Source organism: Kitasatospora sp. NPDC057015 (assembly GCF_042673745.1).
GTDB lineage: Bacteria > Actinomycetota > Actinomycetes > Streptomycetales > Streptomycetaceae > Kitasatospora.
In genome coordinates this window covers 1-51,363 of the sequence record NZ_JBHUSG010000050.1, presented here as the reverse complement: position 1 = coordinate 51,363, position 51,363 = coordinate 1, and the positions used below count along the sequence as shown (strand labels likewise).

The following is a 51,363-nucleotide window of genomic DNA, read 5'->3' as shown; positions in this document are numbered from 1 at the left end:
CGCCGGGAAGACCAGGGCCGGGCCCTCGGGGTCCTTGGAGTCACGGACGGGCATCACACCGGGGAAACCCGGCGCGATCTCGATGCACTGGCCACCGTTGTTGCTGTGGCTCGACTTGCGCCAGACAGCTCCGGTCAGCTCCACATGGTCGGTCATCACAGCAGTTCCTTCCATACAGCGCGGATCATCGCGAGGGAATCAGCCTGCGACAGCACTTGGCCAGGAAGCCTCGGGCGGCCGGGTCAGACGGCGCCGAACTCGCCGCGCGCGGCGGCGGCCACGAACGCCTGCCAGGCGCCGGCCGGGAAGACCAGGGCCGGGCCCTCGGGGTCCTTGGAGTCACGGACGGGCATCACACCGGGGAAACCCGGCGCGATCTCGATGCACTGGCCACCCCCGTTGCTGTACGAGCTCTTGAGCCAGGGAGCGCCGGTCAGGTCAACATTGCTGGAGGTCATGATGGGCAGTTCCTTCCGTACAGCGCGGACCATAGCCAGGGAATCCGCCCTTGAGAGGGCCTCAACCTGAAGCCGATCGTAGTCCTTGGACCATGCCGCGACCGCCTCGGTTTCGCTCTCCAGAAAGCCACGTGCCAGGGTCTCCGTGTATCCGAAGAGAACCCTGCTGCGCATCGTCAGCAGCGTCACAGGCAGGGTGAACGGCACCCGCTCACCCAGGTTGAACGGTGCCACCTGGAGGATCAGGTTCGGCCGCCCGGCGAGTTGCTCCAAGTGACGCAACTGACCGGCCATGACCCCCGGGCCGCCAACCGTACGCCGAAGACAGCTCTCGTCGAGGACCGCATGGACGACAGGTGCCGGAGTGCGATGCAGGAGACGTTGCCGCGCGAGCCGGAAGGCCAGTCGCTCGTCGGCCTGGCTCTGGGTGATCTCACCGCGCACAACCGCCGCGTTCACCAGCGCCGCCGCATAGGACGCGGTCTGGAGGAGCCCTGGCACGACACTGAGTTCGAAGAGCTGCACCCCTACGGCCTCGGCCTCGCGCGTCGCGTACTCCGGAAACCCGTCGATCAGAGAGCCATGACCCAGATGCCACCACATGAGCGCGAGCGTGCCGCCCGTCTCCAACGCGGCATCAGCCAGCTTGGCGAACCGTACGGGCGGAGTCCGCTCGGCTCTCTCAACATAGGAGACGTAGGCCCCGGAGTAGTTCACGAGGGCGCCCAGCTGACTTTGAGTCAATCCTCTTGCCTCCCGTGACCTGCGGAGCTGCACGCCGAAGGCGGCAAGCGGAGACGTCGAGGGATCAAGGTCCCGCCGATTCATCGGGCCTCCAAATCAACAGGTCCTACTGTCAATTCAAATTCGTTCCGATCGTAGAGCGCAGAACCGAAGATTGATAGCAGAAGGCGACACGACCACTACGGAGCGCTACCCATGACTGAAGGTCAGCACTGTGACCAGGCCGGACAACCGCCGGAGCCCAGAACCTTTCCCCCGTGCGAGTGCGGCAGCCCCCGGTGCGGAGGCCGCCCCGAGGCCGACCTCAGGCTCACCAGCCCGTACCCGCCGGTCACCTCGGCGGTCGCGCGCAGCGCCCCGCCGGTCGTCCCGTACGTTCCCCGGCAGGTGGGCGAACTCGTGCTCGACGCGCTGAGCGGACGACTCGGCCACTTCATGGGCCGGATCGGGAAGGCGGTCTACCTGCGGCCGGAGTACGGCGGCGCGGAGTGGGAGGTCGATCCCGGCTGGATCGACCGGCCGCCCGGGGCGCTCGGGGCGAAGCTGTCCGAGCGGAACCGGGACAGTCGGCTCAACTCCGGTGCTCCGGGAGAGGCATGAGGCCGCCGCGTCCACTGGTCACGCTGGCCGCCACGACCGTGGTGGTCGCCGTCAGCGGCGCCGTGGCGCTCGGCGCGGCCTGGCCGATCCGGGACGGGCCGGCGGGCACCACCGCGCTGGTCGCCCTGCTGGCGTTCGGGATCTCGCTGATGGTGGGCGTCTCGGCGTCCGAGCCGGTGCTGCGCCGTACCGCCGCCCGGCAGGCCCGGGCGGCCCCGGACCCGGCCCCGATCCCGGCCCCGATCCCGACGCCGGCACCGCCGTGGGTGTCCGGCCCGGTGCCCGCACCGGCCCCGCCTCCCGTACCGACGACGACGCCGACGCCGCCGGCGACGCCCGTCGCGGTCGACGTCGGGCCCGGGTCCGGCCGGTGCTTCGGCTGCTTCCGGCTGGAGCCGGTGGCCGGGACGGGCCTGCTGACCGTGGCCGAATCGACGGTTCCCCTGCACCTGTGCCGGTGGTGCCTGGAGCACCTGGAGGGCTGGCACGCCCGGGAGGAGGCCCGGCTCCGGACGGAGGGCGAGCCGTCGTCCAGCGCGTGAGTCCGGTGGTGCACGGGCGCCTCGGCCCCGAGCTCCGGGGCGGACCCACGGTGTCCGGTGGCCGAGGAGGCCACCGGACACCGCGTTCACCCGGGCAGGCTCAGAACCCCGACCGGATCAGAACCCGCAGCCCGAATTCGGGTTGTAGAGCTTGTTCCAGGTGTTCCGGCCGACGATGCCGTCCTGGACGAGCCCGTTGCACCACTGGACCCACCGCACGGCCGAGTCGGTGTTCTGCCCCCAGATGCCGTCCTGCGCGAGCGCGCCGCCCCAGCGGCTGTTCCAGTCGACCAGACACTGGATCTGCTTGACCGCGTCGCCCTGGGCTCCGTACGAGAGCTCCGGGCGGTAGTCGGAGGACACCCAGGTGCAGGCCCGGGAGTCCGCGCTGGCGGTGGGCGCCGCGCCGAGGAGGCTCCCGAGGACCAGGGCGGCCCCGGCCGCACCGGTGGCTATCCGACGGTTCGTCATACGCATGCTGTGAACTCTTCTCCCGTTACCCACGCGATCTCACATCGCCTTGGGAGAAACACTATCCGCCGATCTTCGAACAGTGCGGGTACGGCCGTTCGGGCGCTCCCGGCGGATCCCCGGCGGCCCCGCCCGCCGGCCGTCGCCGCCCCGCCCGGCCGGCGACGGCCCCGCCACCGGCCTCAGCCCGCGAGCAGCTTCGGCAGCTCGGCGATCGAGCCCAGCACGTGGGTGGCGCCGTCGGCCCGCAGGCGGTCCTCGGTGTGCGCGCCGGTGAGGACGCCGGCGACGACCGGGGCGCCGGCCCGGGTGCCGGTGAGCATGTCGTACCCGGTGTCGCCGGCCACCGCGATCTGCCGGACGGAGTCCGTGGCGGTGCGCAGCAGCGCCGTGAGCACCATGTCGGGGTAGGGGCGGCCGCGGCCGGCGTCGGCGGGGCAGAGGGTGAGGTCGGCGATGTCCTGCCAGCCCAGGGCGGCGAGGATGCGGTCCTGGGTGGGGCGGGAGAAGCCGGTGGTGAGGGCCACCTTCCGGCCCTGTGCGCGCAGTTCGGCGATGGCCTCGGCGGCACCGGGGAGGGCGGCGCAGTGCCCCTCGTCGACCAGGTCGTGGTAGGCCGCCTCGAAGGCGAGGTTGGCCCGCTGGGCCTTCTCCTCCTCGCCGAAGAGGTACCGGAAGACCGAGATCTTGGACTCGCCCATGGTGGCCCGGACGTGCTCCAGCATGCGCTGCTGCTCGGGGCTGTCGGCTTCGACGCCGAGGGTCGCTGCGGCGGCGCGGAAGGCCCGCTCGACCAGGCCGTCGTCGGCGACGGTGGTGCCGGCCATGTCGAGGACGACCAGGCGGATGTCGGTGCTCATGCTCAAGGTTCCTTAGCTGTCTGCGCGTTCGTGGGTTGACGGGTCTGCGGTCGGCGGGTCGGAGGCCGACCGGTCAGCGGCCGACGGGTGTGCAACCGAGACGGGTCAGAGGTCGGCGAGGTCGGCGGTGGTCTCGGCGATGGCGGGCGAGCAGGTCATGCCGCGCCCGCCGGGGCCGGTGACCAGCCAGACGCCGTCGCGCAGCCGCTCGCGGTGGACGACCCTGGTGGTGTCGGTGCACTGGGCGTAGACCCCGGCCCAGCGGCGGCGGATCCGCGGCAGCGGCCGGCCGAGCAACTCCTCCGCCACGGCGGCGAGGTGCTCGTAGGGGGCCTCGTCGACATCGAAGGCGAAGGGGTGCTCGTACTCGTGGGTGTCGCCGATGGTGAGGCCGCCGTCCTGGCGCTGGACCATCAGCAGCTGCATCTTGTGCTCGGCGGCGGTCGGCGGCTGCGGCTGCGCGGCCTTCAGCTGGTCCAGGGCGCTGCCGGCGAAGGCGGGGTAGTAGCGGAAGCTGTCGCCGTCGGCGACGGAGGTGGTGAGCGGCTCGTCCAGCGGGTCGGTCTGCATCATCTGCAGGCGGACGCGGCGGACCGGGAGTTCGGGGGCGAGCTCGCGGATCAGGCCGCCGGTCCAGGCGCCGGTGCAGAGGATCACCAGGTCGCCGCCGTGCACGTCACCGTGGTCGTCGCGGACGGCGTTCTCGCCGATCACCTCGCGGACCTCGCGACCGGGCAGGAAGGTGTACCGGCCGGTGGCCAGCAGGGCGGCGCGCAGGACGGGTTGGGCGATCCGCGGCTCGACGGCGGCGTCCCGGCCGCACCACAGGGCGCCGAGGAGCTTGCCGCGCAGGGCGGGGTTGGCGGCCCGGGTCTCCTCCGGGTCGAGCAGGCGGTAGCCGCGCTCGGCGGCGTCCGGCAGGGTCAGGGCCTGTTCGGCGACGGCGAGTTCGGCCTCGGTGCGGACGGCGGTGAGCGAGCCGTTGGCGCGGAACCCGAGCCCGGGCACCCGCTCGCCGATCCGCTCCCACAGTTCGCGGGCGCGCAGTGCGGTGGCGAGTTCCTCGCCGGCGCTGCGTCCGCTGACCCAGACCAGGCCGAAGTTGCGGACGGAGGCGCCGCGCGCCTCGGCCTCGCGCTCCAGGTGAACGACCTCGTGGCCGCGCTCGACGGCGTGCCAGGCGTGCATGGTGCCGAGCACGCCTGCTCCTACAACGATGACTCTCATGCGGCCAGGCTGTCGCCTGGAGGTGGCCGCGAGGGGTCCGAATCGCGGCGCGCAGGTGAATGAGCCCAAAAAGTTGTACAGACAACACACCCGTGGGGTGGCTCAGCGCAGGACGGTCGCCCGCAGGTAGTTCCGCCGGCCGAAGTGCGGCTCGTCCACCGCCGTCAGCTCCTCCACCTGGAACCGGTAGAGCGCCGCCGCACCCCCGCCGCTCAGGAACTGCTCCCGGACGTCCGGGTCCCGGGCGAAGGCGGGGTAGCGGCCCTGGTAGGCGGCGAGGGCCGCCTCCGCCTGCCGCCCCCAGGCCTCGCACGCGGCGCCGGACAGCTGGACGCCCCGCAGCTGCTCGCCGAACACCGGCGGCGGCAGGAAGACGGTGGCGGCGGCTCTGGCCTCCTCGGCGAGGTGGCGGCTGTGCCGGGTGGAGCGCTCGCTGACGAAGTAGAGGACCAGGTCGTCGTCGTGGGCGAAGAAGGCGAGGTTGGCGTGCGGCCCGCGCTCGGGGCCGGAGGTGGCCAGCGTGAGCACCATGCTCTCGGCCAGGATGCCCTCGACACCCTTGCGGAACTCCTCGGCGGGCCAGTCGCCCTGTGTGACGTCGAGCCGGTACGGCATGGCGCATCCCTCCGCTGGAACGACAGCTGGACCTACCGCCCCGGGCCGCCCGGGCCGGCCACGGCACACGGGCCCGGGGCCCCGACGGCAGCCGGGGACGGCGGCGGCCGGGAACGACGGAGCCGGGCGCGGCCCCCGGCTTCGGGGGCCTCACCCGGCTCACATGCTCCCGCCGCGCGGCCCGGCCGCACAAGAGCGGCGGCCGTCCGCGGGGGTCAGCGCGCCGGTGTCCGCGCCGGCTCCTGGCCGGGCGCTCCCGGCCCGTCCGGCTCGTGCGGCCCGTCCGATCCGTCGGGCCCGACCGGCCCGGCGCCCAGCACCGCGCCGAGCGACCCGCTGCGGGCGCGGTCCACGAGCGGGGCGGCGCGACCGGCCGCGATCGCCAGCGGGACGCCGATCGCCGTCCCGACCAGGGCGCCGACCAGGACGTCGTGCGGGTAGTGCACGCCCACCCACACCCGGGACAGGCCCATCAGGGCGGCCGCGATCCACCCGGTCCAGGCCAGGGCGGTCAGGCCGAGCCCGCGGAAGGCGAACCAGAGCGCGGCGGCGGCCGCGAAGGCGATCACCGTGTGGTTGCTGGGGAACGACCAGTCACCGACCCCGGGGCAGGTCTCCAGGGTGATCGTGCCGGCGATCTGCGCGCACGGTCTGACCTCCTCGACCAGGCTCTTGAACAGCGAGTCGAGGAGGTACGCCGTGATCACGATCAACGGCGAGGCCAGCACCCGGGCGAGCACCGCGGAGTCGGCGGCGCGCGCCCGCCACCAGGCGTGGAGCATGAGGACGGCGAAGAGCCCGAGGCCGACGGCCGACCACACCGTGACCAGCTGGTCCAGCCAGCGCGGGGCGGCGTCGGCCCAGCCGACGACCCGGGTGTAGAGGCCTCCGTCGATGCCGCTGCCGTCGTAGGCGAGCAGTGCGTGGAGCGGTCCGGCGACGCCGGCGGGCGGGGCGGCCGTCATGCATCGCCTCCGCCCCGGCGGCCCCTGCGGGCGCGGAACAATTCGAGAGCAAGGGGAATCACAGAGACAACTACTACCAGACCGATGATCGGTAGCAGATAACGGTCGATATTGGGCACGGAGGATCCGAGTGCGTAACCCGCCATCGTCACCCCGACGGCCCACAGCGTGCCGCCGACGACCTGCCAGAAGGTGAAGGTGCGCAGCGGCACGTCCAGGACGCCGCAGAGCGGGTTGAGCACCGTGCGCACCACCGGGATGAAGCGGGCCAGCACGATCGCCTTGCCGTACCCGTACTTGGAGAGCAGTTCCTCGGCGCGTTCGACGCCGTGGTGGAGGCTCTTGTTGTTCGAACGCCGCAGCAGGGCGTGGCCGCCGCGCCGGCCGATCAGGTAGCCGACGTGGGCGCCCACCAGTGCTCCGATCACCGCGGCCGGCAGCACCTGGTAGAGCTGGAGCTGAGGGCCGTCGGTGGCCCCGGGGACGCAGAGCAGGCCGGCCGTGAAGAGCAGCGAGTCGCCGGGCAGGAAGAACCCGACGAGCAGGCCGGTCTCGGCGAACAGGATGACGGCGACACCGAGGGCGCCGAAGGCGGCCAGCAGCGAGGACGCGTCGAGCAGGTTCACCGCCAGCGAGCCGTGGCCGATCGGGCCCGCGACCGCCGGGCCGGCGAGGTTCTGGACCTGTGCGTGCAGGGTCTGCGCCTGCGCGGCGGACCAGGTGAGCACGGACGAATCGAACACGGCGGGCGAACCTCCCGTAGCTTGGGGGGCGGCCCTGCGGGGCGCGCTCCGATCGTCTACAGTGACGTAGACGGTCTACGTGACTGTAGACGACTACGGGAGGAAACGTCGACATGGGTGATGTGCCGTCGGTTCGCCGCCCCTCCGGGGAGCTGGAGGCCCAGGTGCTGGCCGCGCTGTGGGCCGCCCGACACCCGCTGACCCCGCAGGACGTCCAGGCCGCCCTCGGCACCGGCCTCGCCCGCACCACGGTCGCCACGATCCTCGCCCGGCTGCACGACAAGGGCACCGTGGAGCGCACCAGGGCCGGGCGCGCGTACGCCTACACCCCGACCGTCCAGGACCCGGCCGGTCTGGCCGCCCGCCGGATGCGCACCGAGCTGGAACGGGGCGACGACCGCTCCACGGTGCTCGCCCGCTTCGTCTCCGACCTCTCCGACGAGGACGAGCGGATGCTGCGCGACCTCCTCGGCGACCGCCCCGCCGACACCGCGGGCGAGCGCGCCGACGACCACGCCGGCACGCCCCACGTCGGCACGCCCCACACCGGTACGCCCCACACCGGCTCCCCGCTCGCCGGCTCCCGCGGTACCGGCGAAGGAGGCGGATCGAGGTGATCGTCGCCGTCTGGGTGCCGCTGCTGCTGCCCTTCCTCGCCGCCCCGGCCGCCCGTCTGCTCGCCGACGCGCTCAGCCCGCGCGTCGCCGCCTGGATCCTGGCCGGCACCTCGGCCGTACTCGCCGGCGCCACCCTCTGCTCACTCGGACTGCTGGCCGCCGCCGGCCTGCTCCGGCTGCCGCCGGTCGCCGCCCTCGGCCACCTCTCCCCGCACTGGCTCGCCACCAGCCCCACCGGCAGCGCCACCGGCACCGCGCTGGTGGCCGCGCTGGCCGGCCTCGCGCTCGGCGTCACGGCCACCCTGGGCCTACGGGTGGCCCGCCGCCGCAGCCGCGACCTGCACCGCGCCCGCCTCGCCCTCGGCGATCCCGCGGGCGCGCCGCGCGGCGGCGGCGCCGCGGCCACCCGGGCATGGGCATGGGCCCGGGCCGCGGTCCGGGCCGGCCGGGCCGGCGGCGCGACGCCGGAGCACCCGCTGGCCGTCCTCGCCGACGACCGCGCCGACGCCTTCGCGCTCCCCGGGCGCCCGGGGCGGGTGGTGGTCACCGCCGGCATGCTGCGCGCCCTCTCCGCCCCCGAACGCGCCGCGCTGCTCGCGCACGAGCGCGCCCACCTGACGGGCCGCCACCACGTCTTCCTGACCGCCGCCGCGTACGCCGCAGCCGTCCACCCCGCGCTGCGCACGCTCCGCACGCCGCTCGGCTACCACCTGGAGCGCTGGGCCGACGAGGCCGCCGCCTCCGCCGTGGGCGACCGGCGGGTGACCGCCCAGGCGGTCGGCCGCGCGGCGCTGGCCGCCGCCCGGGCGCCCTGGCCGGCCAGGCCCGGGCTGGTGCCGGCCGCCCACTCCGGCCCCGTCCCCCGCCGGGTGGCGGCGCTGCTCGACCCGCCCCCGCGGCCCCGCACCGGTCGGCGGGCCGCGGCCCTCGCGCTCGCGGCCTGCCTCGCCCTCAGCACCGCGGCCGTCCTGGACGCCACCCACGACCTGCACCGGACGGTCGAGTCCGCCCAGAGCGCGGACGGTCCGCGGCACTGAGCCCGGGGGAGCGTCCACCGCACCGGGCCCGGGCCGCCCCCGCCGGTTCAGAGGGCCGTGACCACCACGTACGCCAGGTACCCCACCCCGACCAGGACCGGCCCGACGACCGCGAGCGCGAGCAGCAGGAAGGCCGACGCCCGCCCGGGCGGCCGGCCGCCGGGCCCCGCCGGGGCAGCCGGGGTACGTGGGGCTGAGAGGTTCGCCGGGTCCGTCACCCGGCCGATCCTAGCGAGCACCCGGATCGCGTTTCGAGCAGAAGTCATGCACGAACATGCAGGACATACCGGTAGGCAGGTCACATTTACGCACTACGCCCCCGCAGGCGAGACTCCCGCCGTACGCTTTCGTCAACGCGTCAACATCGAGTAGCGACGAATCGCGGCTAGGGGGAGCGGAGTGCGGCAGACCCGGCGGCAGGCTCCACGACCGGTCGGCCCGCCCGCCGCGACGGCCGACGACCCGGCCACGCTCTCCGCGGTCCACGACAGCGCCGCCTCCGGCGAGACCCCCGCCACCGCCCCGCGCCCCGAGATCGGCGACTCGTGGGCCCGGCTGCGCCGGCTCGGCCTCGACCCGGACCGCGGCGCCGCCACCGTCCACCTCGGGCCGGCCGAGGTGGAGCACCGGCGCCGCGCCAGCGGACTCCACGACGTGATCGGCATCCTGCGCGACTCCCTGCTCGACTCCACCGGCGACTGCCCGCTGATCCTCGCCATCGCCGACGCCGAGGGCCACGTCCTGTGGCACGAGGGCGAGCGGCAGCTGCGCCGCAGCGCCGACCGGATCGGCTTCCTGACCGGCGCCCGCTGGGTGGAGGAGAACGTCGGCACCAACGGCATCGGCACCGCACTGCGCGCCGACCGACCGATGCAGGTCCACTCGGCCGAGCACTACCTGCGCAGCCACCACGCCTGGACGTGCTTCGCCGCCCCCGTCCACGAACCCCGGACGGGCCGGCTGACCGGCGTGCTCAACATCAGCGCCCCCGCCCGGTACGCCCGCCCGTACCTGCTGCAGCTCACCGTGACCGCGGCCCGGCTGGCCGAGGCCGAGCTGCGCGCCCGCCGGCTGGAGTCGCTGCACCAGCTGCGCACCGTGGCCGCTCCGCTGCTCGCCAAGGTGAACGGACCGGCCCTGGTGGTGGACGGCGACGGCTGGACGGCCGCCACCGCCGGCCTGCCGCCGACCGACCGACTGCGTCTGCCGGCCGAGGGCTGGGGCTCGGCCGGTGTGCACTGGCTGCCCTCGCTCGGCGAGTGCGCCGTCGAGCCGCTCGCGGACGGCTGGCTGGTCCGGCCGGTCCACTGGGCCGGCGACGCCGACCACGGCGAAGGATCCGAGGCCGCCGAGCTGGCCGAGGGCGCGCGGCTGCGCCTGGACCTGCGCCGCCCGGACCGCCCGGAGCTGTCCGTGGAGGGCACGGCCGGCACCTGGTCGCACGGGCTGAGTCCGCGGCACGCCGAGCTCCTGCTGCTGCTCGCCACGCACCGGGACGGCCGCAGCGCCGCCCAGCTCGCCGACGCCCTGTTCGGCGACCCGGCCCGTACGGTGACCGTCCGGGCCGAGCTCTCCCGGCTGCGGCGCTACCTGGGCGGGCTGCTCGCCCACCGCCCCTACCGCTTCGCCCCTTCGGTGACGGTCGGGGTGATCGGTCCGGAGGACCCGTACGACCTGCTGCCCGCCTCCTCCGCACCGGCCGTCCGCCGGCTGCGCTCCCGGCTCGCCGCCGGGACGGCACGGCTGCCGGCACCGGAGGGGCCGCCCGGCCCGGCCCGGCCGGGAGTCGACGGCCACCCGGACGGGTGCCCGGCGGCCACGGGCCCGGCGGGGGGCGCCTGCGCGACGGCGGACGGTCCGGGCGACGGCTGCGCCAGGGCACAGGCGCGGGCCGCGACCGACCGGCGCTCGCTACCGCCTGCGCGCCCCGCAATACCCACCGGGGAGCAGACGGACGGTCAGTCCTCGGGGAGACCCTCGGCGAGCAGCGCGTCGAGCTGCGCGTCCGTCGGGCCGTAGGCCGCCTCGGCCGCCTCCGACACCTCGGCGTACGTCCGGTCGAGCCAGTCCTGGACCTTGGACTTGGCGACCTCCAGCAGCGCGCTGCCGTGCGGCGACTCCAGGGCCACGTGCAGGGTGGCGCCGTGGCACGGGCAGTACGCGGGCCAGAGCTTGACGTCCCCCTGGCCGCTCAGGGTGGTGAGGCCGTCGCGCAGCAGCTCGCGCGAGAAGACCCAGTCCGCCTCGTCCGGCCGGCCGAGGTGGAAGGTCAGCAGCACCTCGTAGGGGCGCTGCGGGTCGAACCGGAACCGGGTGCTGACGTCCCCCACCGCTTCGTCGCCGAGCGCGATGCGCATGGTCAGCACCTCCTCCACCGCCGCCGGAGCGGCGGTGGAGCCTTCCTCATCGCCGCCCGTGGGGGTAGCGGCGAGAGAGGCATCGGAGGGTGCGGGCAGAGGGTCGCGCGGCATGACTGTCTCTCCGGTACGGCTTGGAATCCCACCAGCGTGCGCCATCCGGAGTGCGACGGCAAGGGTTGCAAGGAGGTTGCAATATTCCCGCCGCCTGCCGAAACGATTGTCCGACGGTCCGTCAACTGTGCTGCGTACGAGGACCTTCCACCGCACCACCCGCTTCGTGCGCGGCCCGGTCATGAAGCCCCCCGCCGCTGGTACTCTCGTCCCCCCGGCCCGCGCGGGCACGGTCGCGAGCCCGCCAGCGTCCTCACGGGTCCGGCCCCGGGTCCGTGGCAGAATGCGGCGGGTGTCACAGGGAGGGAAGGGAGTCCGGTGGCTCTCCGTAAGGACACCGAGGCGGCACCCCGCCCGGACGAGCGGCCTGCGCGGCAGGGCCGGCACAGCCGGCCGAAGCCGTTCGGCGGGCGCCTGCGGCTGCCCACCCTCCGCTTCTCCGGCGCGGCGATGGCGATGTCCACCGTGGTCGGACTCAGCATCGCCACCACCTGGCTGCTGAACGAGCAACAGGCCGTCGGCCGCCGGGCCGGCTTCGCCGCGGTCGGCGCCACGCCGCCGCCGACGCACGGCACCGACGGCGACTCCCGGTCCGGCTCGACGCCGGAGGCCGGATCGCACACGGGCGCGCCGCCCTCCGGCCGGGCGATCGGCCCGGGCACCGGTACGCCCGGCTCGCGCAACGCCGACCGGACCACCCCGCCGACCCTGGGCGCCCCGACCGCCTCACCCTCCCCCAGCGCGCCCGCGACGACGGCGGCGCCCGCCCCGACCGCACCCGCCCCCGTGCCGACCACTCCGGCGGCCGGCACCCCGGCTCCCGAGCAGCTGCGTCCGACCGCGGAGGCGGCCGCGGAGTGCCCCGCCTCGGCCGGCCCCACCGCCCCGCCCGGGCTCCTGCAGTTCGGGAGCCCCGACATCGGGCCGCGTCCGGTCAAGCCGCCGCTGATCGCCGCTCCGCCGGACCTGTCGCAGTCCGCCGACGGACGCCCGCCGGCCGGCCCGCCCTCGATCAGCCGGCCGCCCGCCCCCGCGCCGGTGGTCGTTCCCACCCGCCCGACGGCACCGACCGCCGGCCCCGTCCCGCTGCCCGTCGTGACCCCGGTCGACGCCCCCGGCGCCGGCGCCGTCCGCCCCGAGGCACCGGTCGGCCACTACCCGGCGGCCGAGCCGCCCGCGCCAGGGTCGGAGGCCGGCCCGGAGCAGGCCGCCGACCTCGCACTCACCGGAGCGGCCAGCGTCCGCCTCCTCGGCCCCGACGGCACCCGCCACCTGCTGGGCATCACCGTGACCGAGCCGCTGACCGCCCTGCAGGCCGAGTTCCGGCTCAGCCCGACCGAGGTCGTGCACGGCACCACGGCCTGGACCGACCTGGCCGGCGCCGTGATGACCACCTCCCAGGAGCGCGGCGCCCGGGTCTACCGCTTCACCTCCCCGGCGGGCACCGACGTGCCGCCCGGCCGGTACACCTTCGGCGTGCGCGGCGTCCTGCCCGCCGCCGACCGGGGCCGGGCCCCCGCGGAGAGCTGGGCCGCCTCCGCGTTCGCCCTCCGGGACCCGCGCGCGGTGGCCGCCCTCGGCGCCTTCGAACCCCTCCCGGGCCCCACCAGGACCGTCCCCGGCGCCGCCGGACCGGTGGCCGGACCCGTTGCCGAACCGGTGGCCGGACCCGTTGCCGGACCCGTTGCCGAACCGGTGGCCGGGCCCGTGGCCGGGCCGATGGTCGGGGCGTCGACCGGGCCGGTCGCCACCGCCGTACGCGCCGCCGTCCCGCTCGGGAGCTGACGGCGCCTCACCGCGGCCCGGGGCCGCCCGACCGGTCCGACGATCCGACAGAACCCGGCCCGTCGGCCGGTCACTTTGCCACACGCGTTCGTTACTGTGGATCCCGTCGGCGCGTCGGCCGCGCCGGCCCCGACCACGCACCCCTGGAGGATCCCGTGACCACGGTCCTGACCCAAGGCGGCAACGCGCCGCTGACCGCCGCGCGGGTGACCGTCGAGGTGACCGCACCCAAGGCGTTGGACGTCTCGGGTCTGCTGCTGACCGACGCCGGGAAGGTCCGCTCCGACGCGGACTTCGTCTTCTTCAACGCCCCGCACGGCCCCGGGGTCACGCACCGCCCGGCGAGCGGCGGGACGCCGGACGCCATCACCATCGACACCGGTGCCGTCCCGGCCGGCATCACCAAGATCGTGGTGACCGCCAGCCCGGACGAGGCCGGCACGACCTTCGCCGGCATCGAGCCGACCGCCACCGTCCGCGACGCCGCCACCGGCGCCGTCCTGATCACCTTCACCCCGCCGCGGCTGGACCGCGAGACGGCACTCGTCGTGGTCGAGGTCTACCAGCGCGGCGGCGCCTGGAAGGTCCGCGCGGTCGGCCAGGGCTACGCCAACGGCCTGGCGGGCATCGCCACCGACTTCGGCGTCTCGGTCGAGGAGGAGCCGGCCCCCGTGGCCGCGGCCGCGGCCACCCCGCCGCCGCCCGCCGCCCCGCCGGCCGTGCAGGCCCCGCCGATGCCGAGCGCGCCGCCCGCCGCCGCCCCGTCCACCACGCCCTCCTTCACCAAGGTGACCCTGGACAAGGGCAAGGTGAACCTGGTCAAGGGCGGCTCGGTCTCGCTGGAGAAGAACGGCAGGCCGTTCCTGTCCTCGGTCCGGATGGGCCTCGGCTGGGAGCCCGCCGGGCGCGGGCGCAACGTCGACCTCGACGCCTCCTGCATCGCCTTCGACGCCCAGCGCAACAAGATCGAGACCGCCTGGTTCATGAAGCTGTCGATCTTCAACGGCGCGATCGCGCACTCCGGCGACAACCTCACCGGCGAGGGCAGCGGCGACGACGAGTCGATCACCGTCCACCTGGACGGGCTGCCGCCCGAGGCGGTCGGCCTGGTGTTCGTGGTGAACTCCTTCTCCGGGCAGAAGTTCACCGACGTGAAGAACGCCTACTGCCGGCTGCTCGACGCGGGCAGCGGGCAGGAGCTGGTCCGCTTCGACCTGACCAGCTCGGAGCCGCACACCGGCGTGGTGATGTGCAAGCTGGTCCGCCAGTACTCCGGCGAGTGGGTGATGACCGCGATCGGCGAGTACGTGGACGCCAAGACCGCCAGGGCCATGGTCAAGCCGGCCTCGGCGATGCTCTGAACCGTCCGGTGCCCGGTGCGTCCGCCACGGGGGCGGGGCCACCGGGCACCGTCGCGTCCGGCTCCGCCCGCACCGGCGCGGGCGCCGGGGTCCGGTACGCCGCCGGCTCCGGCCGCTTCCGGCCCGGTGTCACCGGCCCCCGCCAGGGCAGTTCGAGGTTGGGCCGTCCGGCCGACTAGAATCACCCCTTGAGCCTGCGGCCCGCGGCCGGGCTCAGCAGGTGCGGAGAGGCGTCCACCCGGCCTGATGCCGTCCCCGCACCCGAGGAAAAGCCACGTGAGCAACGAGCAGTCCGTCCCCGTCGTCCAGATCCTCAACGAGGCCGGCCGGCGGCGCACCTTCGCGGTCATCAGCCACCCCGACGCGGGCAAGTCCACCACCACCGAGGCCCTGGCGCTGCACGCGCGGGCCATCACCTCGGCCGGTGCGGTGCACGGCCAGGGCGCCCGCAAGGGCGTGACCAGCGACTGGATGGAGCTGGAGCGCGAGCGCGGCATCTCGGTCACCTCGGCGGCGCTGCAGTTCGGTTACCGCGGCCACGTGATGAACCTGGTCGACACCCCCGGCCACGCCGACTTCTCCGAGGACACCTACCGGGTGCTGGCGGCCGTCGACTGCGCGATCATGCTGGTCGACGCGGCCAAGGGCCTGGAGGAGCAGACCCGCAAGCTCTTCGCCGTCTGCCGCCACCGCGGCGTCCCGGTGATCACCTTCATCAACAAGTGGGACCGCCGCGGCCGTGAGGCGCTCACCCTGCTGGAGGACATCGAGACCCACCTGGGCATCACCCCGGTGCCGGTGGTCTGGCCGGTCGGCGGCGCGGGCGACCTGCGCGGGCTCGTCCGGGCCTCGGACACCGAGCAGATGCTGCGCTACACCAAGGTGCCCGGCGGCACGCACGCCGCCCTGGAGGAGGTGCTCACCGCCGAGGAGGCGACCGAGCGCGAGGGCGAGGTCTGGGAGACCGCGCTGGAGGAGCTGGAGCTGGTGCTCTCCTCGGGCCCCGAGTACGACCAGGAGGCCTTCGAGGCGGGCAAGATCAGCCCGGTCTTCTTCGGCTCCGCGCTGAGCAACATCGGCGTGAAGCTGCTGCTGGACGCGGTCGTCGACCTCGCCCCCTCCCCCGCCCCGCGCCCGCTGGCCAAGGGCGGCAGCCGCGAGGTCACCGAGGACTTCTCCGGCCTGGTGTTCAAGATCCAGGCGAACATGGACCCGGCGCACCGCGACCGAATGGCCTTCGTCCGCGTCTGTTCCGGCGTCTTCGAGCGCGGCATGAACGTCACCCGGGCGGCCAGCGGCCGGTCCTTCGCCACCAAGTACGCCCAGACCGTCTTCGGCGCCGAGCGCACCGTCGTCGACACCGCCTACCCCGGTGACGTGGTCGGCCTGATCAACGCCAGCGCGCTGCGGGTCGGCGACACCCTGTACACCGGCAAGAAGGCCGAGTTCCCCGCCCTGCCCGCCTTCGCCCCGGAGTACTTCGCGGTGGCCCGGCCGAAGGACATCAGCCGCTCCAAGCAGTTCCGCAAGGGTGTCTCCCAGCTGGACGAGGAGGGCGTGGTCCAGGTGCTGGTCTCGGACCGGCGCGGCGACCAGGCCCCGGTGATGGCGGCCGTCGGCCCGATGCAGTTCGACGTGGTGCTGCACCGGATGGAGCACGAGTTCTCCTCCCCGATCACCCTGGACCGCCTGTCCTACAAGCTGGCCCGGGTCACCGACGCCGACGGCTCGGCCGAGCTGGCCAAGGCCCGGCTGACCGACGCCGAGGTGCTCACCCGCCGCTCGGACGGCGCGCTGCTGGCCCTGTTCGCCGACAAGTGGCACCTGAGCGCCTTCCAGCGCGCCAAGCCGGACATCCTGCTCCAGCCGCTGATCGCCACCGCCGACTAGGACGCGTCTTCAAGGCTCGATCCAGAGCAGGATCGGGGCGAGGGTGACTGCCGCGCGGTCGGACTCGCGGGGTGGTAGTACTCGCGGGTCCGGTCGTGGCCGGTGGCGATGCCGCGTCTGCGACGGTGGGCGCGGATGGCGCGGGAGCCGTGGCCCTTCTCGCCGAGAACGTGGTCGGGCCGGGTGCGGGGACGGCCCGGCCCGATCCTGGGGACACGGATGTCGGCGTCGACCGACACCAGCCGGCCGATATCACCGGCCGCATCCTTCTCCGCCCGGACGGCCCGCAGCAGCATGTCAGGGCAGGGCAGAACAATGTCGAAGGGCAGAGCCGCCGTGAGCTGGCAGGGCAAGGCCGGTGTCCCCGCGATATTCGAAGAGGGCGGCCCGGAGTTCCACGCGGACACGCAGGAGGACGTGCGAGTGGTCGTGGCCGCAATTCCTCGCGAGGTCAAGGACGGTCTGCGCTACGACGCGGTGCCCTGGGAGAGGTTCCACGGTGCCTTCGGCCCCTGCAACGATCTGCCCGAGAGGCTGACACGGATCCAGCACGACGACCTGCAGAGGGCTGGTCATGAGATTGACGTCCTGTGGGACACCGTCTGCCATCAGGGCCACCCCAATGCCGCCGGGGCCCTCATTGCCCCCTTCCTGATCCGCATCGTCCTTACCAACGTCCACCCCCATGCCCTCCGCCTGATCGGGGCCCTCGCCCGCCGTCCCCATCTCCAGGACGGTACCCGCACCGGGCTCCTGCGTACCCGTGCCCCCGCGGGCAGCCTCACCTTCGAACCCAGCGGCTACGTCGGTACCTGGTCCGTCCAAGCCGCCCGTCAGGCCCTCACCGCAGACGTGGACCTGCTGCTCCCCCTGCTCGATCACAACGCTCCAGCCGTCCGCACCGCCGCCGCCTACGCCCTCTCGGCTGCGGCGCCCCCGGCGCGCGCGGGAATCACGGCGGCCCTGCATGCACGCCTCGACGACGAGGACGACCCGGTGACGCGCGCGAGCCTGGTCCTGGCGATCGGCGAACTGGCCTGGGAACAACGCGATGCCGACACGACTGCACGCACCCTCGCGTGGTGGCGGGATCCCACCCGCCCCACCGAGGTCCGGATGAGCGCGGCCCTTGCCTGGCTTTGCCTCGTCGACGACCCCATCCCCGCAGATCTCGACACCTTCTTCGATACCGAAGCCACCGACCGCCTCGCCACCCTCCTCACCCCCGTCCCCTGGTTCCGCGACCTCGCCGAGAAGGAAGGGCTGCGCACCGCCCTCACCCAGATGCGCAACCCCGACGACTACGCCTGGATCGCCGACCTGTACTGAGGGGGGTGCGTCCAGGGCCGGTCCGACGGATCCCGGCGGATCGGCGCGCGGGGTCGGGCGCCCGGCTCACGGTTGCCGAACCGGTCACCCTCGCGGTCACGACGACCCCACCGAGCAGCCCGTCGTGCCTCCACCCGCCGCCGACGACCTCAGCGGCGGCTGAGATAGGTGAGGACGGCGAGGACGCGGCGGTGGCCGCCGTCGTCCGGGGAGAGGCCGAGCTTGCTGAAGACGTTTCCGATGTGTTTGTGGACGGCGTTGTCCGTGATGACGAGTCGGGCCGCGATCGTGGTGTTGTCCTCTCCCTCGGCCATCAGGGCGAGGACCTCGCGTTCGCGCGGCGTGAGGGTGGCGATCGGATCGCGGGCGGGACGGGTGAGGAGCTGCCCGATCACCTCGGGGTCCATGACGGTGCCGCCGCCGGCGACCCGGCGCAGCGCGTCGACGAACTCGCCCACCCGGCTCACCCGGTCCTTGAGGAGGTAGCCGATGCCGCCACGACCGTCGGAGAGCAGCTCGCCCGCGTACTGCTGCTCGACGTACTGGGAGAGGACGAGCACCGGCAGGCCGGGGTGTCGGCGGCGGGCCCGGATGGCGGCGTGGATGCCCTCGTCCCGGTAGGTCGGCGGCAGCCGGACGTCGACGACGGTGACGTCCGGGCGGTGTTCGTCGACGGCGGCGGCGAAGCCGGGGGCGTCCTGGGTGATCGCGGCGACGTGGAAGCCCTTGGCGGTCAGCAGGAGTTCCAGCCCGTTGGCGAGCAGGACGTTGTCCTCGGCGATCACGACCCGCACGGCAGGCTCACCTCGACCGTGGTCGGGCCACCGACCGGGCTGTGCACGCGGACGGTGCCGTCGAGGGCCAGGACCCGGTGGCGGATCCCGGCGAGGCCGGTGCCCCGCGCCTCGTCGGCACCGCCGACGCCGTCGTCGGTGACCTCGACCGACAGCCGGTCCCCCTCGCGTGCGACGCGGACGGCGCTCCGCGCGGCCCGGCCGTGCTTGGCGGTGTTGGTGAGGGCCTCGGCGATCGTGAAGTACGCCACGGCCTCGACCGCGGCCGGGACGGTGCCGAGCTCGCCGACGTCGAGGGCGGTGTCGATCGCGGCGGCATGGCCCAGTGCGGCCAGCGCCCCGACGAGGCCCCGATCGGCGAGGATCGGCGGGTAGACCGACCGGAGCACCGCGCGGAGTTCCGTCATGGCCTCCTCCGCGCTCTCGTGCGCCTCCCTGAGGAGTCCGGCCACCGCCTCGGGGTCCTCGGTCAGCAACTCGCGCGCCACGCCCAGCCGCAGGGCGATGGCCACCAGCCGGGCCTGGGTGCCGTCGTGCAGGTCGCGTTCGATCCTGCGGAGCTCCGCGCCGTGCGCGCTCATGGCGTTGGCCCGGGTCTCGGTCAGTGTCCCGACCCGGTGAGCCAGTCCGGCGGCGACCGGCGGGGACAACGACGCCGTGCAGATCCGGGCGTGCAGGCGGGCCAGCGGGGGAACCAGCCAGCAGGTCAGGGCCGCGAAGGCGACCGCCTGGGCCGTCCCCAGGGTCAACGCGGTGCCCCACCCGGTCAGCGGAACACCGGCGGCGAAGCCGCCCGCGCGGGTGCCGACCGGCAACGCCCACCACAGGGGGACGGTGACGGCCGTGGCCACCGCGTTGCCCGCGCACAGCACCACGACGGCCCCGAACGCCAGGCCGGTCCCGACGGAGCTGCCCAGCCACCCGAGAACCCGCCACGTACCGGCCTCGACGGGACCGGAGAGCGGGGCGCCCAACTGCCGTTCGGCGCGGCGCCGATGCCAGGACGCCCAGGCGCGGGCCGTCGTCGGTACGAGGAGCACGGGCAGTGCGAAGGGGGCGACCGCGGCGGTGCACAGGCTTCCCAGCAGATAGCCCAGACCGCGCAAGGTCGCCGAAAACCGGTCGGCCACCGAGTGCTTCATCCGCGCAAGTCTGGGCCATCACGGCCGCGCCCGGCACTACAGCCCACTGCACCTTCTTCCCACCGGCGGGCTGTACCGACCGCGCGCCCCGGCCGGACCTAGCGTCAACACCCATGACGAGTTCACCGATTCCCCCGCCCCGGCGGCGCAGGCGGTCCGTTCGGCGGCGCGGCCGGTCCGTTCGGCGGCACCTGGTGCTGGCCGCCGTCGTGGCCGCGACCCTGTCCACCGGTGCACCCGGCGCGACGGCCGCCCAGCGGCATGACGACCGGATCCGGCTCCAGCGCGACGCCGACGTCTTCACCGCGCTCGGTGTGACCGGAGTCCAGGCCCGCCTGGTCACCGCCGACGGCCGGAACCTGACCGCCACCAGCGGCGTCGCCGACCTGACTGCTCGTCAGCCGGTTTCGCCCGATGGCTACTTCCGGACGGCCAGCGTCACCAAGGCGTTCGTGGCCACCGTGATCCTGCAGCTCACCGGCGACGGCCGGCTCTCCCTGGACGACCCGGTCGAGCGGTGGTTGCCCGGTGTGGTGTCGGGGAACGGAAACGACGGTCGCGCGATCACCGTCCGCCACCTGCTCCAGCACACCGGCGGCCTCCACGACGACTACCCGGACTACACCTCGGCGGAGGACTTCGAGCGGCACCGGTACGACGCCCACCCGCCCGAACAGACCGTCGCCCGGGCGATGCTCCACCACCCGGACTTCCGGCCCGGGAGGCACTGGGGGTACTCCAACACCGGCTACGTACTGCTCGGCATGATCATCGAGCGGGTCACCGGGCACCCGTGGCACCAGGAGGTGCGGGACCGGATCGTCCGCCCGCTCGGCCTCGACCACACCTTCCGGCCGGGCGCCTCGCCCACGTTGCCGCAGCCGCATGCCCGGACCTACCAGCGGTTCGAGGCCGGCGGTCCGCCGGTGGACGTCACGGAGCAGGTCGGCCCCGGCACCAACGGGGAGGCCGGGCTGGTGTCCACGACCGCCGATCTCGACCGGTTCTTCCGGGCCCTGCTCGGCGGGCGGCTCCTGGCGCCGGCGCAGCTGAGGCAGCTGACCCGGAGCGTCCCGGTCGGCAAGGAGTTCGAACAGCTGATGCCGGGCGCCCGCGACGGACTGGGGGTCTTCTCCCGTCCACTGTCCTGCGGCGGGGTGTACTGGGGCCACGAGGGTGGCGATGCCGGCTGGATCACCGCGACCGGCGTCACCGCCGACGGCCGACGCAGCGTCACGCTCTCGCTGTCGGGCGTCCTCGCCGGCTCCACTGACGAGGTCCTGCGGGTGGTGCGGGCGGAGAGCAGGCTGGTCGACGACGCCCTGTGCGGCTCCTCGGACACCGACCGGCACTGAGAGGCATGTCCGGTGACCACACGAGTGAGCCCGCCCCCGGAAGGCTCCGGTGGCGGGCTCACTCTCACGGCGTCACGGCGGACACCCGCGGACGCTCAGGTCCGACTCGAACGGCTCAGCCGGTGGTGCCGGCGGCCGTCAGCAGGTCCACCGGGGTGGTGGTGCCGACGATGCCGGGCTGGGTGATGTCGGTCCAGCCGGTCCAGTAGCCCTTGCCGTAGTCGCCGAGGGTGCTGTGGATGTGGCCGGCGGAGACGGCGAACAGGCGCATGTTGTTGCCGGTGGTGGCGGCGGTGACCTTGGTCACGGCGCCGCCGAGGCCGGTGGCGGCGGAGATGTTGCCCCAGGTGGTCCAGTAGCCGGCGGCGTAGTCGCCGGTGATCTCGTGGACGTTGCCGCCGGCGAGCGCCACGATGTGGAACTGGTTGCCGATGCCGACGCCGGTGAGCTGGGTGATCGGGGCGGGGCCGCCGCGCACGGCGGTGACGTCGCCGGCGCTCCAGGTGCCGCGGTCGTAGTTGCCGTCGGCGACGCGGATGTGTCCGTCCGGTCCCAGCGCCGCGACGTGCAGGGAGTTGCCGGTGCCGACGGCGGTGATCTGGGTGGTGCCGGCCGGGATGCCGGCAGCCGCGGTGATGTCACCCCACGGGCTCCAGGCGCCGTTGTAGACGGCCTGCGAGTTGGAGGACTCGTAGACCCGTCCGCCGGCCAGGGCGACCACGTGGGTCTTGCCGTTGATCCGGGAGGCGGAGATCTGGGTGAGGCCCGGGAGGTCGGTGGGGCCCGAGGTGACGGCGAAGTCGCTCCACATCGACCAGGCACCGGGAATGGCGTACCCCATGCCGCCGGGCCCGTAGGGGCCGAGGTTGCGGTCGGCGCTGTAGATCTTCCCGTTGCCGACGGCGAAGACCCTCAGCCAGTTGTCACCGGTGGCGCTGGCGAGGCTGGTGATCTGGTCCGCAGGCGGGATCGGCCCGCCCATGTTCGACTTCGTCAGTCCGGTGACCCCGGCCCACAGGCCGCGCGTGTAGTTGGCGCCGGTGCTGAACAGCCCGTCCGTGTTCCGGCCGAGGAGCTGCACGCGCTCGCCGGGGAGCACCACCTGGTGCTCGGTGTCGAAGGTCACCTGGACCTGCTTGGTGACGGTGACGCTGTGGCCGGCCTCGTCGGTCACGATCAGTCGCACGGTGGTGGTGCCGGGGACGCTGAACTGGGCGTACCAGTTGCCGTCCGGCCACAGGCCGTCGAGGAGGCCCCTGCCGTCGCTGAAGTCCACCTGGCGGGTCTTGATGGCCCAGGGTGAGCTGGCGGTCGGGGTGAGGACGACCTGGCCGCTGCCGGTCTGCCTGGTGGTGAAGTCCGCGGTGAGCTCACCGGACGGCTTGACGCTGGCGATGCGCGAGTAGCTGTTGGCCCGGGCGCCGCTCGCGTCGGTGACCGTCACCTGCACCCGGAACGAGCCGGTGCTCTGGTAGGTGTGGGACGCCTCGGGGGAGGTGGTGACCACCGGGTCGCTGCCGTCGCCGAAGTCGAAGGAGTAGCCGGTGAGCGGCGTCCCCCACTCCTTGGTGGCGGTGGCGGTGGCCTTGACGGTCAGCGGTGCCGGGCCGACCGGGGAGGGCGTGGTGGCGCCGGTGAGCGACACCGCGGCGTCGCGCAGACCGGTGCGCTCGTACGCGCCGCGGTCCCGGACACCGCCCGAGGGCGCGGTGTTGGCGACGTTCGGGTGGTCGACCGGAGCCGAACCGAAGAAGTCGGTGCCGACGCCGGGGGCGGTCGGGTCGGCGGAGTCGATCGCCGCGACGTCGCTGTCCGCCAGCCGGTCGAACGGACCGTTGGCGTTCTGATCCAGGTTGACGTTCAGGTCGGCGTCGTGCCCGGCCTGCCCGGTCGCGGCCTTGAAGGCGGCGGCGGTCGGGTAGGCGGTGCCGGCCCAGCGGTAGCCCGCCGCGTCCGGCCACGGGTGGACGGTGTTGTAGTCCACGGTGGTGCCGGTGGTGGAGCCGGCCGAGACCGAGATCTCCGCCTCGCCCCGGTGGGCGGCGTCGCACTGCGGCGGGTCGTACTGCGTCCGGACCGGGTTGTCGGCCGTGATCACGTTGTTCTTGACCACCGCGCCCGGCGAGGCGCCGTCGATCAGCACGCTCTCCTGGCAGGAGTACGCGATGGTGTTGTTGGTCAGGGCGAGCCCGGGGCTGTCCTTGGCCGTCACCGCCGAGGCGCTGGTGCGGTTGAAGTCGTTGGCGGTGACCAGGTTGTCGTGGGTGCCCGGGTCGAGCGCCACGCCGATCCCGAAGTAGAACAGGCTGCGACTGACGGTGACGTGGTCGCTGGTGCCGGAGATCCGGATGTCGGCGGTGCCGTGCGATTCCTCGAACCGGCTCTGGTCGACGGTGATCCGCGACGAGTCGTTGATGACGATCGCGTTCTGCCTGCCGGCGTTGTGGAAGCCCCGGATCACCACGTCGTGGACGCCGGACAGCACGAAGCTGCTGGTCGTCCCGTCGTCGGAGGCCAGCGAAGGCTGCTCGCTCCAGTCGTAGGCCATGGGCGCGCCCAGGAACGTGATCGGCTGCTCCGGGGTGCCGGAGCGGGTCAGCCGGACTTCGTCGTTGAGGTACGGCCTGTTGGTGGCCGCGACCTTGACGGTCTGCCCCGGCTGCACGACCTTGGCCGCGGCCGAGACGGTGCAGTAGGGCTGGGCGACGGTGCCGGTGCCGGAGTCGGAACAGTGCGAGTCGTCAGCGTTGTTCACGAGCAGGACGGTGGCGGCCGGGGCCGCCAGAGCAGGGCCGGGTAGCCCGAGGACGGCGATCGCCGCCGTCACGGTCAGGCCGACGGAAAGACGCAGGCGCACGGTGTGAAGCTCCCCCTGGGAGAAACAGTGAAGATCAGCAGATCAGTTTCTCATCACACCATCCGCGTAGTCGAACCGGTTCTTCCGGACGATCCGGACACCGGCGCGGACTCGAATGCCGGGCAGAAACAAGGCGACCGCACGAGCCGGACCAACGCCTGCGACGTCACCGCCACCACACTCGACGACAGCCCCTCCGAACCCGCCCCGTCCCGGTGGGAACCCGTCCCGGCGCTGCCACTTCAGCCCGCCGCGACCCCCGGCGTGACCCCGGCCAGCCGTTCGCGCCAGCCCACCCGCGTCCCGCTCCCGGTCGCCCCGACGGCGGTGTCGGCGCCCCGCCGCCCGTGGATCGCGTCCTGCTGCCGGCAGCCCGCGCAACGGAGTTCCGCCGCCACCGGACGGAAGGCCCGCTCACAGCCGGTGCAGTCGACCAGCGACCGCGCCCGTACCGCGGTCGGCATCTTGTCCCGGAGGCGGCAACGCATCAGGGCCGCAGGGGACTTGACGACTGCGGGCAGGCCGGCCGTCAGGGCGTGCCGCATCCCGTCCGGGCTGACCCCCCTGGTCAGCCAATCGGCGGCGAGCGGCAGCAATCGGGCCACCTCGGCGGCCCCGAGAACGAGTCGGGGATCGCTGCGGTGCAGCGTGAGCAGGACGCGTTCGGCCTCGGCCGTGTCGCCGCCGGGCGGATGCGGCCCGCCCGGCTGGTCCGGCTCGCCGGGCGCCGGGACGGCCGGCTCGGTGGCCGCGGACGGGACCGGGTGGGGGGAAGTCTTCTCCTGACCCGGTGTTCCTCCCGCAGGGAGGGCTGTGCCGGACGCCCGCGGCTCGGCCCCGCCGGGGCCCCGCTGTCCGGCACCCGGTGCGGCGTCCGCGACGTGCCCGGCGAACAGCCGACCGGCCTCGGCGGGGCCGAGCGGGACGTTCGACACCAGCGACTCGGTCCGCACCTGCCCGGTGGCACTGCGGCGGCGCGCGCTGTGCAGCAGCCCGGCGGCGGTGAGTTGGCGGCGGGCCCGGTCGGCGGTGATCCGACCGCCGGAGAGTCCGGCGGCGAGCTCGGTGACGGTGGTCGCCCGCACCCGTGCCGGCGGCAGCGCCAGCGCACGGACCAGCAGGCGGAACGCGGCATCGGACAGGTTTTCGTCCCACACGTGCGTGTTGGCGATCTGCGTGAAGTCGCGCGAAGGCGCGATAGCATGCCTGAGCATCCTCTAGTGGTCCTCTAGTCACTCGGCGGGTGAAGAGCTCGGCCGGGTGCGTCAACACCCGCCGGGCTCGCCCCATTTCCGGCAGGGGCGCCCCGCTGTGGCGGCAACGCTACACCGCTGACGAACCATCGGATGAACGTTCCGAATTCATACGATCACCCCGAGTAATGATCGAATGGACGGTGAAGGCCGCCCGCGCCAGTGCGGCGCGAGCGGCCTCGGAGCGTCAACCACCCGACCGGATCAGCGAATTCCGGGCACGTAGGACCGCACCCAGGCCGCCCAGTCGGACTGGAACTGCTTCAGCGGCAGCCCGGTGGCCGTGGTGATCTGCTGCTCGTACGCCTTCGGATCGGCGTAGTGCGCCGCCACGAAGGCGAACGCCTTGTCCTCGCCGTACTTCTGGGCCATGTACTGCACCGCCAGCGCGCTGAGCGAGTAGTGCGCGGAGCGGTCCTTGGCCTGGTCGGCGTAGAAGCCCAGGCTCTCCGGGAGCGTGCCGCCGAACCGGTAGCCCTGGAGCGAGGCCTGCGCGTCCGCCTTGGCCCGGTCCTCCTTGCCCCGGAACGCCATGTAGTCGGCGAAGCCCTCGATCACCCACATCCGGGTGTCCTGGATCCCCTCCACGAGAACGGTCTCCGTGCCGAGCACCTCGACCGTGGCGTGACCCATCTCGTGCCGGCCGATCTCGGTGACGCCGTCCCGCCACTGGGCGCTGGTGAAGCGGCTCAGCGAGGTGTCCATCACGATCCGGGAGCCGCCCGACTCCTTGTCCCTGGAGGTCGAGTCGGGCGCGTGCACCGGGATCGGCATGTTGACGCCGGCCTCCAGGCCGTCGTTCTCCCGGCCGTCGCCGGCGTACAGCTTGTTGTAGACCTCGCGCTGCTTCTCCAGCACGACGAAGTAGCCGCGCGCGCTCTCCCGCCCCGCGGCCGGCGGCGGGCCGGACTTCTTCCAGGCGTCGAGGTCGTCCTTCGCCGCCTGCGCGAGCACGTCGACGTCCCGCTGCAGTTCGGCCGCCTGGCCCTTGTCCGCCACCACCACCAGGTGGTCACGGACCTCGACCACCAGTTCGTCGTACAGGTCCCACGGCCCCGGGTAGAAGTCACCCGCCGAGGTCTTCCCGTCGAGGCCCTTGGTGCCCGTCACGTCGGTGATCACCGGCGCGGTGGTGCCCGGTTCCACCCGCCAGTTGAAGGTCTCGCCGACCGGCTTGCTGTCCACGCCCTTGACCTGGTGCACGAAGGTGACCCACATGTCACCGTTCAGCGGCGCGGCGAACTGGGTCTCCCAGTGGGCCTGCTCCCAGGGGATCTTGACCAGGTTCCGGAAGACCTTGCGCTGCTTGGCCTTCAACTCCTCGCTCTTGAACGGCTTGACGAAGGCCTCCTCGTCCTTGGCCACCAGCGCGGCCGTCATCCCGGCGGCGATCTTCTGGTACGGGCTGTTGTCACCGCCGAGGTCCACCGGCCCGGGCCGGGTGGAGACGTGGTAGACCACGTACCCCGCCGCCAGCGCCACCAGGCCGAGGAAGGTCCCCAGCACGATCAGGACGGCCTTCAGCCCGCGCCGGCGCGGCCGCTCGGGCGGCTGCGGCGGGTACCCCTGCGGGGGCTGGCCGTACAGGGGCTGCTGACCGTACTGCTGCGGCGACTGGCCGTACGGCGGCTGCTGACCGTACGTCGGCTGCGGCGGGCCTCCGACGGGCTGACCGTACGACTGGCCGTGGGACTGACCGTGGGACTGACCGTAGGGCGGCTGCTGCGGCGACTGGCCGAACGACGGCGACTGCTGACCGTACGTCGGCTGCGGCTGGGCAGCACCGGACTGCCCACCTGGCGCGGTGGGCTGAGGCGGATACGACATGGACTCCCCCGTAGATACGAACACGCATTCTTAGCACAGGGCAGGTGCGGGGCCTGTGGGAGTGTTCGCCCGGCGGGTTCGATCGACGGGGTGCGCTACGCCCTGCGGCTCACGGGCCCGCCAACTGGTCGCGGCGCCGGGTGAGGTACGCCGTCTCGGCGGTGTTGCCGGCCAGGCCGATGGCGCGGTCGTACGCCGCCCGCGACTGCCGGCTGCGGCCCAGCCGGCGCAGCAGCTCCGCGCGGGTGGCGTGGAAGGCGTGGTAACCCTCCAACGGCAGAGCGTCCACCTGGGCCAGCGCGACCTGCGGGCCGTCGAGCTCGGCGATCGCGATCGCCCGGTTGAGGCGCACGATCGGCGAGGGGTCGAGGCGGGCCAACTGGTCGTAGAGCGCGACGATCTGCCCCCAGTCGGTGTCACGGAAGTCGCGGGCGTCGGTGTGGACGGCGTTGACCGCGGCGAGGAGCTGGTAGCGCCCCGGCGCCTGCCCCGAGGCGAGGCGGGCGCGGACCAGGGCGTGACCCTCGGCGATCAGGTCACGGTCCCAGGCATCGCGGTCCTGTTCGTCGAGGGTCACGAGCTCACCGCCCGCCGACGTCCGCGCCGCACGGCGGGCCTCCGTCAGGAGCATCAGCGCCAGGAGCCCGGCCGCCTCGCCGTTCTCCGGCATCAGGTCACGGACCAGCCGGGTCAGCCGGATCGCCTCGGCGGTCAGGTCGCCGCGGACCGCCTCCTTGCCCGGGTCCGAGGCCAGGTAGCCCTCGTTGAAGATCAGGTAGAGGACGGTGAGCACCCCGGAGACCCGGACCGGAAGGTCCTCCCGCGACGGCACCCGGTAGGGGATCCCCGCCGCCTTGATCTTCTCCTTAGCGCGGGTGATCCGCCGGGCCGTCGCACCCTCCTGGACCAGCAGCGCGCGGGCGATCTCCGGCACCGTGAGCCCGCCGACCATCCGCAGGGTCAGCGCGACCCGCGCCGGCACGGCGAGCGCGGGATGGCAGCAGGTGAAGAGGAGTCGGAGCCGGTCGTCGTCGACGGGGCCGAGCGGCTCAGGGGTGTCGGACAGCATCAGCGCCTCCCGGTGCTTCTCCCCGCGCCTGGCTTCGCGCCGGATCCGGTCGACGGCCCTGCGGTGGGCGGTGGTGGTGAGCCAACCGCCGGGATTCGCGGGGACGCCGTCGACCGGCCAGCGCTCGACGGCGGTCGCGAAGGCCTCGGCGGTCGACTCCTCGGCGATGTCGAGGTCACCGCAGCGCCTGGCCAGGGCCGCGACCACGCGGGCCCACTCCTCGCGGTGGACCCGGGTGATCACCTCGGCGACGTCGGTCGTGCTCACAGGAAGGGACGCACCTCGATCCTCCGGTTGCACGCCTTCGACCCCTCGGCCCCCAGCTTGAGCGCCACGTCCAGGTCGGCGGCCTCGACGATCCAGAAGCCGGCGAGGTACTCCTTCGACTCCACGAAGGGCCCGTCGGTGAACACCGCCTCCCCGTCCCGGTTGTCGATCACCGTGGCCGTGCCGGGCGCCCCGAGGCCGCCGGCGAAGACCCACCGGCCCTCCGCCCTCAGCCGGTCGTTGAACACGTCGATCGCCGCATCCTCCTCCTCGGTCGCATCGCCGGGCCTGTCGAAGATCACGGAAAGCAGGTACTGCACGGCGGATCATCTCCTCTCGTCCTGTGGCCGCCCCCTCGGGCCGCCTCTCACCCTTTCCACGAACGCCACCGCCCCGATCGGACACGCCCTGCCGAGAATTCTTCTAGGACTTCCGTCCGCCGCGCGATCCGGCGGGCGACGGGAGGCGACAGCAGGCGCTGACGGAACGTGTCCATGCTGCTGCCGGGCCCGGACGCCACCGGTGTCACGCCGGGCGGAACCCGGAGGCTGCGCCACGCCCTCCGGAGCGGTGACTTCCGGACATTCCGCCTCCGGAGCCGATCGAGGCGTCCTAGGCTGATCACGAGCCGCTACCGAACGTGTCTGCGCGGGCACGCCGGGCGGCCGTCGAAGGCCGGGTCGGGCGGGTACACGGGTGGTGGCGACGATGGCAGTTGTCGGTCAGGACGACGTAGGACGGGCGACGGGCATCCCCCAGCCGCTCCTCGGGGAGCAACGGCCGGAGCCGCCGGACGACCCGGACGGCGCCACGGACTTCTTCCGGGCGATCGGCAAGCAGGTCAAGCTGCTGCGCGAGCGCGCCGGACTGACCCAGAAGGAACTCGGCGACCGGCTCGGCTACGGCGAGGACCAGATCTCCTCGCTGGAGCGCGGACGGCGCACCCCGCAGCCGGAGTTCCTGGACGCGGCGGACGAACTCCTCGGCGCCGTCGGCCTGTTGAAGGCCGCGAAGGAGGACCTGGCGAAGGCCAAGGCCAAGGCCCGGGTACGGCACCCGGCGTGGTTCCGGGACTACGCGCGGCTGGAGGCGGAGGCGGTGGAGCTGCACTTCTACAGCACGCACAACGTCCCCGGGCTTCTGCAGACCGAGTCTCATGCCAGAGCGCTTTACGCGATGCGCAAGCCGCTCCTTGCCGAACAGGTCATCGAGGAAAGGGTGGTCGCCCGCCTGGCACGGCAGGAGATCCTGACGCACTGGCCGACCCCACTGGTGACATGCATCATCGAGGAAGCGGTGTTGAGGCGACCGATCGGCGGCTGGGACGTGCATCGGCGACAGTTGGAGCAGCTGCTCCGACTCGGTGCACTGCGCAGCATGGAACTCCAGGTGATGCCACTGGACCGCGCCGAACACGCCGGGCTGGGCGGCCCGTTCACCCTGCTGACGCCGAAGGCCAGGCCGCAGGTCGGCTACGTGGAAGTACAGAACGTCAGTCGGCTCTGCACGGATTCGGAGGAAGTCCGTATCCTGGCTGCACGTTACGGAAGCCTCAGGGCACAGGCCCTGACCCCGCCCGAGTCCCTGGCCCTGATCGAGAAGACGCTGGGAGAACGATGAGCACCGAGGAAGCCGCGCGTACAGTCGACGGGCTCACCTGGTTCAAGAGCAGCCACAGCAGCAACGAGGGCGGCGAGTGCGTCGAGGTCGCCCTGACCACCGCCACCGTCCACGTGCGCGACTCCAAGGACCGCGGCGGCCCCCGGCTCGGCTTCAGCCCCGACGCCTGGACCGCCTTCGTACGCTTCGCGGCCGGTACCTGACGGGCGTCAACGGCGGCCCGCAGCCTTCCTCGATCGGGTGACGGAGCACCGGGTACGGTCGCGGAGGTGACCTCCGGCCGGCCCGATCAGGACCGGATCGCCAAGCGGCACCGCTACGCCCGCGCCGGGATTCCGGCGTACCTGCTGATCGACCGCGACAAGTCGCAGGTCAGCGTCTTCGGAAAGCGGCAACGGGACGAGTACACCGAAGTGCATCTCGCCCCGTTCGGGCAACCGCCGGCCCTGCCCGACCCGTTCGGGTTCGAGCCGGACACCAGGCCGTTCCGGTAGGAGGACCCGCCGGGGCCCTCAGCCCCGGGTGGCCATCGCGCGCAGGAAGAACGTCAGGTTGGCCGGGCGCTCGGCGAGCCGGCGCATGAAGTATCCGTACCACTCCTGGCCGTACGGGAGGTAGACCCGCATGGTGTTGCCCTCGGCGGCCAGTCGCAGCTGCTCCTCGGGGCGGATGCCGTAGAGCATCTGGTACTCGAAGCTGTCGCGCTTGCGGCCGTTCCACTCGGCCAGCTGGCCGGCGATCTTGATCATGTTGGGGTCGTGCGAGGCCACCATCGGGTAACCCTGGCCCGCCATCAGGACCTTGAGGGCGCGGACGTACGCGAGGTCGACGTCGCGCTTGCCCTGGAAGGCCACCGACTCGGGCTCCTTGTAGGCGCCCTTGCAGAGCCGCACCCGCGAACCCTCGGCCGCGAACTCCTCGCAGTCGGCCTCGGTGCGCCGCAGGTAGGCCTGCAGGACCACGCCGAGCCACGGGTAGTCGGCGCGCAGCTCACGGGCGATCGCCAGGGTGGAGTCCGTGGTGGTGTGGTCCTCCATGTCCAGGGTGACCGTGGTGCCGGCGTCGGCGGCTGCCGCGCAGATCCGGCGGGCGTTCTCCAGCGCGATCTTCTCGCCGTCGACCGGCAGGAACTGACCGACCGCCGAGAGCTTGACCGACACCTCGGCGCCGGCCGCGAGGCCGGTGTCCTTGAGGGCGGCCAGCAGGTGCTCGTACGCCTCGGCGGTGCCGGCGGCCTGGGCGGCGTCCTTGGTGTCCTCACCGAGGTGGTCCAGGGTGACCGTGCGGCCGGTGGCCACCAGGTCGTCGCAGGCGGTGACCGCGTCGTCGAGCAGCTCGCCGGCGACGAAGCGCTCGACGATCGCGTGGGTCGGGGGGAACTTCTCGACGACGGTGCGCACCTGCGGGGAGCGGGAGGCGGCGAGGAGGGCGGAACGGAGCATCGGTACTCCTGGAACTGGTTCTTCAGTGGTGGCGGAGGGGCCGGGACGGCGGCCGGGGGGTTGGGCCGCCGTCCCGGGTGAGGGGCGGCACGGGGGAGAGGCGCCCCTCGTCTTGGGGGGATCAGCCCATGTGCGGGTAGCGGTAGTCCGTCGGCGGGACGAAGGTCTCCTTGACCGAGCGGGTCGAGGTCCACCGCGTGAGGTTCTGCTTGGCGCCGGCCTTGTCGTTGGTGCCGGAGGCCCGGCCGCCGCCGAAGGGCTGCTGGCCGACGACGGCGCCGGTGGGCTTGTCGTTGATGTAGAAGTTGCCCGCCGCGAAGCGGAGCTTGTGCATGGCGTCCTGGGCGGCCGCGCGGTCCTGGGCGATGATCGCGCCGGTCAGGCCGTACGGGGAGGCGGACTCCATCTGGGCGAGCATCTCGTCGTACTTCTCGTCCTCGTACACGTGGACGGCGAGGATCGGGCCGAAGTACTCGTCGCGGAAGTACTCCGCCGCCGGGTCGGCGCAGACCAGTACGGTCGGACGGACGAAGTAGCCCACCGAGTCGTCGTACGTGCCGCCGGCCAGCACCTCGACCGAGGGGTCGGTCTGGGCGCGGTCGATCGCGGCCTTGTTCTTGGCGAACGCCCGGTCGTCGATGACGGCGCTCATGAAGTTCGACAGGTCGGTGACGTCGCCCATGGTCAGGCCCTCGACCTCGGCGCGGAACTCGTCCTTCAGGCCGGCCCAGAGGGAGGCGGGGACGTAGGCGCGGGAGAGCGCGGAACACTTCTGGCCCTGGAACTCGAAGGCGCCGCGGGTCATCGCGGTGCGCAGCACGTCCGGGTGCGCGGAGGGGTGCGCGACCAGGAAGTCCTTGCCGCCGGTCTCGCCGACGATCCGCGGGTAGGTGCGGTAGCCGGCGATGTTGTTGCCGACCTCGCGCCACAGGTGCTGGAAGGTCGCGGTGGAGCCGGTGAAGTGGATGCCGGCCAGCGCGGGGTGCTTGAGGGCGACCTCGGAGACGGCAAGGCCGTCGCCGGTCACCATGTTGATGACGCCCTTGGGCAGGCCCGCCGCCTCCAGCAGCTGCATCAGCAGGTGCGCGGAGAACTGCTGCGTCGGGGAGGGCTTCCAGAGCACCACGTTGCCCATCAGCGCCGGCGCGGTCGGCAGGTTGCCGGCGATGGCGGTGAAGTTGAACGGCGTGATCGCGTAGACGAAGCCCTCCAGCGGGCGGTGGTCGCTGCGGTTCCACACGCCGTCCGAGGAGATCGGCTGCTCGGCCAGGATCTGGCGGGCGAAGTGCACGTTGAAGCGCAGGAAGTCGACCAGCTCGCAGGGAGTGTCGATCTCGGCCTGCTGGGCGGTCTTCGACTGGCCGAGCATGGTGGCGGCGGCCAGCGTCTCGCGCCAGGGGCCGGCCAGCAGGTCGGCGGCCTTGAGGAAGATCGCGGCGCGGGAGTCGAAGGAGAGCGCCTGCCAGGCCGGGGCCGCGGCGAGGGCGGTGTCGATGGCGTCCTGCGCGTCCTCGGTGGTGGCGTTGCGCAGGGTGCCGAGCCTGGCCGCGTGGTTGTGCGGCTGGACGACGTGGATCTCGGCGCCGCCGCCCATCCGGCGCTCACCGTTGATCGTCATGGTCAGCTGGACCGGCTCCTGGCCGCCCAGCTCCTTCAGCTTGGCCTCCAGGCGGGCCCGTTCGGGGCTGCCGGGGGCGTAGCTGTGGACCGGCTCGTTCACCGGCGCGGGGACCTGGGTCACAGCATCCATGGCGCGCGCTCTCCTTCGGGTCATGGGGGGCGCCGGTGCGGGTCGCGCACCGGCCTAGTCCGAAAGGTATGCCGCCGGACGACCCCACTTGATTGGCCGGGCGGCTAAAATCATCCGTACGGCATTGTCCGAGCCGACGAAGGAGGCCCCGGGTGCGTGCCCGCAGAGCACCGCTGACGGCAAGCCCGGCGGCCCGCCCGGCCACGAACCCCGCTCCCCGGCCGGCGGCCCGCCCCGCGGCGACCCCGGTCACGAGCCCGGCCACGGGCCCGGTCACGATCCCGGCGGCCAACCGGTGACCGTGCCGGCCCCCGCCCCCGGCACCGGAATCACGCTGCGCCAGCTGCTGATGTCGCTGGGCGAACCGCTGGTGGAGCTGCAGGCCGCCCCCGCCGGGCTGGACGTCCCCGTCCGGGACGTCGCGATCCTCGACCCGGAGGACCAGGCCACCGCCGCCGCCGGCGAACTCGTCCTGGCGATCGGCGCCCGGGGCCGCGCCGCCCTGCCCGCCCTGCGCGCCGCCGGACGCGCCCGGGCCGCCGCCGTCGCCGTGAAGCTCGACGCCCCCGGTCAGGCCGACGCGCTGCGCGAGGCCGCCACCGAGGCCGGCGTCGCCCTGCTCTCCGTGCGCCGCGAGACCCGCTGGGAGCACCTGGACTCGCTCGCCCGGGTGATCATCTCGGGCCCGGACGCCCCCGACCCCGAGGGGCAGGGCGCCGGCGACCTCAACTCCCTCGCCCAGACCGTCGCCGTGCTCACCGGCGGCATCGTCTCCATCGAGGACACCTCCAGCCGCGTCCTCGCCTACTCCCGCTCCTCCGACTCCGACGAGGTGGACGACCTGCGGCGGCTGTCCATCCTCGGCCGCCAGGGCCCCGAGCCCTACCTCGCCAAGCTCCGCGAGTGGGGCGTCTTCCAGCAGCTGCGCGCCTCCGACGGGGTGATCCCGGTCGATCCGCACCCCGACCTCGGCATCCGCCGCCGGCTCGCGATCGGCATCCGGGCCGGCGCCCAGCCGCTCGGCACCATCTGGGTCCAGGAGGGCGCCCAGCCGCTCGCCCCGCTGGCCGAACAGGCCCTGGTCGGCGCCGCCCGGGTCGCGGCCGCCCAACTGGTGCGCCGGCGCCGGGAGGTCTCCGCCGACGTCCGGCTGACCCAGACCCTGCTCACCGGCCTGCTGGAGGGCTCCACCGGCCCGCAGTCCCTCGCCACCCACCTGGGCCTCGACCTGCGCCGCCCCGCCACCGTGCTCGCGTACGCCGCCGGCTCGCCCTCCGAGGGCTCCGACCTGGAGCTGACCCGCGCCGAGGTGACCGGCCTGATCTCGGTGCACACCGCCGCCCGGCACCGCGGCGCGCTGCTCGCCCCCGTCGAGTCCCGGGTCTACGTCCTGCTCCCCGACCTGCCGGCCGGCCTGCCGGTGTCGACCGTCCGCAGCTGGGCGCAGGAGGTGGTGGAGGCCGCCCGGGACCACCTCGGAGTTCCGCTGCGGGCCGCGATCGGCAGCACCGTCGACGGCCTGGCCGCCGTGCCCGACTCGCGGGCGCAGGCCGACCGGATCCTGGACGCCATGCGGCGCGGCGGGGTCGACCTGGAGGTCGCGGCGCTGATCGACGTCCAGGCGCAGGTCCTGGTGAGCGAGATGCTCGCCCTGCTCCAGGAGCGCACCGGCCTGCGCGACCCCCGACTGACCGCGCTCACCGACTACGACCGCCGGCACGGCACCCGGCTCGCCGAGTCCGTCCTCGCCTGGCTCGACGCGCTGGGCGAGGTACGGGTGGCCGCCCAGGCGCTGCACATCCACCCCAACACCCTGCGCTACCGGGTGCGCCGGGCCGAGCAGCTGACCGGCATCGACCTGGCCCAGCCCCAGCAGCGGCTGCTCGCGATGCTCCAGCTGCGGCTGCCGGCGGAGGACTGAGCCCGCCGGGCCCGGCTCCCCCGCGAACGCCGACGGCCCGCCGCGGTCTCCCCCGGCGGGCCGTCGTGCTCACCGCTGCGGTCAGGCGCCGTAGCCCTGGCCGCGGTGGTGCTCGTTCAGCCGGTGCCACGGGCCCGTGATGGCGAGCTGGATGCCCGGCACCTGGATGTTGGCGAACAGCGTCTTGCCGTCGTCCGAGAAGGTCACCCCGGTGAACTCGCTGAACTCCGGCTTCTCGGCGGTGCCGATGTTCAGGTCGTTGCGGGCGATCGGGTAGGTCAGGCCGTCCTCGGTCGCGCCGAACAGGTGGCTGACGCCCTCGCCGTCCTCGGCGATCACGATGCCGCCGTACGGCGAGACGGTGATGTTGTCCGGGCCGTCGTAGTTGTCGTGGTCGCCGAACACGTCGGTGTTCACGCCGAGCAGCACCTTGAGCGTGATGGTGCGGCGGACCGGGTTGTAGAACCAGACCTGGCCGTCGTGCTGCAGCGGGCTCTCCGAGCGGGCGAAGCTGGAGACGAAGTGGAAGCCGCCGTCACCCCACCACATGCCCTCCAGCTTGCGGGCGCGGGTGACCTCGCCGTCCTTGAACTGCTTGCGGACGGAGACGGTCTTGGCGTCGCGGTCCTCGACCTTGACCCAGTCCACGCCGTACGTGGTGCCGACCTTGGTGGCGCGGGACAGGTCGTCGATGAACTTGCCCTGCGCGTCGAAGACCTTGAAGGCCTCCAGCACGCCGGCGTCGGCGGCGAGCGAGCGCAGCTTGTAGCGGCCGTGCTTGAAGCCGGCCGGCGGGGTCCAGCGGAACAGCAGACCGTTGGGGTTCGAGGCGTCCTCGGTGAGGTAGGCGTGGCCGCGCTTCGGGTCCACCACGACGGCCTCGTGCGCGTAGCGGCCGAAGGCCTTCACCGGCTGCGGGTCGCGGTTGTAGTCGTCGTCGAAGGGGTCGACCTCGAAGATGTAGCCGTGGTCCTTGGTGAAGCCGTTCTTGCCGGCCTTGTCCTCGGTCTCCTCGCCGCTCAGCCAGGTGCCCCACGGGGTCACGCCACCGGCGCAGTTGGTGGCGGTGCCGGCGATGCCGACCCACTCCTCGACCGTGCCGTCGGCCTTGGCGTGCACGACGGTGCAGCCGCCGGCCGCGCCCGGGTCGTAGACGTGACCCTCGGTCAGCGGCACCGGGTTCGGCCAGTTGGCGCGGGCGCCGCCGAGCTCGTGGTTGACGACCAGCAGGTTGCCGCCGCGCTCGTCCTCGAAGGCGGAGGTGCCGTCGTGGTTGCTCGGCGTGAACTCGCCGGTCTTGAGCTTGGTCACACCGGCGCGGGTGACGACCTTGTACTTGAAGCCCTTGGGCAGCGCCAGGAGGTTCTCCGGGTCGGCGACCAGCGGGCCGTAACCGACGGCGGCACGGGCCGCGTCGGCGGTCTCGGCGGCCTGCGCCTCGCCGCCCACCGGGGCCGCGATCGCACCCGGCGCGGTGGCCAGGGCCTCGGCGCTGCCGGCGATCAGCACGCCGGCGCCGACGAGGGTGGAACGGTTGACGAAGTCCCGGCGGGACAGCGACATGGCAGTCACTCCTGAGGGTTGGCCGTCCGCCCCGGAGGTTTGCCGGTGCGCGGCGAGCTGGCGTCGAGAAGGAACGTCGACGCCCAGCAGACTGTGCTCTCCGAGTGAACCCCGGGTGAATCCGACACCGCGTCGGGGTGGTTATTTGCCGACCGTATCCGAATGCATGACCTGCACTTTGCAAGACGGGGGGCGGGACGGGCAGGACGGGCGGGACGGGCGGCAGCGGCAGCGGGACGGGACGGGCAGCGGATCGCGGCAGGCCGCCGTACGCCGGAGTCACCCTGCCACCGGGTCACCCGGCCGCCCGGCGGGCCCGTCTGACGCCTCAGCGGAAGCTGCGCTCCAGCCGCCACTGCTCCCAGGCGGACAGCCAGACCTGCTCGGCCAGCCGGCGCGCCGAGCCGTCGCCGGCCGCCGGTCCGTCGTCGCCGAAGCGGCCCGACCCGGTGGCCCAGACCTGCTCCCAGGCCCGCTGGGCGGGCAGGCTGGGCACCTCGCTGGCGAAGACGGTGTACCGGATGACCTCCTCCACGGCGTCCCGCCCGTCCGGCGTGCCGGCCGCCCAGTCGGTGTTCCGGACCAGCCTGGTGAGCTGGTTGACCATCGCCGCCACCGCCTCGGAAGCCTCCTCCCGGGTCTCCGAGGCGAGCCTCATCTGCTGGCGCACGGCCGCCTCCCAGCGCACCGGCCCGGCCTCCCCCCGCAGCCGGCGGGGCAGCCGCGGGGTGCGCCGGGCACGCACGTGGGCGTCGATGGCGAGCGACTCGGCGACGGTGTGCTCGATCAGCGCCCGGTGCGCCTCCAACCCGGCGACGGGGGCGAGTTCGCGCTCCTCGACCGGGACGGGCAGGCCCTGCCGGGTCGCCAGCCGGCGCATCAGCTCCGTCCGGCCGAGGATGAAGCGCTCGAAGTCCTCGACCCGGGTGAGCTCGACCGCGCCGGGCGGCACGCCCCGGCCGCAGACCGTGACGGTCAGCCCGTCCACCCGCAGCCGGCCCGCCCAGACGGCGCCGGTCTCCAGCAGCGGACCGGACCAGACGGCCCCGATCGCGAGCAGCGGGCCCGGGTCGAAGCCCGCGCCGGGTACGGCGTCCGGGCGGCGGTCCTCGTGGATCTGCAGGGCCCGCGGCTCGCCCTCCACGGTGATCCACTCCCGCAGCGCCCGGACCACGCCGGGGCCGTCGCCCTCGTCGATGCCGAGGTGGTCGTAGAGCCGGTCCCGCTCGTCCTCGACCACCTCCTCCAACTCCGGTAGCGGTACGAGGTGTTCGGCGCCCGGCCGGTAGGTGCGCACGCTCACGTACGGGCCGTCGGCCGAGGTCCAGTCACCGGAGCGGAGTTCCACCCAGCGGAGTTCGCCGTTCGAGCACTCGAAGGCGGCGAGCGCGTCACTGTACGGGGGCGCACTCCCGTCCGCGTACGCCCGGCCGAGTTGCTGCGCGGTGACCGGGCAGGCGGTCGGCGCCACCCCGTACACCGGGAAGTCCGCCGCCGCGACCGTCCGGCGGGTGTGCTCCTCCTGGACGGCGTGGACGTCGTCCGGGCCCTGGGCCCTGCCTCCGCTCTCCCTCTTCATGCTCCGCCGCACCCCCGCGTCCTCGCCGTGCTCACCCGTCACCTGCGCGGCACCCGCCGGCCTCCCGGCCGCCGTCCGCACCCCGTCCGGCCAACGATACGAGGCCCAACGATACGACGACCCGCCCCACTGGGCCATCGGCTCCTTCGTTCGCCCGGGCGCGGGGGCTCCCCGGCCGCGTTCCCGACGCCCTGTCAGTCATCCTGCCTACGCTGGCGGCATGACAGCACCCCAGGAATTCCCGGCCCGCATCAGCATCGTCACCCTCGGCGTCTCGGACCTCGAACGCAGCGCCCGCTTCTACGAGCAGCTGGGCTGGCAGCGCTCGTCCAAGTCCAGCCCCGAGATCGTCTGGTTCCGCACCGCGGACTCGGTGCTCGGCCTCTTCCCGTACGAGGAACTGGCCGCCGACGCGGGTGTCCCCGCCACCGGCGAACCGTCCTTCCGGGGGGTGACCCTCGCGGTGAACCTGGAATCACCCGCACGGGTGGACGACGCCCTCGCGGTGGCGGTGGAGGCCGGCGCCACGGTGGTCAAGCCGCCCGCGGCCACCACCTGGGGCGGCTACTCCGGGTACTTCGAGGACCTCGACGGCCACCTGTGGGAGCTCGCCCACAACCCGTTCTTCCCGTTCACCGCGTCGGGCCAGCTGGACCTGCCGTAGCGCCCGCCGGAGCCGCCCGGGCGGACGGCGGGCCGGCGGGCCGCAGGCCGGCGCCCGGGCGGACGGCCGGGGCGGTCAGCTCTTCGAGCGGGCCTTGAAGGCGGCCTTCCTGGCCTCCTTGGCGACCTGCCGGTCCAGGTGCAGCTCACCCACGGCGTCCAGCACGTCGGCGGTGTTCGGGTGGTCGACCCGCCACAGCTCGCCGAAGTAGCTGGCCGGGTTGTCCGTGACCGGCAGCCCGGTGACCAGCTCGCGCAGCGTGCCGGCGTCGCCGCCGCTGTCGAGCAGGTGGGCCGCGAAGGTGTCGACCACCGTCCAGAGGGCCATCGGCCGCTCGGGGGCCGGCACGTCCTCGACGCCCACCGCGGCCAGCCAGGCCCGAGCGGCGCCGCCGAGCTCCGGGTCGTCCAGCACCTCCCGGACGGCGGGCTCGGCGGGTGCGCCCAGCTGGTCCAGCGCCAACCGGCAGAGCAACCGCCGCAACGGGGCGTACGTGTCGGTGCCGCGCGCCGCCACCAGCAGGTCGCGCGCCGCGTCGAGGGGCTCGCGCCCCTCCAGCCACTCGCGGATCTCCTCCTCGGGCAGCACGTTGCCCGCCTCGGCCACCGCGTTCAGCAGCTCGGCCGCGTCCCCCTGGGCGAGCTCGCCCACCAGCGGAGCGTCGTAACCGTCCTCCAGCAGCCACTGGCGCACGGCGTACACCCCGAGCGGGGTCAGCCGGACCAGGCCGAACCGGGCCGACTCCTCCTCGTCCAGCGGCTCGTCGACCGGCGCCGGCGGCGCCTGGCCGTCCTCCTCCTCGTCGAACAGCTCCGGGTCGATCGGGCGGTAGGCGAGCAGGCCCAGCTCCGCGAGATCTCCGAGCATCGGGTCGAGGGCGACCATCACGTCGGTGATGTCGCCCAGCAGCTCCTCGCTCGGCTCCTCGCCCTCGGGCACCACCAGCAGCGCGGCCAGCACGCCCAGCGGCACGGTCTCCCCGCCGGGCTCGGCGAAGGCGGTGGTCTCGTAGAGCACCTGGAGGGCCTCGTCGAGCAGCTCGGCGGCGGCGTCCCTGGACTCCTCCACCTCGGCCAGCCGGGCCTCGTCCTCCTCCGAGCCCTCCTCGACCTCTTCCTCCTCCTCGCCCTCGGCCGGCAGCGAGTCGGCCTCCGCGGCCAGCTCGCGCACGATGCCCGCGGCGGTCAGCCACAGCTCCAGGACGGTCTCCGCGTCCCCCTGCTCGGCCGGCTCCAGGTCCGGCCCGGGGATCGCCACGTGCTCGCCGGCCGCGGTGGTGCCGATCTCGACCAGGTCCAGGTCACAGGCCAGCGACCAGGCCCGCATGGCCTCGACCACCTGCTCCTCGGTCACCTCGCCCTCGGCCGGTGCCAGGCCCAGCAGCCGGGCGGCGGGCTCGCGGTCCGCCTCGGTCAGGTCGCCGAACTCGTCCACCGCCCGGTGCGGGGCCGTCCAGCGGGACAGCTTCACCGCGAATCCGAGCATCGGGACGGCCAGCGCCTCGGCCACCAGCTCCTCCTCCGGGGGGAGCCGGACCGGTGGCACCAGGACGGCCGCGTCGTCGAGGTCCTCGTCGTCCGCCCCGTGCGCGGCGAAGGCGCCGTACAGGTCCTCCAGCGCGAAGTCGGCCGGCAACAGGCTCTCGGCAGGGCGCTCGCCGGGCCCGGTCGCCGACGGGTTGTCAGGATTCTTGCGACGTCGTCCGGCCATGGTGTGCGCGTTCTCCCTACAGAGACCTGTCAGCCAACCGGTCCACCAGCATCAGCTGCGCGTACCGGCCTATCAGCCCAGCGTATCGGTCGGGCACCGCCGATGCCCCGCCTCCGGGGGCGCGCGCCGCAGCGTACGCCGACCGCGTATCCTTCGACGAGCGCCGCGCACACCCCGCGCGCGCCCCCGGGCAACGAAGCCCACCCCACCCCGAAGCCCGGCACGGACGACGGGGCCCACGCACACCCGCTCCGCCAGGGAGCCCCGCACCGAGGCCACACCACAGCGCCGCAGGACGGGCGCATCGGCACACCCCGCCGACCCGTGGCGGCGCCTTGCCACAGGAGACCCCTGCCATGGCGGACCTCTCCCCCGCCGGCTCCGGCCTGCCCTCCGCGCCCTTCCCCGGGCGCCGGCGCAGCGGACGCCTGCTCTCGGAGGCCTTGCTCCCGCTGGAGCTCGCACCACGCACGCAACTCCAGCTCGCCGCCGTCAGCCGCTGGAACGCGGCCCGCGGCGTCCGCGTCGGCCTCTGCGCCGCCGCCCTGCTGTTCCTGCTGATCGGCGCCAATCTGGCCACCCCGATCTACCCCTACCTGCAGTCCCGGCTCGGCCTGACCGCGCTCGACACCACGGTCCTGTTCACCGTGTACGTCTTCGCACTGGTCCCGGTGCTGGCCGCGGTCGGCCACTGGTCCGACCTGCTCGGGCGGCGCGCGCTGATCCTGCCCGCCGTGGCGCTGGCCGCCGGCGGCGACGCGATCTTCGCGACCGCCGGGAGCTTCTGGCAGCTGGCCGCCGGCCGCGCCGTCCAGGGCATCGCGGTCGGCATGTCCACCGGCGCCGCCGGCGCGGCCCTCGGCGACCTGCTGCCCGACCACCCCACCCTGGCCGCCAAGCTCACGCTGGCCTGCTCGGCGGGCGGCGTGGCACTGGGCCCGATCGTCGGCGCCACCCTGTCGGGCGGCCCGAACCCGCTGCTCACGCCGTTCCTGGTGCACGCGTGCGCCCTGCTCGCGCTGTGCGTGCCGCTGGCCCTGGTGCACCCGCGGATGCCCGGCCGCCGGCGACCGCCGGCCGCCCCGCCACGGGTCACCACACCGGCGCACCTGCGCCCGCGCCGGCTCGCACTGCCGGTGAGCGGCCGCCGCGAGTTCCTGCTCGCCGCCGGCGCCGGCTTCGTCTCGTACGCGGTCTTCGGCGTCTACCTGAGCCTCGCGCCCGCCTTCTCGGCGAAGCTGCTGCACAGCAGCTCGCACCTGACCGGCGCGGTGGTCGCGGCGCTGCTGCTCGGCTCCTCCGCCGCCGTCCAGCTGCTGGTGCCGCCCACCTCGGACCGGCTGGTGATCGCCCTCGGCATGAGCGGGCTCGCAGCGGGCCTGGCGCTGGTGGTGACCGCCCAGTACACCGGTACGCCGGCGCTGCTGTTCATCGGCAGCGTGCTCGGCGGGGCCTGTCAGGGGGTGGCCTTCCGCTCGCTGTTCACCAGCGCGGTGGCCGCGATGGACCCGGAGCGGCGGGGCGGTGAGCTGAGCACCCTGTGGGTGATCGTGTACCTCGGCAGCTCGCTGCCGATCGTCGCGGTCGGCGCGCTGAGCCAGCGCTACGGCCTGCTGCCGGCCGTCAGCGGCTTCGCGGCGGTGGCGGCGCTGGCCTGCGTGGCCCTCACGGTCGGCGTGCTGCGGCCCGGCCGGCGGTAGGGCGGCCCCTCCGGCGGATCCAGCCGAAACGCGACCCGGGCGCCCTCCCGGAACCCTCCCGGCGGCCGGGGTGTCCTCAGGACGCCCCGGCCGCCGCCTTCACGGCGCCCGGCCCCTCGGTGTCCGGCCCGCACCGGCCGGCTCGCGGGTCGGGCCCGCGCGGCGTCCGGGAACGACACTGCCGCGCGGACCCGGAGGTCCGCGCGGCAGTGGTGAGGCCGAGTGCCGGTGCTCAGACGTTGAAGCCGAGCGCGCGAAGCTGGTCGCGGCCGTCGTCGGTGATCTTGTCCGGGCCCCACGGCGGCATCCAGACCCAGTTGATCCGCAGGTCCTGGACCAGGCCGTCGGTGGCGGTCTTCGCCTGGTCCTCGATGACGTCGGTCAGCGGGCAGGCCGCCGAGGTGAGCGTCATGTCGATGGTGGCCACATCGGACTCGTCGATGTGGATGCCGTAGATCAGACCCAGGTTGACCACGTCGATCCCCAGCTCGGGGTCGACGACGTCCATCAGGGCCTCGGTGAGGTCCTCGACGGAGACGGTGCCGGCGGTGGTGCCGACGATGACCGTCGGACCCTCGGTCGACACGGCCTCGGTGGGCACGGCCTCGGCAGCCGGGGAGGCCGCGTCCGGGGCCGTCGTGCTGGTCTCGGTGTCGCTCATACGTGTGTCCTCCTCTGCTGCTTCAGTCGTTGACGGCGGGGTGCTGCGCGAGCGCCTGGGCGGTGGCGTCCTTCCAGGCCATCCAGCTCAGCAGCGCGCACTTGACCCGCGCCGGGTACTTGGAGACGCCGGCGAACGCGACCGCGTCCTCCAGCACCTCCTCGTCGCCCTCGCCCTGGCCCTTGCTCTGCATCAGCTCCAGGAAGGCCTCCTGGATCTGCTGGCCCTCGCCGACGGTCTTGCCGACCACCAGGTCGTTCAGCACCGAGGCGCTGGCCTGGCTGATCGAGCAGCCCTGCGACTCGTAGCTGATGTCCGCGACCGTGGAACCCTCCAGCCGGACCCGCAGGGTGATCTCGTCACCGCAGGTCGGGTTGACGTGGTGCACCTCGGCGTCGCCGTCGCGCAGCCCCTTGCCGTGGGGGTTGCGGTAGTGGTCCAGGATGATCTCCTGGTACATGGAGTCGAGCTTCATGCCCGCGGCTCCCTTCCGATGCCTCAGCCGAAGAAGTTCCGGACGTGGTGCAGGCCGTCGATGAGGGCATCGACATCGGCCGGCGTCGAGTACAGGTAGAACGACGCCCGCGTGGTCGCCGGAATTCCGTACCGCAGGCAGACCGGCCGGGCGCAGTGGTGCCCGACGCGCACGGCGATGCCCTGCTCGTCCAGCACCTGGCCGACGTCGTGCGGGTGGATGTCGCCCAGCACGAAGGAGATCGCGGCGCCGCGGTCGACCGCCGTCCGCGGACCGATGATGCGCAGGTCCGGGATCTCCAGCAGCCGCTCGACGGCGTACTCGGTGATCGCGTGCTCGTGCGCGGCGATCCTGTCCATGCCGATGGCCGACAGGTAGTCGATGGCCGCGCCCAGCCCGACCGCCTGGGCGATCGGCGGGGTGCCCGCCTCGAACTTGTGCGGCGCCGGGGCGTAGGTGGACGAGCCCATCGTGACGGTCTCGATCATCTCGCCGCCGCCGAGGAACGGCGGGAGGTCCTCCAGCAGCTCCTGGCGGCCCCAGAGCACGCCGATGCCGGTCGGGCCCAGCATCTTGTGGCCGGTGAAGGCGACGAAGTCGGCCTCCAGCGCCTGGACGTCCAGCACCATGTGCGGGGCGGCCTGCGAGGCGTCGATCAGCACCAGGGCGCCGACCGCCTGGGCGCGGCGGACGATCGCCTCGACCGGGTTGACGGTGCCCATCAGGTTGGAGACCAGCGTGAACGAGACGATCTTCGTCTTCTCGTTGATCAGCTCGTCCAGGTTCGACAGGTCGAGCCGGCCGTCGTCGGTCAGGCCGAACCACTTCAGCTTCGCGCCGGTGCGCTGCGAGAGCAGCTGCCACGGAACGATGTTGGAGTGGTGCTCCATCTCGGTGATGACGATCTCGGCGTCGGCGTCGACCCGGTACGGCTCGTCCGCCCAGCCCAGCATGTTGGCGACCAGGTTGAGCGACTCCGAGGCGTTCTTGGTGAAGATCACCTCGTCCCGGCTCGGCGCGTTGATGAACGCCGCGACCTTGTCACGCGCGCCCTCGTACAGCGCCGTGGCCTCCTCGGCGAGCACGTGCACGCCGCGGTGCACGTTGGCGTTGTGCCGCTCGTAGTAGGCGTTGAGCGCGTCCAGCACCTGCCGGGGCTTCTGCGAGGTCGCCGCGTTGTCGAGGTAGACCAGCGGCTTGCCGTCGTGCAGCACGCGCTGCAGGATCGGGAAGTCCTTGCGGATCGCGTCGCCGAACTCCTGCGCCTCGGCCAGCGGACCGGTCAGCGCACGCGCCGAGCCAGAATCGATTGTCACTCGGAAGCGCCACCCTTCACGTAGGACTCGTAGCCCTCGTTCTCCAGCTTGTCGGCCAGCTCCGCGCCGCCGGACTCGACGATGCGGCCGGCCGAGAAGACGTGGACGTAGTCGGGCTTGATGTACTTCAGGATGCGGGTGTAGTGCGTGACCAGCAGGGTGCCGACCTCGCCGGAGGAGGCGACCCGGTTGATGCCCTCGGACACCTGGCGCAGCGCGTCGACGTCCAGGCCGGAGTCGGTCTCGTCGAGGATCGCGATCTTCGGCTTGAGCAGCTCCAGCTGGAGGATCTCGTGGCGCTTCTTCTCGCCGCCGGAGAAGCCCTCGTTCACGTTGCGCTCGGCGAAGGCCGGGTCCATGTGCAGGGCGGCCATCGCCTCCTTGACCTCCTTGACCCACAGCCGCAGCTTGGGGGCCTCGCCGCGGACGGCGGTGGCGGCGGTGCGCAGGAAGTTGGAGACCGAGACGCCGGGGACCTCGACCGGGTACTGCATGGCCAGGAAGACGCCGGCGCGGGCGCGCTCGTCCACGGTCATGTCGAGCACGTTCTCGCCGTCCAGCAGCACCGAGCCGCTGGTGACGGTGTACTTCGGGTGGCCGGCCAGCGAGTACGCCAGGGTCGACTTGCCGGAGCCGTTCGGACCCATGATCGCGTGGGTCTCGCCCTGCTTCACGGTGAGGTCGACGCCGCGGAGGATCTCGCGCGGGCCGTTCTCGGCCTCGACGGAGACGTGCAGGTCACGGATTTCAAGCGTTGCCATGGGGACTCAGGACTCCTGGTTGACGGAGACGAGCACATCGTCCCCTTCGATCTTTACGGGGTAGACAGGGACCGGCTTGGTGGCGGGCAGGCCCGAGGGCTTGCCGGAGCGCAGGTCGAAGCTGGAGCCGTGCAGCCAGCACTCGATCATGCAGTCCTCGACCTCGCCCTCGGAGAGCGACACGTTCGCGTGCGAGCAGATGTCGTTGATCGCGAACACCTCGCCCTCGGTACGGACCAGAGCGACCGGGACACCGTTGAGGTCCACACGCTTGGGCTCGTCCTCGGCCAGGTCGCTGAGCGAGCAGGCGCGGAGAAAGCTCATCAGACGTTCGCTTCCAGCTCGGCCTCGATCTTCTCCAGGAGGTGCTCCTGGATCTCGGCGACACCGATCTGCTGGACCAGCTCGGCGAAGAAGCCGCGGACCACCAGGCGGCGGGCCTCCTCGGCCGGGATGCCACGGGCCTGCAGGTAGAACAGCTGCTCGTCGTCGAAGCGACCGGTCGCCGAGGCGTGGCCGGCGCCGACGATCTCGCCGGTCTCGATCTCCAGGTTGGGGATCGAGTCGACCCGGGCGCCGTCGGTGAGCACCAGGTTGCGGTTGTGCTCGTAGGTGTCGGTGCCCTCGGCGGCGGCGCGGATCAGCACGTCGCCGACCCAGACCGCGTGCGCGTCCTTGCCCTGCAGGGCGCCCTTGTAGACCACGTTGGAGCGGCAGTGCGGGGTGTCGTGGTCGATGACCAGACGGTGCTCCAGGTGCTGGCCGGCGTCCGCGAAGTACAGGCCGAACAGCTCGGCCTCGCCGCCGGTGGCGGCGTAGGTCACCCGCGGGTGGATCCGGACGACGTCGCCGCCGAAGGTCACCACCACGGACTTGAGCGAGGCGTCCCGGCCCACCAGGGCGGTCTGCTGCGCGGTGTGCACCGCGTCGCGGTCCCAGTCCTGGACGGAGACGAAGGTCAGCTTGGCGCCGTCGCCCACCAGCAGCTCGACGTTGGCGGCCCGGGTGCCGGTGCCGGTGTGGTTGATCACCACGACGGCCTCGGCGAACGGCTTGACGTCGATCACCACGTGGGCGAAGCGGGTGCCGCCCTCGCCGTGCACGTCGATCTTCACCGGCCCGGTGAGCACCGCGTCCCGGGGGACGGTGACGACCAGCGCCTGCTCGAAGGAGCTGTAGGCCTGCGCGGCGACCCGGTCGACCGGCTTGCCGGCCCGGCCGAGGCGCTCGTCGTCGCGGCCCACGGTCTCGGCGGTGACGCCGTCCGGCAGGGCCAGCTCGACCTTGTCCACGCCCGTGGCGTTGGCGGCGGCGGTGCCGTCGTGCAGTCCGCCCAGGCGGTGCAGCGGGGTGAACCGCCAGTCCTCCTCGCGGCCGGTGGGCACCGGGAAGTCGTTCACGTCGTACGAGGGCTTGACCGCGACGCGGGCGTCGATCGGCTGCTGGACGCTCGCGCGGCCCGTGCCCGGGCCGGCCAGCTGCTCGCCGGCGCCGGCGGTGCCGACCTCGATGGACCCGGCGGTGGTCGAGCCGGTGCTGTTGTTGACGTCAGCCATGGCTGTCGTAGTGCTCTCTTCCTGAAAGTTCCGGTCTGGACTGCGTGCGGCCTGGATCAGCCGACGGAGCCCTCCATCTGCAGCTCGATCAGCCGGTTCAGCTCCAGCGCGTACTCCATCGGGAGCTCCCGCGCGATCGGCTCGACGAAGCCGCGGACGATCATCGCCATCGCCTCGAACTCGGTCATGCCCCGGCTCATCAGGTAGAAGAGCTGGTCCTCGCTGACCTTGGAGACGGTCGCCTCGTGGCCCATCGACACGTCGTCCTCGCGGACGTCCACGTACGGGTAGGTGTCCGAGCGGGAGATGGTGTCCACCAGCAGCGCGTCGCAGAGCACGTTGGACTTGGCGCCCTTGGAGCCCTCGCCGATCTCGATCAGACCGCGGTAGGAAGTGCGGCCACCGCCACGCGCCACCGACTTGGAGACGATGTTCGAGGAGGTGTTCGGCGCCATGTGCACCATCTTGGCGCCGGCGTCCTGGTGCTGGCCCTCGCCCGCGAAGGCGATCGACAGCGTCTCGCCCTTGGCGTGCTCGCCCATCAGGTAGACGGCCGGGTACTTCATGGTGACCTTGGAACCGATGTTGCCGTCGATCCACTCCATGGTCGCGCCCTCGTACGCCACGGCGCGCTTGGTGACCAGGTTGTAGACGTTGTTCGACCAGTTCTGGATCGTCGTGTAGCGGCAGCGGCCGCCCTTCTTGACGATGATCTCGACCACGGCGCTGTGCAGCGAGTCCGAGGAGTAGATCGGCGCGGTGCAGCCCTCGACGTAGTGGACGTAGGCGTCCTCGTCGACGATGATCAGCGTCCGCTCGAACTGGCCCATGTTCTCGGTGTTGATCCGGAAGTAGGCCTGCAGCGGGATCTCCACGTGGACGCCCTTGGGGACGTAGATGAAGGATCCGCCGGACCACACGGCCGTGTTCAGCGCGGCGAACTTGTTGTCGCCGGCCGGGATGACCGTGCCGAAGTACTCCTCGAAGATCTCCGGGTGCTCCTTGAGCGCGGTGTCCGTGTCCATGAAGATCACGCCCTGAGCTTCGAGCTCCTCGTTGATCTGGTGGTAGACCACCTCGGACTCGTACTGCGCGGCGACACCGGCGACCAGGCGCTGCTTCTCCGCCTCCGGGATGCCCAGCTTGTCGTACGTCGCCTTGATGTCGGCGGGCAGGTCCTCCCAGGACTCCGCCTGCTTCTCGGTCGAACGCACGAAGTACTTGATGTTGTCGAAGTCGATGCCGGTGAGGTCGGAGCCCCAGGTCGGCATGGGCTTCTTGCCGAAGAGCTTCAGGCCCTTGAGGCGCAGGTTCAGCATCCACTCGGACTCGGACTTCTTCGAGGAGATGTCGCGCACGACCTCTTCGCTGAGGCCGCGCTTGGCCGCGGCACCTGCCGCGTCCGGGTCCGACCAGCCGTACTCGTAGGTGCCCAGGCCTTCGAGCTCCGGGTGCGAAACGATGTCAGTCATGCGAGGTTCCTCCGCGCGGACGCAGGTTCCGGATCAGTGAGTGGCGTACCGGCAGTCGGCACTGCACCGGGCGTCCGCGGCTTCGCGGACGACGATGCGGCACCGGATGCCGGCACATAGGTGGTGCAGACCCCGTCGCCGTGGGCGATCGTGGCCAGCCGTTGCACATGGGTGCCCAGGAGCTGGGAGAAGAACTCGGTCTCCGCCTCGCAGAGCTGGGGGAACTGCTCGGCGATGTGCGCGACCGGGCAGTGGTGCTGGCAGAGCTGCGCGCCCGCCGGGGCGTTCGAGGCCGTCGCGGACGGCACCCGCCGCACGGTGGCAGCGTACCCGTCGGCACTCAGGGCCTCGGCGAGTGCCTCCGCGCGCTGGTCGGTCGGGACCTGATCCAGCGCTCCGAGGTACTTCTCGCCCTGCTTGCCGAAGCGGGCCCGGGCGAAGGCGGCAACCGCCTCCTCGCCCGCCTTGCCGCCGCCCACCGCGTCGGAGATCCAGCGCAGTGCGTCGGCGGCCAACTGGTCGTACGCCTGGTAGAAGGCGTCCCGGCCGGACTCGGTGAGACCGAAGACCTTGGCCGGGCGGCCCCGGCCCCGGCTGCCGTAGACCCGCTGCTCGCGGGACTCGACCAGGCCGGCGGCGGTCAGGCCGTCCAGGTGACGCCGAACGGCTGCGGCGGTGAGGCCGAGCCGGCCGGCCAGGTCTGCGGCGGAGGAGGGGCCGTGGTCGAGGATCGAACGGGCGACCCGGTCACGGGTGGCCCGGTGGCCCTCCAGCAGCACCTCTGCCGCGGTTTCGGGCACGGCACAGCCGGGGGCCGACTCGGCCTCCTGCTGCTGGTTCCGCTCCCGCATGTTTTTCACAACACCAGTGTTGCGTAATTCCTTCCGGAAGGACAAGCCGTGACCCACGCCTCACCCGTGGCATCTGTCACGCAGGTAAGCCTTACCTGACCTGCGAAAACGATCACGGAGGTGCCGTGCGGACGTCGTGCGAGGGCCTCCTAGACTCGCCGGTATGCACGCAGACCCCGACCGTCCACAACCCGCAGTCGAGATCGCCGGGCTGGTCAAGCGCTACGGCGACAAGACCGCGGTGGACGGCCTCGACCTCGTCGTCGAACGCGGCGGCATCACCGCGGTGCTCGGCCCCAACGGCGCCGGCAAGTCCACCACCGTGGAGACCTGCGAGGGCTACCGCCGCCCCGACGCCGGCACCGTCCGCGTGCTCGGCCTCGACCCGGTCGCCCAGGGCGCCGCGCTGCGGCCCCGGATCGGCGTGATGCTCCAGTCCGGCGGCGTGTACGCCGGCGCCCGCGCCGTCGAGATGCTCCGGCACACCGCCAGACTGCACGCCGACCCGCTCGACGTCCCCGAGCTCGTCGAACGCCTCGGCCTCGGCTCCTGCGGCCGCACCACCTACCGCCGGCTCTCCGGCGGCCAGCAGCAGCGCCTCGCCCTCGCCATGGCCGTGGTCGGCCGCCCCGAGCTCGTCTTCCTGGACGAGCCCACCGCCGGCCTCGATCCGCAGGCCCGCCGCGCCACCTGGGACCTCGTCCGCGACCTGCGCCGGGACGGCGTGACGGTGATCGTCACCACCCACCACATGGACGAGGCCGAACAGCTCGCCGACCAGGTCGCCATCGTCGACCGCGGCAAGGTCATCGCCACCGGCACCCCCGACCAGCTCTGCCGCGGCGGCGCCGAGGACAGCCTGCGCTTCGACGGCCCCGCCGGCCTCGACCTCGGCTCGCTGCTCAAGGTCCTCCCGGACGGCGCCGCCGTCGCCGAAACCGCCCCCGGCAGCTACCGCGTCGACGCCGCGGTGGACCCCCAGCTGCTCGCCACCGTCACCACCTGGTGCGCGGCCTGCGGCATCCTGCCCGAACGGCTGACGGTGCAGCGCCGCAGCCTCGAAGACGTCTTCCTCGACCTGACCGGACGGGACCTCCGCTCGTGACCGACCAGACCACCCGGCCGCTCCCGACCGACCGCGCCCCCCGGACCGACTACACCCCCCGGCCCGGCGGCGCCCCCGTCGCCCGGATGGTGCTCGCCCAGACCGCCTTCGAGACGAGGATGCTGCTGCGCAACGGCGAGCAGCTGCTGCTGACGGTCGTCATCCCGACCGTCCTGCTGGTCCTGTTCAGCGCCGTCGACATCGTCGCCGTCGACGGCCCCGGCAAGCGGGTGGACTTCCTCGCCCCCGGCCTGCTCGCCCTCGCCGTGATGTCCACCGCCTTCACCGGCCAGGCCATCGCCACCGGCTTCGAACGCCGCTACGGCGTCCTCAAGCGGCTCGGCGCCAGCCCGCTCCCCCGCTGGGGCCTGCTCACCGCCAAGACCGGCTGCGTCCTGGTGACCGAGGCCCTCCAGGTCGCCCTGCTCTCCGCCGTCGCCCTGGCCCTCGGCTGGTCCCCGCACGGGCTCGCCACCCCGCAGGGGGCACTCGGCGTCGCCGCCCTGCTCGTCCTCGGCACCGCCGCCTTCTCCGGCCTCGGCCTGCTGATGGCCGGCACCCTGCGTGCCGAAGCCACCCTGGCCGCCGCCAACCTGGTCTTCATCCTGCTGCTGCTGGCCGGCGGCGTGATCGTCCCGCTCTCGAAGTTCCCCGCCGGCGTCCGGCAGGCCCTGGAACTCCTCCCGATCAACGCCCTCTCGGACGGCCTGCGGTCCGTCCTCCAGCACGGCGGCGGGGTGCCCTGGGGCGACCTGGGCGTCCTGGGCGTGTGGTCCGTCCTGGGGCTCACGGCGGCGGCGCGGTTCTTCCGCTGGGAGTAGCCGGACGCGGCCCGCTCCGCGGCCAGGGCGGCTCGGCCCGCGCGCTGCGCGCCGACGACCACGTCTTCCCGAGCTACCGCGACCACGGGGTCGCGCTCTGCCGCGGCGTCGACCTGC

The 51,363-nt window shown here is 73.1% G+C and carries 46 protein-coding genes and 2 pseudogenes; 18 read left to right on the top strand and 30 right to left on the bottom strand.

Annotation, left to right across the window (positions count from 1 at the left end; all coding sequences use genetic code 11):
- Together ACFTWP_RS33715 and ACFTWP_RS33710 are read right to left on the bottom strand one after the other, a co-directional pair.
- Positions 1-156 (bottom strand): DUF397 domain-containing protein (locus ACFTWP_RS33715; protein WP_380268819.1); only part of this gene is annotated, 156 nt, incomplete at its 3' end.
- A gap of 86 nt (positions 157-242) precedes the next feature.
- Complete coding sequence (locus ACFTWP_RS33710; RefSeq protein ID WP_380268794.1) at positions 243-1,286, bottom strand: Scr1 family TA system antitoxin-like transcriptional regulator; 1,044 nt, start codon at positions 1,284-1,286, stop codon at positions 243-245.
- Positions 1,287-1,397: 111 nt separating this feature from the next.
- Here ACFTWP_RS33710 and ACFTWP_RS33705 point away from each other — a divergent pair, with 111 nt between their 5' ends.
- Both ACFTWP_RS33705 and ACFTWP_RS33700 read left to right on the top strand, forming a co-directional pair.
- The gene (locus ACFTWP_RS33705) at positions 1,398-1,802 is read left to right on the top strand and encodes a hypothetical protein (RefSeq protein ID WP_380268793.1); all 405 of its coding nucleotides are present in this window, start codon (positions 1,398-1,400) and stop codon (positions 1,800-1,802) included.
- Positions 1,799-2,344, top strand: a complete 546-nt coding sequence (locus tag ACFTWP_RS33700; RefSeq protein ID WP_380268792.1) for a hypothetical protein — start codon at positions 1,799-1,801, stop codon at positions 2,342-2,344. Before ACFTWP_RS33705 ends, ACFTWP_RS33700 begins: the two co-directional genes overlap by 4 nt.
- A 117-nt stretch (positions 2,345-2,461) precedes the next feature.
- On the opposite strand, the gene ACFTWP_RS33695 is transcribed toward ACFTWP_RS33700, so the two are convergent.
- From ACFTWP_RS33695 to ACFTWP_RS33670, 6 genes are all read right to left on the bottom strand, one after another.
- Positions 2,462-2,821: a peptidoglycan-binding protein gene (locus ACFTWP_RS33695; RefSeq protein ID WP_380268790.1), complete on the bottom strand. Its 360-nt coding sequence runs from the start codon at positions 2,819-2,821 to the stop codon at positions 2,462-2,464.
- Between the two features lie 176 nt (positions 2,822-2,997).
- Positions 2,998-3,675 carry a phosphonatase-like hydrolase gene (locus ACFTWP_RS33690; protein WP_380268789.1) on the bottom strand — a complete coding sequence of 226 codons (678 nt, stop codon included), beginning with the start codon at positions 3,673-3,675 and terminating at the stop codon, positions 2,998-3,000.
- Between the two features lie 105 nt (positions 3,676-3,780).
- Positions 3,781-4,902: a TIGR03364 family FAD-dependent oxidoreductase gene (locus ACFTWP_RS33685; protein ID WP_380268787.1), complete on the bottom strand. Its 1,122-nt coding sequence runs from the start codon at positions 4,900-4,902 to the stop codon at positions 3,781-3,783.
- Between the two features lie 102 nt (positions 4,903-5,004).
- A complete protein-coding gene (locus ACFTWP_RS33680) occupies positions 5,005-5,517 on the bottom strand; it encodes a pyridoxamine 5'-phosphate oxidase family protein (RefSeq protein ID WP_380268786.1) in 513 nt (170 codons plus the stop codon).
- A gap of 215 nt (positions 5,518-5,732) precedes the next feature.
- A complete protein-coding gene (locus tag ACFTWP_RS33675; RefSeq protein WP_380268784.1) occupies positions 5,733-6,482 on the bottom strand; it encodes a phosphatase PAP2 family protein in 750 nt (249 codons plus the stop codon).
- Positions 6,479-7,129 (bottom strand): DedA family protein, encoded by a 651-nt coding sequence (locus ACFTWP_RS33670; RefSeq protein ID WP_380268818.1) that lies wholly within the window; start codon positions 7,127-7,129, stop codon positions 6,479-6,481. The genes ACFTWP_RS33675 and ACFTWP_RS33670 overlap by 4 nt, the downstream gene beginning before the upstream one ends.
- Before the next feature lie 209 nt (positions 7,130-7,338).
- Here ACFTWP_RS33670 and ACFTWP_RS33665 point away from each other — a divergent pair.
- Together ACFTWP_RS33665 and ACFTWP_RS33660 are read left to right on the top strand one after the other, a co-directional pair.
- Positions 7,339-7,707, top strand: a pseudogene (locus ACFTWP_RS33665) (BlaI/MecI/CopY family transcriptional regulator); the annotation flags it as partial.
- A 131-nt stretch (positions 7,708-7,838) separates the two neighbouring features.
- Entirely contained in the window at positions 7,839-8,879 is a 1,041-nt protein-coding gene (locus tag ACFTWP_RS33660) for a M48 family metalloprotease (protein ID WP_380268783.1), read from the top strand.
- 47 nt (positions 8,880-8,926) lie between these two features.
- On the opposite strand, the gene ACFTWP_RS33655 is transcribed toward ACFTWP_RS33660, so the two are convergent.
- Entirely contained in the window at positions 8,927-9,097 is a 171-nt protein-coding gene (locus ACFTWP_RS33655) for a hypothetical protein (protein ID WP_380268780.1), read from the bottom strand.
- 181 nt (positions 9,098-9,278) lie between these two features.
- Here ACFTWP_RS33655 and ACFTWP_RS33650 point away from each other — a divergent pair, with 181 nt between their 5' ends.
- Positions 9,279-10,898, top strand: coding sequence for a GAF domain-containing protein (locus tag ACFTWP_RS33650; RefSeq protein WP_380268779.1), 1,620 nt, complete (start codon positions 9,279-9,281; stop codon positions 10,896-10,898).
- Here the strand turns inward: ACFTWP_RS33650 and ACFTWP_RS33645 are convergent.
- Positions 10,838-11,350 carry an SsgA family sporulation/cell division regulator gene (locus ACFTWP_RS33645; protein ID WP_380268778.1) on the bottom strand — a complete coding sequence of 171 codons (513 nt, stop codon included), beginning with the start codon at positions 11,348-11,350 and terminating at the stop codon, positions 10,838-10,840. The two genes, ACFTWP_RS33650 and ACFTWP_RS33645, sit on opposite strands and share 61 nt — an antisense overlap.
- A 318-nt stretch (positions 11,351-11,668) precedes the next feature.
- Between ACFTWP_RS33645 and ACFTWP_RS33640 the strand changes: the two genes are divergently transcribed.
- From ACFTWP_RS33640 to ACFTWP_RS33625, 4 genes are all read left to right on the top strand, one after another.
- Entirely contained in the window at positions 11,669-13,135 is a 1,467-nt protein-coding gene (locus ACFTWP_RS33640; RefSeq protein WP_380268777.1) for a hypothetical protein, read from the top strand.
- 167 nt (positions 13,136-13,302) lie between these two features.
- Positions 13,303-14,496: a TerD family protein gene (locus ACFTWP_RS33635; protein ID WP_380268817.1), complete on the top strand. Its 1,194-nt coding sequence runs from the start codon at positions 13,303-13,305 to the stop codon at positions 14,494-14,496.
- 276 nt (positions 14,497-14,772) lie between these two features.
- Positions 14,773-16,386 (top strand): peptide chain release factor 3, encoded by a 1,614-nt coding sequence (locus ACFTWP_RS33630; protein ID WP_380268776.1) that lies wholly within the window; start codon positions 14,773-14,775, stop codon positions 16,384-16,386.
- Between the two features lie 336 nt (positions 16,387-16,722).
- Positions 16,723-17,715: a hypothetical protein gene (locus tag ACFTWP_RS33625; RefSeq protein WP_380268775.1), complete on the top strand. Its 993-nt coding sequence runs from the start codon at positions 16,723-16,725 to the stop codon at positions 17,713-17,715.
- A 149-nt stretch (positions 17,716-17,864) separates the two neighbouring features.
- On the opposite strand, the gene ACFTWP_RS33620 is transcribed toward ACFTWP_RS33625, so the two are convergent.
- Positions 17,865-18,509, bottom strand: coding sequence for a LuxR C-terminal-related transcriptional regulator (locus ACFTWP_RS33620; protein ID WP_380268774.1), 645 nt, complete (start codon positions 18,507-18,509; stop codon positions 17,865-17,867).
- On the bottom strand, positions 18,497-19,651 hold the full coding sequence (locus tag ACFTWP_RS33615; RefSeq protein WP_380268773.1) for a histidine kinase: 1,155 nt from the start codon (positions 19,649-19,651) through the stop codon (positions 18,497-18,499). Before ACFTWP_RS33615 ends, ACFTWP_RS33620 begins: the two co-directional genes overlap by 13 nt.
- A 113-nt stretch (positions 19,652-19,764) precedes the next feature.
- Here ACFTWP_RS33615 and ACFTWP_RS33610 point away from each other — a divergent pair, with 113 nt between their 5' ends.
- The gene (locus tag ACFTWP_RS33610) at positions 19,765-21,006 is read left to right on the top strand and encodes a serine hydrolase domain-containing protein (RefSeq protein ID WP_380268772.1); all 1,242 of its coding nucleotides are present in this window, start codon (positions 19,765-19,767) and stop codon (positions 21,004-21,006) included.
- Positions 21,007-21,121: 115 nt separating this feature from the next.
- Here the strand turns inward: ACFTWP_RS33610 and ACFTWP_RS33605 are convergent, their stop codons facing one another.
- The 5 genes from ACFTWP_RS33605 to ACFTWP_RS33585 all read right to left on the bottom strand — a co-directional run bounded on the left by ACFTWP_RS33605 (position 21,122) and on the right by ACFTWP_RS33585 (position 28,599).
- A complete protein-coding gene (locus ACFTWP_RS33605) occupies positions 21,122-23,863 on the bottom strand; it encodes a PKD domain-containing protein (protein WP_380268771.1) in 2,742 nt (913 codons plus the stop codon).
- Between the two features lie 242 nt (positions 23,864-24,105).
- Complete coding sequence (locus ACFTWP_RS33600) at positions 24,106-25,077, bottom strand: hypothetical protein (RefSeq protein WP_380268770.1); 972 nt, start codon at positions 25,075-25,077, stop codon at positions 24,106-24,108.
- A 243-nt stretch (positions 25,078-25,320) separates the two neighbouring features.
- The gene (locus ACFTWP_RS33595; protein WP_380268769.1) at positions 25,321-26,943 is read right to left on the bottom strand and encodes a hypothetical protein; all 1,623 of its coding nucleotides are present in this window, start codon (positions 26,941-26,943) and stop codon (positions 25,321-25,323) included.
- A 109-nt stretch (positions 26,944-27,052) separates the two neighbouring features.
- Entirely contained in the window at positions 27,053-28,279 is a 1,227-nt protein-coding gene (locus ACFTWP_RS33590; RefSeq protein ID WP_380268768.1) for an RNA polymerase sigma factor, read from the bottom strand.
- Positions 28,276-28,599 carry a YciI family protein gene (locus tag ACFTWP_RS33585; RefSeq protein WP_380268767.1) on the bottom strand — a complete coding sequence of 108 codons (324 nt, stop codon included), beginning with the start codon at positions 28,597-28,599 and terminating at the stop codon, positions 28,276-28,278. The genes ACFTWP_RS33590 and ACFTWP_RS33585 overlap by 4 nt, the downstream gene beginning before the upstream one ends.
- A gap of 388 nt (positions 28,600-28,987) precedes the next feature.
- Between ACFTWP_RS33585 and ACFTWP_RS33580 the strand changes: the two genes are divergently transcribed.
- The 3 genes and pseudogenes from ACFTWP_RS33580 to ACFTWP_RS33570 form a co-directional block, all read left to right on the top strand.
- Positions 28,988-29,899, top strand: a complete 912-nt coding sequence (locus tag ACFTWP_RS33580; RefSeq protein ID WP_380268766.1) for a helix-turn-helix domain-containing protein — start codon at positions 28,988-28,990, stop codon at positions 29,897-29,899.
- Positions 29,896-30,102, top strand: a complete 207-nt coding sequence (locus ACFTWP_RS33575) for a DUF397 domain-containing protein (protein WP_380268765.1) — start codon at positions 29,896-29,898, stop codon at positions 30,100-30,102. The genes ACFTWP_RS33580 and ACFTWP_RS33575 overlap by 4 nt, the downstream gene beginning before the upstream one ends.
- Before the next feature lie 45 nt (positions 30,103-30,147).
- Positions 30,148-30,393, top strand: a pseudogene (locus ACFTWP_RS33570) (Uma2 family endonuclease); the annotation flags it as partial.
- Positions 30,394-30,411: 18 nt separating this feature from the next.
- Here the strand turns inward: ACFTWP_RS33570 and ACFTWP_RS33565 are convergent.
- Together ACFTWP_RS33565 and pruA are read right to left on the bottom strand one after the other, a co-directional pair.
- Positions 30,412-31,341, bottom strand: a complete 930-nt coding sequence (locus ACFTWP_RS33565) for a proline dehydrogenase family protein (RefSeq protein ID WP_380268764.1) — start codon at positions 31,339-31,341, stop codon at positions 30,412-30,414.
- 121 nt (positions 31,342-31,462) lie between these two features.
- Entirely contained in the window at positions 31,463-33,091 is a 1,629-nt protein-coding gene (gene pruA / locus ACFTWP_RS33560; RefSeq protein WP_380268763.1) for an L-glutamate gamma-semialdehyde dehydrogenase, read from the bottom strand.
- 124 nt (positions 33,092-33,215) lie between these two features.
- Here pruA and ACFTWP_RS33555 point away from each other — a divergent pair, with 124 nt between their 5' ends.
- Positions 33,216-35,012 (top strand): PucR family transcriptional regulator, encoded by a 1,797-nt coding sequence (locus ACFTWP_RS33555; RefSeq protein WP_380268762.1) that lies wholly within the window; start codon positions 33,216-33,218, stop codon positions 35,010-35,012.
- A gap of 81 nt (positions 35,013-35,093) precedes the next feature.
- On the opposite strand, the gene ACFTWP_RS33550 is transcribed toward ACFTWP_RS33555, so the two are convergent.
- Complete coding sequence (locus ACFTWP_RS33550; RefSeq protein ID WP_380268761.1) at positions 35,094-36,575, bottom strand: alkaline phosphatase PhoX; 1,482 nt, start codon at positions 36,573-36,575, stop codon at positions 35,094-35,096.
- Positions 36,576-36,903: 328 nt separating this feature from the next.
- Positions 36,904-38,154, bottom strand: coding sequence for a hypothetical protein (locus tag ACFTWP_RS33545; protein WP_380268760.1), 1,251 nt, complete (start codon positions 38,152-38,154; stop codon positions 36,904-36,906).
- Positions 38,155-38,374: 220 nt separating this feature from the next.
- Between ACFTWP_RS33545 and ACFTWP_RS33540 the strand changes: the two genes are divergently transcribed.
- Positions 38,375-38,818, top strand: coding sequence for a VOC family protein (locus ACFTWP_RS33540; protein WP_380268759.1), 444 nt, complete (start codon positions 38,375-38,377; stop codon positions 38,816-38,818).
- A 75-nt stretch (positions 38,819-38,893) separates the two neighbouring features.
- Here ACFTWP_RS33540 and ACFTWP_RS33535 read toward each other — a convergent pair whose 3' ends face one another.
- On the bottom strand, positions 38,894-40,528 hold the full coding sequence (locus tag ACFTWP_RS33535; protein ID WP_380268758.1) for a hypothetical protein: 1,635 nt from the start codon (positions 40,526-40,528) through the stop codon (positions 38,894-38,896).
- Positions 40,529-40,884: 356 nt separating this feature from the next.
- On the opposite strand from ACFTWP_RS33535, the gene ACFTWP_RS33530 reads away from it, so the two are divergent.
- Entirely contained in the window at positions 40,885-42,228 is a 1,344-nt protein-coding gene (locus ACFTWP_RS33530) for an MFS transporter (protein ID WP_380268757.1), read from the top strand.
- Positions 42,229-42,460: 232 nt separating this feature from the next.
- Here the strand turns inward: ACFTWP_RS33530 and ACFTWP_RS33525 are convergent, their stop codons facing one another.
- From ACFTWP_RS33525 to ACFTWP_RS33490, 8 genes are all read right to left on the bottom strand, one after another.
- Positions 42,461-42,790 carry a metal-sulfur cluster assembly factor gene (locus tag ACFTWP_RS33525; protein ID WP_031065274.1) on the bottom strand — a complete coding sequence of 110 codons (330 nt, stop codon included), beginning with the start codon at positions 42,788-42,790 and terminating at the stop codon, positions 42,461-42,463.
- Between the two features lie 121 nt (positions 42,791-42,911).
- Positions 42,912-43,364 (bottom strand): Fe-S cluster assembly sulfur transfer protein SufU, encoded by a 453-nt coding sequence (gene sufU, locus ACFTWP_RS33520; RefSeq protein WP_380268756.1) that lies wholly within the window; start codon positions 43,362-43,364, stop codon positions 42,912-42,914.
- A gap of 23 nt (positions 43,365-43,387) precedes the next feature.
- Positions 43,388-44,638, bottom strand: a complete 1,251-nt coding sequence (locus ACFTWP_RS33515) for a cysteine desulfurase (protein ID WP_380268816.1) — start codon at positions 44,636-44,638, stop codon at positions 43,388-43,390.
- A gap of 38 nt (positions 44,639-44,676) precedes the next feature.
- Positions 44,677-45,441 carry a Fe-S cluster assembly ATPase SufC gene (gene sufC, locus ACFTWP_RS33510; protein ID WP_073928865.1) on the bottom strand — a complete coding sequence of 255 codons (765 nt, stop codon included), beginning with the start codon at positions 45,439-45,441 and terminating at the stop codon, positions 44,677-44,679.
- A 6-nt stretch (positions 45,442-45,447) separates the two neighbouring features.
- Complete coding sequence (locus ACFTWP_RS33505) at positions 45,448-45,765, bottom strand: bifunctional 3-phenylpropionate/cinnamic acid dioxygenase ferredoxin subunit (RefSeq protein ID WP_380268755.1); 318 nt, start codon at positions 45,763-45,765, stop codon at positions 45,448-45,450.
- Positions 45,765-46,997: a Fe-S cluster assembly protein SufD gene (sufD, locus tag ACFTWP_RS33500; protein ID WP_380268754.1), complete on the bottom strand. Its 1,233-nt coding sequence runs from the start codon at positions 46,995-46,997 to the stop codon at positions 45,765-45,767. Before sufD ends, ACFTWP_RS33505 begins: the two co-directional genes overlap by 1 nt.
- A gap of 56 nt (positions 46,998-47,053) precedes the next feature.
- Positions 47,054-48,469: a Fe-S cluster assembly protein SufB gene (gene sufB / locus ACFTWP_RS33495; RefSeq protein WP_191289905.1), complete on the bottom strand. Its 1,416-nt coding sequence runs from the start codon at positions 48,467-48,469 to the stop codon at positions 47,054-47,056.
- Positions 48,466-49,320, bottom strand: a complete 855-nt coding sequence (locus ACFTWP_RS33490) for a helix-turn-helix transcriptional regulator (protein ID WP_380268815.1) — start codon at positions 49,318-49,320, stop codon at positions 48,466-48,468. The genes sufB and ACFTWP_RS33490 overlap by 4 nt, the downstream gene beginning before the upstream one ends.
- Before the next feature lie 163 nt (positions 49,321-49,483).
- Here ACFTWP_RS33490 and ACFTWP_RS33485 point away from each other — a divergent pair, with 163 nt between their 5' ends.
- The gene (locus tag ACFTWP_RS33485; RefSeq protein ID WP_380268752.1) at positions 49,484-50,425 is read left to right on the top strand and encodes an ABC transporter ATP-binding protein; all 942 of its coding nucleotides are present in this window, start codon (positions 49,484-49,486) and stop codon (positions 50,423-50,425) included.
- A gap of 86 nt (positions 50,426-50,511) precedes the next feature.
- On the top strand, positions 50,512-51,246 hold the full coding sequence (locus tag ACFTWP_RS33480) for an ABC transporter permease (protein WP_380268814.1): 735 nt from the start codon (positions 50,512-50,514) through the stop codon (positions 51,244-51,246).
- Positions 51,247-51,363: the final 117 nt, after the last annotated feature.

Bases quoted from the DNA above. Each gene is read 5' to 3' on its own strand.
- ACFTWP_RS33710 (WP_380268794.1), bottom strand. From the start codon at position 1,286: ATGAATCGGCGGGACCTTGATCCCTCGACGTCTCCGCTTGCCGCCTTC.
- ACFTWP_RS33705 (WP_380268793.1), top strand. From the start codon at position 1,398: ATGACTGAAGGTCAGCACTGTGACCAGGCCGGACAACCGCCGGAGCCC.
- ACFTWP_RS33700 (WP_380268792.1), top strand. From the start codon at position 1,799: ATGAGGCCGCCGCGTCCACTGGTCACGCTGGCCGCCACGACCGTGGTG.
- ACFTWP_RS33695 (WP_380268790.1), bottom strand. From the start codon at position 2,821: ATGCGTATGACGAACCGTCGGATAGCCACCGGTGCGGCCGGGGCCGCC.
- ACFTWP_RS33690 (WP_380268789.1), bottom strand. From the start codon at position 3,675: ATGAGCACCGACATCCGCCTGGTCGTCCTCGACATGGCCGGCACCACC.
- ACFTWP_RS33685 (WP_380268787.1), bottom strand. From the start codon at position 4,902: ATGAGAGTCATCGTTGTAGGAGCAGGCGTGCTCGGCACCATGCACGCC.
- ACFTWP_RS33680 (WP_380268786.1), bottom strand. From the start codon at position 5,517: ATGCCGTACCGGCTCGACGTCACACAGGGCGACTGGCCCGCCGAGGAG.
- ACFTWP_RS33675 (WP_380268784.1), bottom strand. From the start codon at position 6,482: ATGACGGCCGCCCCGCCCGCCGGCGTCGCCGGACCGCTCCACGCACTG.
- ACFTWP_RS33645 (WP_380268778.1), bottom strand. From the start codon at position 11,350: ATGCCGCGCGACCCTCTGCCCGCACCCTCCGATGCCTCTCTCGCCGCT.
- ACFTWP_RS33615 (WP_380268773.1), bottom strand. From the start codon at position 19,651: ATGAAGCACTCGGTGGCCGACCGGTTTTCGGCGACCTTGCGCGGTCTG.
- ACFTWP_RS33610 (WP_380268772.1), top strand. From the start codon at position 19,765: ATGACGAGTTCACCGATTCCCCCGCCCCGGCGGCGCAGGCGGTCCGTT.
- ACFTWP_RS33600 (WP_380268770.1), bottom strand. From the start codon at position 25,077: ATGCTCAGGCATGCTATCGCGCCTTCGCGCGACTTCACGCAGATCGCC.
- ACFTWP_RS33595 (WP_380268769.1), bottom strand. From the start codon at position 26,943: ATGTCGTATCCGCCTCAGCCCACCGCGCCAGGTGGGCAGTCCGGTGCT.
- ACFTWP_RS33580 (WP_380268766.1), top strand. From the start codon at position 28,988: ATGGCAGTTGTCGGTCAGGACGACGTAGGACGGGCGACGGGCATCCCC.
- ACFTWP_RS33575 (WP_380268765.1), top strand. From the start codon at position 29,896: ATGAGCACCGAGGAAGCCGCGCGTACAGTCGACGGGCTCACCTGGTTC.
- ACFTWP_RS33565 (WP_380268764.1), bottom strand. From the start codon at position 31,341: ATGCTCCGTTCCGCCCTCCTCGCCGCCTCCCGCTCCCCGCAGGTGCGC.
- pruA (WP_380268763.1), bottom strand. From the start codon at position 33,091: ATGGATGCTGTGACCCAGGTCCCCGCGCCGGTGAACGAGCCGGTCCAC.
- ACFTWP_RS33550 (WP_380268761.1), bottom strand. From the start codon at position 36,575: ATGTCGCTGTCCCGCCGGGACTTCGTCAACCGTTCCACCCTCGTCGGC.
- ACFTWP_RS33545 (WP_380268760.1), bottom strand. From the start codon at position 38,154: ATGAAGAGGGAGAGCGGAGGCAGGGCCCAGGGCCCGGACGACGTCCAC.
- ACFTWP_RS33540 (WP_380268759.1), top strand. From the start codon at position 38,375: ATGACAGCACCCCAGGAATTCCCGGCCCGCATCAGCATCGTCACCCTC.
- ACFTWP_RS33535 (WP_380268758.1), bottom strand. From the start codon at position 40,528: ATGGCCGGACGACGTCGCAAGAATCCTGACAACCCGTCGGCGACCGGG.
- ACFTWP_RS33530 (WP_380268757.1), top strand. From the start codon at position 40,885: ATGGCGGACCTCTCCCCCGCCGGCTCCGGCCTGCCCTCCGCGCCCTTC.
- sufU (WP_380268756.1), bottom strand. From the start codon at position 43,364: ATGAAGCTCGACTCCATGTACCAGGAGATCATCCTGGACCACTACCGC.
- sufC (WP_073928865.1), bottom strand. From the start codon at position 45,441: ATGGCAACGCTTGAAATCCGTGACCTGCACGTCTCCGTCGAGGCCGAG.
- ACFTWP_RS33505 (WP_380268755.1), bottom strand. From the start codon at position 45,765: ATGAGCTTTCTCCGCGCCTGCTCGCTCAGCGACCTGGCCGAGGACGAG.
- sufD (WP_380268754.1), bottom strand. From the start codon at position 46,997: ATGGCTGACGTCAACAACAGCACCGGCTCGACCACCGCCGGGTCCATC.
- sufB (WP_191289905.1), bottom strand. From the start codon at position 48,469: ATGACTGACATCGTTTCGCACCCGGAGCTCGAAGGCCTGGGCACCTAC.
- ACFTWP_RS33490 (WP_380268815.1), bottom strand. From the start codon at position 49,320: ATGCGGGAGCGGAACCAGCAGCAGGAGGCCGAGTCGGCCCCCGGCTGT.
- ACFTWP_RS33485 (WP_380268752.1), top strand. From the start codon at position 49,484: ATGCACGCAGACCCCGACCGTCCACAACCCGCAGTCGAGATCGCCGGG.
- ACFTWP_RS33480 (WP_380268814.1), top strand. From the start codon at position 50,512: ATGGTGCTCGCCCAGACCGCCTTCGAGACGAGGATGCTGCTGCGCAAC.